We start from the raw sequence: 54522 nt of genomic DNA on the forward strand, positions 1-54522 counted from the left end.
AGCTGCCAGTCCTCATCGAGGCGAACAAATTCCGACGGCTGCACCGAGCACTCCATGGCCTTCTCCTTCCATACGCAATGGAGAAGAGCATATCTCAAATTGATATTTTAAGTTAGCGCATATGCGCGCATGCGGGAATCCATGTCCCCACCATCAACCCGCCCCAACCCATCGCCCAACCTGTCTCCCACGCCCTTGGGTGACAGCGCAAACCCTGCATGCCCTTGTAAGCTGGACTCTCAAAACCCAGAAAGTGAGATGCGGCATGGACACCGTCAAACAAGTTTTCATCACCGGGGGCACCAGCGGCATTGGCGCAGCCATTGCCCGGGCATTCGCCGCCACGGGGGCGCGTGTGACGGCCACAGGGGCCACGCCCGCCGAGGTTGCGGCGGCGCAGGCTTTGCCCGCCAACCAACGCATCGCATTTCAGGTGCTGGATGTGCGTCACAACGAACAGGTGCAAAAAAGTTTGGGCGAATTCACCGAGCTGGATGTCTTGGTCAATTGCGCGGGCATCGTGCAGCGCGGTGTCGAGCATGACCCGGAGGTGTTTGCGAAAACCGTCGACATCAACCTGAACGGGACCATGCGCGCCTGCGCTGCGGCGCGTGCCGCTTTGAAAGCCCGCCAGGGCTGCATCGTCAACATCGCCTCGATGTTGAGCTTTTTTGGCAGCAGCCCGACGCCGGGCTACAGCGCGAGCAAGGGCGGTGTGGCGCAGCTGACCAAGTCGCTGGCCATTGCCTATGCGGTCGACGGCATCCGGGTGAACGCGGTGGCCCCGGGCTGGATCGCCACGCCCTTGACGCAGGCCTTGCAAGACGACCCGACGCGCAGCGCCCAGATCGTGGGCCGCACGCCCATGGGCCGCTGGGGCCAGCCCGAAGAAGTGGCCGATCCGGTGCTGTTTTTGGCCAGCCCGGCAGCCCGCTTTGTGACGGGCGTGATCTTGCCCGTGGATGGGGGCTACCTGGTGCAGTGAAGACCGAGCCTGGGCGGCGCATGCGGCCACCCAAGCGGCTCAGGGTTGCGGGCCCCAGGGTGCCGACAGCATGAGCTTGTTGTTTTGCTCACGCATCAGCGGGCGGATCTTGGCGGCAAAGGCCATGAATTCCGGGTCGGCAAACACCCCGGCCCAAAAGGCGCGGCGGTCGGCGTCGTCGTCGAACTTCCAGACATGGATCAGCTCGTTCAAGGCACCCACATCGCCTGTGAAATAGCCCACCAGTTTTGGCGGGTGCTTGGCCAGCGCAGGCCAGCCCTCGTTTTTGTAGTGCGAGATGATTTCGGACATTTTTCCGACAATCACGGAATAGGTGCGCAGTTCGTAAATGGCCATGGAGACTCCAGAGGTTGAGGGAGGGCTGCATAGCCACTTTAGAGGCAGCCGCAGCCGACCCATGTCGGCAAGGTGACGCGGCCGGGCGCTTGGCCCGGTAAGATCAGGCGCCCCAGTTGGAACCCCTTTTGAACGGAGTCCCCCATGAACGCCCCGCTTCCTCAAGCTGCCCTGTCCTCGGTCCAGGCCACCGACCTGGCCGCCCTGCCCCTGATCGAAAAATGGATCGCCTTTGCCACCGTCTCGCGCGACAGCAACCTGGCCTTGCTGGATTGGACCGAGGCTTACCTGAAGGACTTGGGCATTGCCTGCAGCCGCACCTACGACGACAGCGGCCAAAAAGCCAACCTCTGGGCCACGCTGCCTGCGCACGACGGCGAAACCAAAATCGGCGGCCTGGTGCTGTCGGGCCACACCGACGTGGTGCCCGTCGACGGCCAGCCCTGGGACACCGACCCGTTCAAGGTCGTGATTCAAGGCGACAAGATGTACGGCCGCGGCGTGACCGACATGAAGAGTTTTGGCGCGATCTGTCTGATGATGGTGCCCGAGTTGTTGAAAAGAAAACTCAAGCGCCCGATCCATTTGGCTTTCAGCTATGACGAAGAAGTCGGCTGCATCGGCGTGCGCCGCATGATCGCCGACATGCAGGCCCAGGGCTTCAAGCCTGTAGGCTGCATCGTGGGCGAGCCCACCGGTATGCAGGTGGTGATTGCGCACAAAGGCAAGCATTCGTACAAAACCACGGTGCACGGTTTTGAGGCGCATTCTTCCCTCACACCGCTGGGTGTGAACGCGGTCGAGATCGCTTGCGAGTTTGTTGCTCACCTGAAAAGCATGCACCGCGAACTGGCGCAAAACGGCCCGTTCGACCCGATCTACGACGTGCCCCACACCACCATCCACACGGGTGTGATCGCAGGGGGTACGGCGCTCAACATCATCCCGCGCCAGTGCGAGGTGACCTGGGAGATTCGCCACCACCACATGAACACGCCCGAAGAGCTGTTTGCACGGGCCAAGGCCTTTGGCGAGAGCCTGGTGCCCGCCATGCAGGCCGTCGCACCCGACACGGGCATCACGCACGAACTCAAATCGGTGTTGCCCGGCTTTGCTACGGCGGCCGACAGTGAGATCGCGCAGCTGAGTTTTGACTGCGCCGACGTGGACCCGGCCAGCGGTGCGGGCAAGGTCTCGTTTGGCACGGAAGCTGCTCTGTTTCACCAGGCGGGTGTGCCCACCATCGTCTGCGGCCCCGGCCACATTGCGCAGGCGCACCAGCCCAACGAATGGGTCACGCTGGAACAACTGGCCTGGTGCGAGCGCTTCATGCGCCGCCTGGCCGACCGGGTGTGCGTGGCCTGATTTTTGAATGAACAGAAAACTTTTCAAGGAAACACACATGATTCAACGGCGTGAACTTTTGGCGTCCAGCTTGGGCACGGCTTTGCTGTCGGCGGTGGGCATGGCCCAGGCCCAATCCACCAAACCGGTGCGCATCGTGGTGCCTTTTGCACCGGGTGGTGTGCAGGACATCCTGGCGCGTTCGTTCTCGGTCGAGATGGGGGCGGCTTTGGGTCAAACGGTGATCGTGGAAAACCGCGCGGGCGCAGGTGGCACGATTGGCAACGCCTATGTGGCCCGCGCCGAAGCCGATGGTTCGGTCATGGTCATGGCCGCGGCCAGCCACAACATTGCTGGCTCGCTGTACACCAAGCTGACCTACGACCCGCAAAAAGACTTTGCGCCACTGGGCCACATCGGCAGCGCCAGCTATGTGCTCATGGTGCACCCCGACGTGCCCGCCAAAACAGCGGCCGAATTCATCCGCCACGCCAAGGCCAACCCCGGCAAGATGAACTACGCCAGCGCTGGTGTGGGCAGTGCCACGCACCTGGCCATGGCGTACTTCACGGGCCTGGCAGGCATCGATGTGGTGCATGTGCCGCTCAAGGCCACGGGCGAGGCGATCAACGAAGTCATCTCCGGCCGTGCCCAAGCGGTCATCGCTGCCAGCATCGGCGCTTTGGCCTTTGCCAAGGACAGCCGCATCCGTTTGCTGGGCGTGACCTCGCCCAAGCGCAGCAAATACCTGCCCGACCTGCCCACGCTGGCCGAAAGCGGCTTGCCGGGTTACCAGTTCGATTCGTGGTTTGGTTTGTTGGGTCCCGCAGGCGTGCCCGCAGAGCATGCCAACCGCATCCATGCGGCGGTGAGTAAGCTGCTCAAGGACCCGGTGATCCTGGAGCGCCTGGACAAGCAAGGCATCGAGCCACGCGACATGAGCAATACCGACTTTGCCAAACTGCTGGCTGCGGACTATGTGCGCATGGCGCAGGTGGTCAAGGCCTCGGGGGCGAAGATCGACTGACCTTCAGTCCTCTAGTGCGTGGGTCAATCAAAACCCCGCACCATCAGCACCGGCACGGGTGACATGCGCATGACCTGCTCGGCACCACTGCCGAGCAGAACCCGTCCTATACCCCGGCGGCCATGGGTGCCGATCACCACCAGATCGGCACCCCATTCGTCTGCGGCGTCGGCCACCGATTCGCCAAGGCGTTGCCCCACACGGTCGATCAGCCGTGTGTCGGCCTCCACTTTGGCGGTGCTGGCCAGCGCCATGCCGCTTTCCAACACCTTGTGACCGTTTTCCCGCGCCAACTGCGCGATTTCGCCCGAGTATTCATGGTTGCTCAGCAATGAGAGCTCGTCGATGCAGTACACCAGACGCAACTCGGCCTGGTCGGCTTGCGCCAGCTTGAGCGCGTAATCCAGCGCTTTGCTGGCGGTCCGGCTGCCGTCGAGCGGCACCAAAATTTTCTTGAACAAGGACATTGTGGTCTCCACAGCAGGACGCAACCCATACCCATTCAGGGGTGTATGTCGGGTCGCATGGGGTTACAAGGCTTCTGAAAGAAATGAGCTTCGATGTTAGAAAAGCCAGGTTCCTGCGGCCATGGATCGGACGGTCAATTCGCCTCTGCCTCAAGTGCTATAACGATGGGTAGGTGCGGCCGTTGCAATAAAAAAAAGCCACCCCGGGATGCCCTGGGTGGCTTGGATTGCTTGAGCGAAAAAGCTCAGGGTGCGACAGCTTCGATGGCGATGTCGATGCGCACCTCGTCACCCACATAAGGCGCGAATTTGCCGGCGTTGAACTCGGTGCGCTTGATGGTGGTGACTGCGTCTGCGCCCAGAGCCGGCTTTTTCATCATGGGGTGAGGCATGGCCAGGAAGCGGGTCACCTGCAGGGTCACGGGCTTGGTCACGCCCTTGATGGTCAGGTTGCCTTCGATGGCCTTGGGCTTGTCGCCTTCAAACACCACCTTGGTGGACTTGAAGGTCGCGGTGGGGAACTTGGCGGTGTCCAAAAAGTCCTCACCTTGGATGTGGCCGTTGAAATCGGCAAAGCCGGTGTTGACCGACTTCATGTCGATGGTGATGTCCACCGAGCCGGTCTTGGCTTCGGCGTCAAACACCACTTTGCCGCTGGTGTTGCTGAAGCTGCTCAGCTGTGTGGACAGGCCGAAGTGCGAGTACGAGAAACGCGGGAAAGTGTGTGAGCTGTCCACGTTGTAAGTCACGGGTGCAGCCAGGGCCGAGCCGGCGGCCACCGATGCGAAGGCCAAAGCGGCAGCGAGTTTTTTGAAAGATGTCATGAGAAAGCTCCTGTTGAAAAAAAGTGAGTGGAGAGAAAAAAGAAATGTTTCAGGGGGCATGGATACCCGCATGCGCGGGCATGACAAACCATCGTCACCCCCGACTTGATCGGGGGTCCATGCCTTCGGTTGCGATGGATACCCGCCTTCGCGGGTATGACAAGGGGACGGGTACGACAAGCCACGGTCACCCACGACTTGATCGGGTTTTATCCCGCTGTCACCCCCGACTCGATCGGGGGTCCATGCCTTGGACTTGTTCATTTGCCCTGTGACGCAGTGATCGAAAAGTTGACCTGGATGTCGTTGGCCACCACATCGAACTTGGCCCACATGCCTTCGCCAATGCTGTAGTCGGCGCGCTTGAGGGTGAAGCCGCCTGTGAGCAGGCCGTCCTTGCCTTGGGGCGTGTGCTTGAGGGGAAACTTCACTTCGCGGCTTTGGCCTTTGATGCTCAGCGTGCCCAGCACTTCGTATTGGTTGGGCGCGGTCTGTTTGATCTGTTTGCTCACAAACTGGGCCTTGGGGAAAGCGGCCGCGTTGAACCAGGATTTGGTCACCACTTCCTGATCGGCTTCGCCCGAGCCGGTGTCCACGCTGGCCAGCTCGACTTCGAAACTGGCCTTGCCTTGTTCGGCCTTGGCCGGGTCAAAGTTCACTTGCGCGGCGAACTTTTTGAAGCGGCCATCGGCGCTCACGCCCATTTGCTTGAACTGGAAGGTGATGCTGCTTTTGGCCGGCACGATGGATTGGTAAGGCGCGGCCTGCACTTGCGAGGCGAGCGCGGCGACCGACAGGGCCAACAGGGATTTCAAAACGGTGTTCATGGGGTTCCTTTTTTTATGAGCGTTCGGCTTTCAGCGGGCCGGCAACATGCGGCGCAGCGTGTCGTCTTTGTGCACGACGTGGTGCCACAGCGCTGCCGCTGCGTGGCCTGCGATCAAGAGCAGCAAGCCCACATTCAAAGCCCAGTGCAGCTGGGCCAGTTGATCACCCAGCGCCTTGTCCTTGCCGATCAGGTCGGGGATGGGCAGCACGCCGAACCAGATGGTCTGAAAGCCTTTGGCCGAGCTCATCAGCCAGCCACTCAAGGGGATGGCGATCATCAGTGCATAGAGCAGAAAGTGTCCGGCGTGCGCTGCCCATTGCATGGGTGCGGACAGGCTGTCCGGCAGTGCGGGTGGGCGGTGGGTGACGCGCCAGGCCAGGCGCAGCCAGACCAGTGCGAACACCGTCACGCCGGCCCATTTGTGCCAGGAGTAGTACTGCAGCTTGGCGGGCGACAGGGGCAGGTCGCTCATGTAAAAGCCCAGGGCCAGCAGGCCGAAAATCATCAGGGCCATCAGCCAGTGCAGGCTTTTGGCGGTGCGGGTGTAGTGCGTGTTCATGCGGTGCAATCTCTTGAAAAGTTCGGCTCAGTGGAAGGCGTAGCCGTCCATGGCAATGACGTGGTCACTGATGCCCCGGAAAAACGCTTCGGGTTGCGCATCGGCTCCCGCCGCGCCCAGGGCGGTGAACAGCGGCAGCAGGTGTTCGTCGCTGGGGTGGGCGCGCTGGCCAGAGGCTTGCTGGCGGTAGGCCAGCAGGCCGGGCACATCGCGCTCGGTCATGTGGGTGTGGATCCAGTCGGCGAAGGTCTGCACATAAGCGGGCGTCGCGCCGCCTTGCATGCGCACCACCATGAAGTCGCGCAGGTTGTGCGTGATGTTGCCGGAGGCCAGCACCAAAATGCCTTGCTGCGCCAGACCGGCCAGTGCCTGGCCCACACGGTAGGCGTGCTCGGGGCCCAGGTGGCTTTGCACCGACAGCGGCACCACCGGCACATCGGCGTCGGGGAACATCTGGCGCAGGGGAATCCAGGCGCCATGGTCCAGGCCGCGCAGGGCGTCTTGCGCCACGGGCAGGCCCGCCGTTTGCAGGGCGTTCACCACTTGGGTGGCCACCTCGGGGCAGCCGGTCGCGGGGTATTGCATCTCGTACAGACGCGGGTCAAAGCCGCCAAAGTCGTGGATGGTCTCGGGCCGGGTGGCAAAACCGACCGTGGGCACCGCCGTTTCCCAGTGCGGGCTGACTACCACGATGGCGCGGGGCGTGCCCAGCTGCGCCGCCACCTGCGTCATGGCCGCGCCCGCCGCACCTGGATGCAGGGCAAACATGGGGGAGCCGTGGGGCACAAACAGGACAGAGCGTGGGGCGGTCATGGTGGTGGGCAATGAAAAGTTCGGTACAAGTCCGGGTTAAAGGGGTGGCGCCAAAACAGCTTGCTGTGCCACCGATGGATCGAACTTTAGGTGCTTCAATCGATTAGAAAAAGTAGCAAATCTACAAATGCTTGTTGCATTGATTGCAACAATTGAAGGGCAGAACAGCTTTGGGTGGGGAATCAGCAGGGGGCTGTCCCTGCGCGTGATGCCAGTATTTGTAGGAGGCCGCCCCTGCGACTGAATGCATGCAGATTCTTCGGCGCAGATTCGCGAGCGGGGGCTCGCGCCCACAATGAACTTGTGGGCGGCCGGCCTCAGGCCTTGAGTGCGCCCTTGGCCAACTGGCCCACCAGTTCGGGCAGCAGGGTTTGCGGATCGACCGACTGACAGGCCGCAGCCAGCGTGGCCTGCATGGCTTGGGCGGCGGCGTCGTGTGAGCCGGTTTCGCGGGCCATGTCGGCGTAGTAGCCCAGGTCCTTGAGGGCGTTGCCCATCGAAAAACGCAGTCCCGAGGTTTCGCCGCGCAGCAGGTAGGGCTTGAGGCGCTCGAGCGCCGCGCCCCAGCCGCCACCTTTTTCCAGCACCTCGACAAACACCGCGTCGTCGATGCCCGAGCGGCGTGCGCACGCAGCGGCTTCGGCCAGCAGCGTGACCGAGCCGAGCGAGACGAAGTTGTGCAGCAGCTTCATGCTGTGGCCCGCGCTCACGCCTCCGGCATGCACGATGTTTTCGGCAAAGGTGGACAGCAGGGGGCGCACTTCTTCCAGCAGCGCCGCATCGCCGCCGATCAGCAGGTTCAGGCGACCTTGCATGGCTTCGTTGGGGGTGCGGGTCATGGCGGCGTCCATGAAGCGCACGCCATGCTGGGCCAGCGTGGCCGCCACCTGCTGGGTGGACGCGGGGATGCTGGTGGAGCAGTCGATCACCGTCATGCCTGCGCGCAAGCCCGCCAGCAAGCCGGTGTCGCCCGCCAAAATGGCTTCGACCTGGGCCGAGCCGTTGACGCAGAGGATGACGATGTCACTGGCCTGCGCCACGGCTTGGGCGGTCGGCGCGGTTTGGGCACCCGCAGCGATCAGCTCGCCCAAGGGCTGGTTGCCCGGGTGCTCCATGGCGGTGAGGGCAAAGCCCTTTTTGACGATGTTGGTGGCGATGCCCAGGCCCATCAGGCCCAGGCCGATCATGCCGATGCGGGGGTTTTGCATGTGTGGCTCCAACGGCGTTCAGCCGTGCTTGATGGTGACGGTCTTGAGCGTGGTGAAGCTGTAGAGCGCTTCAAAGCCTTTTTCGCGGCCGTGGCCGCTGGCCTTGACGCCGCCAAACGGCAGCTCGATGCCGCCGCCCGCACCATAGTTGTTGACGAAGACCTGGCCGCTTTGCAGGCGACGCGCCATGCGCAGCTGGCGACCGCCGTCCTGCGTCCACAGCGCTGCCGCCAGGCCGTATTCGGTGCCGTTGGCCAGTTCGATGGCGTGGTCTTCGTCGTCAAAGGGGCCGATCGCCAGCACCGGGCCGAAGATTTCTTCTTGCGCGATGCGGTGTTCGATCGGCACGTCGCGGATCAGCGTGGGCACCTGGTAAAAGCCACCTTTTGGCGCTTCGTGCACCAGCTGGCCTTGTGCGGCGATCGGCAGGCCATCGCTCTTGGCGAGTTCCACAAAGCTGCGCACGCGCTGCATTTGCGATTCGCGGATCAAGGGGCCGCAGTTGAGGTCCATGCTGGCCGGACCGGTGCGGGTGGCGGCAAAGGACTTGGCCAGGCGCTCGACCACCGCCTCGTACACCGGGCGGTGCACCAAGGCGCGGCTACCCGCCGAGCAGGTTTGACCGGCGTTTTGCACGATGGCGTTGGTCACCACCGTGGTCATGGCGTCCATGTCGGCGTCGCCAAAAATGATCTGGGGCGACTTGCCGCCCAGCTCCAGCGTCACGGGCGCATGGTGCTCGGCCGCCGCCTGCACCACCAGCTGGCCCACACGGGGCGAGCCGGTGAACGACACATGGTCCACCCCCGGGTGGCGCACCAGCAGGTCGCCCGCCTCGTGGCCGTAGCCGGTGACGATGTTCAGTGCCCCGGCCGGGAAGCCGACCTCGGCCGCCATCTCGGCCACACGCAGGATCGACAGGCAGGCGTCTTCGGCGGGCTTGACCACGCAGGCATTGCCCACCGCCAGCGAGGCCGCCACGCTGCGGCCAAAAATCTGCAGCGGGTAGTTCCAGGGGATCACATGGCCCGTCACACCAAACGGTTCGCGCAGGGTGAACACGGTGTGGCCGTTGTAGAACGGGATGGTCTCGCCCATGAGTTTGTCAGCGGCCCCGGCGTAAAACTCGAAGTAGCGCGCCACCGCTGTGACGTCACCGCGCGCCAGCGTGGTGGGTTTGCCGCAGTCGCGTGACTCGATGGCGGCCAGCTCGTCGATGTGGGCCAGCATGTGCTGGGCCAGGCGCTGCAGCAGGCGCCCGCGCTCGGTGGCGCTCAGGCGGCCCCAGTCGCCTTGGAAGGCGTCGCGCGCGGCGTGCACGGCGCGGTCGATGTCGGCCGCGTTGCCTCGGGCGATGGCGTCGAACTGCTCACCGGTAGAGGGGTCGATGACCGGGATGTCCTGGCCCGATGCCGGGGCGATGTGCTGGTTGGCGATGTAGTGCAGTTTCATGGGGCCGATCTCCGATATTTTTCATTCAGTTTACCGCTTGACCGAGCCCGGCCCTGTCTTGTTGCAGAATCAGCAACAATGGACAAGCTCGATGCAATGCAAATCTTTGTGCGTGTGGCCGAAGCGGGCACATTCACCGCCGTGGCCGACCAGCTTCAGGTGGCCCGTTCGGTGGTCACGCGCCAGATCGCGGCGCTGGAAAAGCACCTGCGCGTCAAGCTCATCACGCGCAGCACTCGCAGCCTGACCCTCACGCCTGCGGGCGCGGCCTACCTCGAAAAATGCCGTGTCATCCTGAACATGGTGGACGCCGCCGAGTCCAGCCTGGACGAAGAAAAAGCCGTGCCGCGCGGACGCATCCGCCTGGGCCTGCCCCTGAGTTTTGGCCTGCAGCGGCTCATGCCCGCCTTGCTTGCGTTCGCCAAAGCGCAGCCGCACATCGAGCTGCTGATGGACTTTTCGGACCAGCGGGCCAACCTGATCGAAGAGGGCATTGACCTGTCGATCCGCATCACCGCTGACCTGCAGCCCGGCGACATCGTGCGCAGCCTGGGGCATTGCCGTTTGCTGACGCTGGCCTCGCCCGCCTACCTGTCTGAACACGGCAGCGTGCGCCACCCCGAGGAGTTGCGTCACCACGAGTGCCTGGTTTATTCCATGAGCCCCAAGGGGGCGAGCTGGCCCTACCGTGTGCAAGGCCAGCTGCAGTCGTTTGCGGTGCGCGGCCGCATCCAGGCCAACAACGGCCTGGCCCTGGTGCAGGCCACCGCACAGGGCATGGGCATCACCTTGCAGCCCGACTTCATTGCCGAGCCCTTTTTGCAAAGCGGCGAAGTGGTCGAGATCCTGCAGGACTTTGAGGCCCCGCCGCTGGGCATTTACGCCGTCTTGCCCAGTAACCGCTACATCCCGCACCGGGTGAATGTGCTGATCGAGCACCTCTCGCTTGCTCTGCAAGGGGTATGACCCTTCATCCCGTGCCGTGTCACAGTGTTGACGGCACGCGCCCGGTTTCCCGCCACAATGGCTTTTTTGTTTGTTTGCCCACTGGACGCCTTATGACTTACCCCAACACCCAACTCTTCATTAATGGCCAATGGTGCGATGCCGAAGGCGGCCGCACCCTGGCCGTGTTTAACCCCGCCACCGGCACCGAAATCGGCCGCCTGGCCCATGCCGGCATCCCCGACCTGGAGCGGGCTGCGCAAGCCGCGCAAAAGGGTTTCGAGTTGTGGCGCGATGTGCCCGCCAACGAGCGCAGCGCGATCATGCGCAAGGCCGCAGCCCTGATGCGCGAACGCGCCCCGCAAATTGCCGAACTGCTCACCCAAGAACAAGGCAAGCCCCTGGCCGAAGCCAAAGTCGAGGCCATGTCGGCCGCCGACATCATCGAGTGGTTTGCCGAAGAAGGCCGCCGCGTGTATGGCCGCATCGTGCCGCCACGCAACATCCAGGTGCAGCAGCAAGTCCTCAAGTTGCCCGTGGGGCCTGTTGCCGCCTTCACGCCCTGGAACTTCCCGATCAACCAGGCCGTGCGCAAGATGTCTGCCGCTTTGGCTACCGGCTGCTCCATCATCGTCAAAGCGCCCGAAGAAACGCCCGCAGCCCCTGCCGAGCTGATCCGCGCTTTCCATGATGCGGGCGTGCCTGCGGGCGTCATCGGTCTGGTCTACGGCACACCTGCCGAGATCTCGAACTACCTGATCGCGCACCCGCTGATCCGCAAGATCACCTTCACCGGCTCCACGCCCGTGGGCAAACAACTGGCCGCCTTGGCGGGCCAGCACATGAAGCGCGTGACCATGGAGCTGGGCGGCCACGCCCCGGTCATCCTGGCCGAAGACGCCGACATCGCGCTGGCCCTGAAGACCGCAGGCGCGGCCAAGTTCCGCAACGCGGGCCAGGTCTGCATCTCGCCCACCCGTTTCTTGGTGCACCACAGCATTGCCGACGCCTTTGCCGAACAATTTGCCGCGCAAGCGCAGGCCCTGCAGGTGGGCGACGGCCTGGCCGCAGGGACGCAGATGGGGCCGCTGGCCAACGATCGCCGCCTGGCCGCCATGCAGGCCATCGTGCAGGACGCCCGCGCCAAAGGCGCCAAGGTGCTCACGGGCGGCGAGCGCATCGGCACGCAAGGCAACTTCTTTGCGCCGACGGTGCTCTCGCATGTGCCGCTCGATGCCGATGTGGTGGTCAACGAGCCTTTTGGTCCGATTGCCGCGATCCGCAGCTTTGAGAAGATCGAAGACGCGATTGCCGAAGCCAACCGCCTGCCCTTTGGCCTGGCCGGTTACGCCTTCACCAACTCCATGAAAACCATGCACCAGCTCAGCCAGCGCCTGGACGTGGGCATGCTCTGGGTCAACCAGCCCGCTGCGCCTTGGCCCGAGCTGCCCTTTGGCGGCATGAAGGATTCCGGTTACGGCTCTGAAGGCGGCCCCGAGGCGCTGGAGGCTTACCTCAACACCAAAACCGTGTCGATCTTCAACGCCTGAAAGGCCCGGTGTTCATGCGTGTCCTGGTCACGGGTTTCGAGCCCTTTGGCGGGCAAAGCCTCAACCCGTCGTGGGAGGTGGCCCGTGCCTTGCAGGGTGCGGTGATCGCTGGGGCGCAGGTCACGGCGGTGCAGCTGCCTTGCGTGTTTGCGCAGGCGCTGCCCGCTTTGCAACAAGCCCTGACACAGTACCGCCCCGACATCGTGCTGGCGCTGGGCCAGGCCGAGGGGCGCTGTGATTTTTCGGTCGAACGCGTGGCCATCAATGTCATGGACGCCCGCATCCCCGACAACGCGGGGGACCAGCCCATCGATGTGCCGGTGATTGCGGGGGAACCTGCAGCCTACTTCAGCACCTTGCCCATCAAGTCTTTGGTGGCGGATTTGAAGGCGGCGGGTTTTCCGGCCTCGGTGTCGCAAACGGCGGGCACCTTTGTCTGCAACCAGGTGTTTTATGCCTTGCAGCACACGCTGGCCGGGCGGGGTGTGCAAAGCGGCTTCATGCACTTGCCGCTCTTGCCCGAGCAAGCCGCCCAGTGGCCCGGGCCGACCTTGCCCAGCTGGCCTGCCGCTGTGCAGGTGGCGGGCGTGCAGCAGGCCCTGGCCTTGCTGGTGGCGCATCGGCAGCAGGGGCTGGGTGACGCGGCCATCAGCGGCGGCACGCTGAACTGAAGCGCGACACATTGACACACTGCGATGGCTCCCGGGAATCGGCCTACCGGTTTGACGGTATCTGGCGTATGGCCTGCGCATCCACCACAGACACCCCTGTGGGAGGCCGCCCCTGCGGCCGAAGGTTTTCGCGCGCAGTGGCGCGCTCCCACAGCAGATAACCGTGGTTTGGGCGTGCCAGCGCACAGACCTTGCGGGCCTGGGTCCCGATGATGAGGCTCTTGCAAAACAACAGGAGCCAAGATGAACACACAAACCATTTGCCGCTGCGTGGTCGCCAGCATCCTCAGCGTCACGGCCGCGTCGTGGGCGCAGACCTCGGTCAGCCTGGGCCGCGTGGATTACAAGGACAACTGCGCCAGCTGCCACGGCGCATCGGGCAAGGGCGATGGCCCGGTGCAATCATTTCTGGTCAAGCCGCCATCCGATCTGACGCGGATTGCGCAGCGCAACGGCGGCAAGTTTCCGCAGGAGTTGATGTGGGAGGTGATCGATGGCCGCTGGTCAGGCGACACCGGCCCGCACGGCTCGCGTGAGATGCCGGTGTGGGGCAACGAGTTCAAGGCCCGCGCCATGACCCAGCCCAGCGATTCGCCCCGTACCGCCGAGTGGTCGGCGCGCAACCGCATCGTGTCTTTGCTCATGTATTTGGAGACGATTCAGCAGCCTTGAAACCTGGCGCCATGCGCTGACGGGCGCGTGCCGCCACACCCGTGTCGGCGAAGGCCCAGGCCAGCGATGCACCCATGCCTTGCAAGGCGGTGCGCACCGCGGCTTGTTCCAGGGGGCAGCTGCGTTCGCGCCCCAGCATGTCCAGCGCCCAGTCGGGCAGCATCTGGAAGGCGGCTCGAACGATCAGACCGATCAAGGGCCTGTCCAGCGGCGCACACGGGTAGTGTTCGATCAGGGCAATCGTTTCCCGCGTGCGCTCGTCCACCCGCAGCTCCGGTCGAAAGGCTTGCAGCTGCGTCAGGGCCTGGTGGCGCGTCATCGGTAAGTCGTGGGCGCCCAGGCGCTCGCCGATTTGCGCCATTTCAGCAAAGTACAGGTCTTGCCTGTCTGTGGGCAAAGGCTGCAAAGACAAGTCTTGGTAAGCCCGCAAAAAGCTGGTGGTCTCGCCCAGGTGCACCCAGCGGATCAGCTCCGGGTCATTGGCCACATAGGGCGTGCCGTCGGGCAGCGTACCGCGAATTTGCGCGTGGATGCGGTTGACCCGCTCGATGGTCTGCAAGGCGGCTGCCGTGCCGCCGTAGGTGGTGGTGGCCACAAACAAGGCGGTGCGGCCCAGCCGCGCCTGCAACTGGGTGCGAAAACTGGAGTGGTCCCAAACGGCGGCCAGCGCCCGGGGGTGCAGGGCCTGCAGCATCAGCGACGACAAACCCCCGGTCATCATGGCCACAAAGTGGGCATGTACCTGCCAGGCGGCCGAATCGGGCCCGAACAGGCCCGGGTCGCCCGCAGGCTGCAGAAAGTCCCGCGCATCCCCCGTGGCCCCGGTCATGGCCCGCACGCGCTGGCCCAGCTGGGCTTTCACGGTTGCCGAAAGCGATTCGGTCAGCGGGCTCAGCACAGGGCAGTCCCCAAGCTTGCGGGGCGGTAAATAACGGGCGGGGTTGAACATGGTGGGCAATGAAAGACAGGCCGCAGTTTGGGTCAGGCCCGTCCCGGGCGCAGGGGGTGGGGCAATGGCCGTGAGTTGCCACGGGTTTTTTGGCAATACCCCGGCGTTTTGTGGGTCTATTCACAGGTCGGGGCGTCTGCCCATCCCGCCATGACCGAACATGCACGGCTTATTTGGAGACCTCTATGGCCTGGCTGGACTTTTTGAAAAACGGCAACGAACTGAGCGAACTGCTGATCGAGGGCCACAACCCCTATGGTGCGCACCTGCTCAAGCAAGCCGATGTGGACCAGATGCGAGACCACATCCAGCCCGGCGAGCGTGTGCTCGGCTACGTGCTGGGCCGCGTGGTGTTGGCCGGTCGCGGTCTATGGTTGTTGACCGATCAGAACCTGCTGATTTCAGAAAACGACAGCGGCAACCTGGTGCACCACTTCGCCCTGAAAGACATCACCCAGGCCGAGTGCGTCAAAGGCAAATACGGCTACACCCTGCGCGTGACCGCCGCGGGCCAGCAGCGCAGCGTGTATGGCGCATCAAGCCATCTGGCGGCGGTGTTTTATCGGGCCTTGGGCCAAAAAGCGCCTTGTAGCCCGGTCTACAAACCCACTGCTTTGGATGCTGACGATGTGGCCGAGGTGGTTCACCACTTCTCGGACGCTGCATTGCGCTTGCAACCTGTGGCTTGGGTCAATGCCGATGCCCGCGCCCTGATCGCGCAACTGGCGCAAGATGCAGCCGACCAGGGTTGGCTGCAGGCCAGCGAAGCGGGCCAAGTGCGCGTGGCCGAAGCAGCACACTGACCTTCAAGCTCTTTTCTTGTGGCAATTCAGCCCCGCGCGCGAAAGCTCTCAGGGCTTGCTGGCTTCGATTCTTTTAAGGTCGAAGCCCAGCTTCTCCAGCTTGGCCAGCAAGGTCTGGTAGGTGGCCGCAGGCATTTGCGGCGTGCGCGACAAAATCCACAGGTACTCGCGCTGGGGCTCACTCACCACCACCCATTGGTAGTCCGGGTCCAGATCGATGATCCAGTAATCCCCCCACACCAGCGGAATGAACGACAGCCACTCGGGTGCAAAACGCACCTTGAGCTGGGGTGAGGTCGGCCCCCCGATTTGCCGGGCCGCGCCCAAGGCCTCGCTCCATTCGCCCTTGTCGGTTTTGCAGCGGTTGAGCACCTGCACTTGCCTATTGGCTTGCAGCGTGTAGGTGGCCTGCGTGCTGCTGGCGCATTTTTTCTGGAACCAGTTGGGGTACTTGGCGATCTCGTGCCAGGTGCCCATGTAGCGCGGCACATCGACCGAGGGCACGGTTTGCAGCGGTGCAGGCTGGGCTTGCGCCGGAGGCCATGCCGCGAAAGTGCCCAGGGCCAGCGCCAGCACAAGCGCGTGTGAACACAAGCGCCGCATCACACCACGATCGGATTCAGCGCCCCGTCCATGCTCATGCAAATGCCGGTGATGTAGCTGGCTTTGGACGAGGCCAGAAACAGCACGGCGTTGGCAATTTCTTCGGGCTCGGCCATGCGGCCCAGTGGAATTTTGGCCACGGCTTGTGCCATGGCTTCTTCGGTGTCGATGCCCTTCAGGCGCGCATCGGCTGCCATGCCCTCTTGCAGGCGGTCTGTCAAAGTCAGTCCGGGGTTCACCGCATTCACGCGGATGCCTTGTGGCCCATAAGCGGCCGCCATGCCGGCGCTCACCAGCATCAGGGCCGCGTTGGCTGCGCCGCCAGGCAGGTGGATCGGGCTGGCCACTTTGCCGCCGTTGCCCACCACGTTCACCACCGTGCCTTGGCCACGCTGGGCCATGCGCTGGATGGTGGGCGTGAGCATGTGGATGGTGGTGAAGTATTTGGCTTGCATGGCATCGGCAAAAGCCTCAGGCGTCAGCTCGGGTGCGGGTGTACGCTTGGCAGCGCCCGCCGAGTTGACCAAAACATCGACCGGACCGAATGCGGCTTCTGCCGAGTTCAGTGCTGTCAGGGCCTCGCCTGCATCGCGCAAATTGGCGGACACGGTGTGAATGCGATCGGCAGCAAAACGGGCCTGCAGTTTTTGCAACGCATTCTTCAGATTGGCCGTGTCACGCGAGACCAGCGTGACCTTGGCCCCTTCCTCCAAAAAAGCCTGGGCACAGGCCAGGCCAATGCCTTTGCTGCCGCCGGTGATCAAAACATGCTTGTCGCTTAAGTGCAGATTCATGGGGTGCTCTTCTGATGAAATGACGAAATTGAATTTCGTCATTTGAACACTCTTCATTCCTTTTTGCCTCATGAACACAAAAACCTCTGCGCTGCGTGCGCGTTTGAACCAGCCCGGCCTCGTGGTCGCCCCCGGTGTGTTCGACATGGTGTCGCTGCGCCTGGCCGACAGCTTCGGCTTTGATGCGCTGTACATGACCGGCTACGGCACCGTGGCCTCGCACATGGGTTTGCCCGACGCGGGTCTGGCCACCTACAGCGACATGGTCGGTCGCGTCACGGCCATGGCGGGCATGGCCCGCACGCCTTTGATCGCCGATGCCGACACCGGCTACGGCGGCTTGCTCAACATGCGCCACACCATCCGGGGTTACGAAGCTGCAGGCGCTTGCGCCATCCAGCTCGAAGACCAGGAGTTCCCCAAAAAATGCGGCCACACGCCGGGCCGCCGCGTGATCCCCATGGCCGACATGGTGCGCAAGATCCAGGTGGCCGTCGATTCGCGCGAGTCCAAAGACTTTTTGATCATCGCCCGCACCGATGCCCGCACCACGCTGGGTCTGGACGAAGCGCTGCGCCGGGCTGAGGCCTACGCCAAAGCCGGTGCCGACATCTTGTTTGTCGAGTCACCCGAGTCCGAAGAAGAGATGCGCCGCATTGGCCAAAGCTTTGACGTGCCGCTGGTGGCCAACATGGTCGAAAAAGGCCGCACCCCGGTGCTGACAAAGCCAGAGCTGGAAGCCCTGGGCTACAAGATCGCCATCTTCCCGGTCACCGCCTTGCTGGCGGGTGTGCAGGCCATGACGCAGGTTTACCAGCAGTTCAAGGACACCGGCTCATCGGCCAAGGGTGCCACGCCTTTGTACGACTTTGCCGACCTGACCAAGCTCATGGGTTTTGAAGACGTGTGGGCTTTTGAAAAGCGTTACGCTGAAACCGACTGACACCATCCCGAAACCCTTGGAGACAACGATGACAAAGAACAGCACAACACCCCGCCGCCAATGGCTCAAAGCCGCGCTGAATACGGGCTTGATGGCCGCAGCCTGCACTGGCCTGGCCCTCGGCGCCAGCACGGCCGCAGCGCAAGCGGCCTACCCCGCCAAGCCGATTCGCCTGGTGGTCCCCTTTGCGACCGGTGGTGTGACCGACACCAGCGGCCGCCTGATTGCCGAGCAACTGTCCAAACGGCTGGGCCAGCAGGTGATCGTGGACAACAAGCCTGGCGCTTCGGGCAACATCGGCACGCAAATGGTGGCCACGGCCGAACCCGATGGCTACACCTTGCTCCTGGGTTTTGATGGCACGCTGGTCATCAACCCGCATGTGTTCCCCAAAGTGGGTTTTGACACAGCCAAAGACTTTGCCCCGATCGGCAAGATTGGCGATGCCATCTTGATTTTGGTGTCGCACCCCGGTGTGCCTGCCAAGACGCTCAAAGACGTGATCGCCCTGTCCAAAACCCAATCCGGTGGCTTGTCGTATGGCACGTCCGGCACGGGCGGTACGCCGCACATCGCGGGTGAGTTGCTCAAGCAGCGCACGGGCGCCAACCTGACCCACATCCCCTACAAAGGCGGTGGCCAGGCCATGATCGATGTGATGGGCGGCACCATCCCCTTGGTGTACACCGCCGTGGCGGGGGCGATTCAGCACGTCAAGTCGGGCAAGCTGCACGCGGTGGCGGTGTCCAGCGCGCAGCGTGCACCGTCCATGCCCGATGTGCCCACCTTCATTGAAGGCGGCGTGCCCGACTTCGACATCAACTCCTGGGTGGGTTTGCTGGCCCCGGCCAAAACACCTCGGGCGATTGTGGACAAGCTCAACACCGAACTGAATGCCGTACTGAACGACCCGGTGGTGCGCGAGCGCCTGAACACGCTGGGCATCACGGCCAGCCCGGGTGGCCCCGAAAAATTTGGCCGTGACATGGCGCGTGACTTGTCGCGTTATGCGGCCGTGGTCAAGTCGGCCAACATCAAGGTGGAGTGATTCAAGTCCGCAGCCCTTTGACCAGGGGCTGTGCCAGCCGCTCGCCTTCTTGTACCCAGAAGGCCGGGTCTGCGCTGCGGATGCGGGTGATGGCATTGCCCATGTGCGTGGCAGCAGCTTGTCTGGCCGCAGCAGCGTCACCGGCTTTGACGGCTTGCAAAATGGCTTGGTGTTCGGTTTGCACTTCGGCTGCAAAGTCCATGCGCCGCGCTTCGTTGGCCCGGGTCACTTGTGTGGCCCCGTGCAAAAACTGGCCCAGGTACTCCAGTGTCTGGATCAGGAATGGGTTGCACGTGGCGTCGGCAATGGCCCGGTGAAAGTTTACGTCTTCGGCCACACCATCGCCTCCCGACTGGACGGCGGCATCTAGGGCCCGAACGGCTTGCTCGATCTTGCGAAGATCGCGTGCGTTGCGCCGTTCGGCGGCCAGTGCGGCCACTTCGGCTTCAAGTGCGCGGCGCACCTCCACCATCTGGATCACGGCCTCTTGCGAGGCGGCATGCCGCGCCTCGAAGTTGAGCGGCGCGAAGGGCAGCTGCGGGTTGACAAACACCCCGCTGCCTTGGCGCGAATCGACCAGGCCCAAAGACTTGAGCCTGGACACGGCCTCGCGCACCACGGTGCGGCTGACTTCAAACTGCTCCACCAGGCGTGCCTCGGTGGGCAGTTTGTCGCCGGGCAAAAGGCGGCCTTGTTTGATTTCGTTGGCCAGTTGCTCGGCCACCTGGTCAGACAGGCGAGCGCCGCTGGACACGGGGGTGAAATGCTGGATCATGAAGTTGTCATACAAAAGACGGACCTTGAGCATAGCCTGACTGCGGTTTTCACGCTGTCAATCTGGTTCGTTGTCGCCTGAAAAACAAAAATTCCTGCAAGTTTAAAATTACGGATAGGTAAATTGATTTATCTATAGTAAATTACCGTTTGTCGCACCGAAAGGTGTTTACCTCATGGCCGGAGACCACGCATGGGCGCTTACATCAACCCGATCTATCCCTACAAGTCGCCTGCCGATTTGATGTCCACACCGCCGCAGCGCAAACCACTGATCGTCATTGGCGCAGGGCCAGTGGGCCTGGCCGCCGCCATCGATGCCCGATTGCAGGGTTTGGACGTGTTGGTGCTGGACGATGACAAAACCGTCTCGGTCGGCTCACGGGCCGTCTGCTACGCCAAGCGCTCGCTCGAAATCCTCGACCGTTTGGGCATTGCCGAGCAGGCCTGCAACATGGGCGTGAGCTGGAATATCGGCCGCACCTTCCTCGAAGAAGACGAGGTCTACCAGTTCAACCTGGTGCCCGACGCGGGCCACAAGCGCCCCGGCATGATCAACCTGCAGCAGTACCACGTGGAGGAAATGCTGATTGCGCGCGCCTTGGAGCTGGGCGCGGACATCCGTTGGCAGCACAAGGTCACCGCAGTCACCCGCCACGACGATCACGCCACCCTCACGGTGGAAACACCTGACGGCACCTTCGACATCGAAGCCGACTGGCTGGTGGTGGCCGACGGCGCACGCAGCCCCATTCGTCGCCACCTGGGGCTGGACATCGAAGGCCGCGTGTTCCAGGACCGCTTCCTCATCGCCGACGTGATCATGAAAGCCGACTACCCGGCCGAGCGCTGGTTCTGGTTTGACCCGCCTTTCCACCTCAACCAGAGCGTGCTGCTGCACAAGCAAAGCAACAACGTCTGGCGCATCGACTTCCAGCTCGGCTGGGACGCCGACCCCGAAGAAGAAAAAAAGCCCGAAAAAGTCATCCCGCGCCTGCAGGCCATGCTGGGCGACGACCGGCCGTTTGAGCTGGAGTGGGTGAGCATCTACACCTTCCAGTGCCGCCGCATGACCGACTTCCGCCACGGCCGCGTGCTGTTTGTGGGCGACGCGGCGCACCAGGTCTCGCCCTTTGGCGCACGTGGCGCCAACTCGGGCTTTCAGGACGCGGACGATCTGATGTGGAAGCTGGGCTTGGTCATCAAAGGCCAAGCCAGCGAGAAACTGCTCGACACCTACGCGCACGACCGCCAGTTTGCCGCCGACGAAAACATCATGAACTCGACCCGCTCGACCGACTTCATCACGCCCAAGAGCCGCACCAGCAAAACCTTCCGCAACCAGGTGCTGGCGCTGGCCAAGCACTACCCGTTTGCGCGTAAGCTGGTCAATTCGGGCCGCTTGTCCATGCCGTCTTTCCTGACCGAGTCGGTGCTCAACACGCCCGACACCGACGCTTTTGAAGGCCAGATGGTGCCTGGCGCACCGATGGACGACGCGCCGGTGCAAGTGGACGGACAAGACGCTTGGTTGCTCGACCAAGTGGGCAAAGGTTTTCAGGTCTTGTTATTTGTTGACGCAGCGCCTTCGCCCGAAGTGCTGGCCCAACTCGCATCCTGTGGGAGCGCGCCCCTGCGCGCGAATGCCCAGCCCGTCCAAGCGACGCCCCTCATCGTCGCATCCAGCCCCCTGAACATCCCCGGCGTGAAAGTGATCGTCGACACCCAAGGCCTGGTGGCCAAACGCTACGACGCACGACCCGGCACCACCTACCTACTGCGCCCCGACCAGCACGTGGTGGCCCGCTGGCGCACGCTGGACACCCACACCGTGCAGGCCGCACTGGCCCGAGCGACAGGGCTCAACATCGGAAGCCACATCGGCCAGGCCTGAACCGCACCAAGGACTGACATGAAAACCGACATGCACATCGCCCTGAAAACAGACCCCAACTTTCACGAAGCCGGCCGCCGTTTCTTCCGCGACTTCTCACCCGGCGACGAGTTTTATGAACACCTGATCGAAGCCCACAACGGCCTGAGCGACGAACAAAGCGAGGCGCTCAATGCCCGCCTGATCCTGCTGCTGGCCAATCACATTGGGGATTTGAAGGTGTTGCGTGAAGCGCTGGACAAGGCACGGGCGGGGGCTTGAGCGAAATTTTTGCACGGGCTGATTTGTTCAGATTGAGGTTTTCTGATTGACGATGGGGTAGACACCGTCGCCCCACAGTGCATTCGAGTTCTCCATCATCAGCGCGATGATCACGGATACGAGCTTGCCCGGCAAACGAGTGCAATCATGCAACTGGCCGCTGTTGATCCTTCCAGTCGTTTGGGACTCGACGCCTCTGGCTTTGCTGGGTCATTGGCTCAAGCAGTCATTTTCGATTGTTGTGTTGATACCAATTTGGTATCATAATGAATCATGCGAATCGTTGCGATATCTACACTTCGTGCCTTTTGGACAAAGCATCCTGATGCACAAACACCGTTAACGGCTTGGTACGCGTTGGCCAGCAGGGCGCAATGGAGGTCGCCATCTGACATCAAAAATGCCTACAGAAATGCCAGCTTTACAGCCAACAATCGGGTGGTGTTCAACATCAAGGGCAATGACTACCGGTTGGTGGTGCTGGTTCGCTATGACAAAGGCTTGTTGTTTGTGAAGTTTGTGGGTACGCATGCGCAATACGACAAGATCGATGTGTTGACTGTTTGAAGGAGAACCCTGTGGAAATCCGCACCATTCACAACAAAAAAGAATACAAGGCAGCCCTGGAAGCCATCGAGCAACTTTGGGATGCTCCAGCCAAGTCTGCCGAAGCCGAGCGTTTGGATGTGCTCACTCTGCTGGTGGAACATTACGAGAAAACGCACTTTCCGATCGCTGACCCAGACCCGATTGAGCTGATTGAGCACGTCATGGAGAGCCGTGGGCTGACCCGCAAAGATCTTGAACCCATGATTGGCCCCCGTGGCCGTGTGGCTGATATTTTGAACAGAACGCGCCCATTGACGCTCGAAATGATCCGCCGCTTGGTCGCTCAGCTTGATTTGCCCGCAGACGTCTTGGTGAAACCCTACTTGTTGCGCGAAGAGTTATTGGCTGCTTGAGACGGCTGACCCCACGCTCGTAGACATGACGATGAAGTTGTAGATCGGTACCTTCAGGTCCGACATGGTGGACTTCGGTTCAGATCGCATGTCGGCTCTGTTGCCACCGACCTAAGGGCTGACGACAACAGCCCAATAAAACGCTCAGCTCAATACGCGACAACATCTTCCTTGATCGCCTTCGCCAGCAATCCCGCCAAGCCCATCACATTGCTCGGATGCGCCACGCTGTCCGTGCTCCAGAATTCGCCCACACCTGCCTGATGGATGCGTTGCAGCGCATCGCCTGCCAGCAGGGCGTGCGTCACGGCCACGTCCACGCTGGCCGCGCCTGCGGCCAATGCCAAGCCAGCGGCGGTGGCCAGGGTGTGGCCGCTGCTGGCCACGTCGTCCAGCAGCACCACGGCCTGGCCGCGCAGGTCGCACGTGGGCAGCGCGATGCTCACGGCGTGGTCGCCGTGGCGCACTTTGCTGCACACCGCATGTTTCAGGCCGTGGGCAGCGGCGGCTTGGGTGACCCATTGCGCTGACTCGCTGTCGGGTCCGAGCAAGAACGCGCCAGGCCGGTGCTGCGCAATCCAGTCGCCCAGCAGCGGTGCTGCGCTGAGCGTGATGGCCTGACGGGCGGGCACCGCTTTGGCCAGGGTGGCCACCCGGTGCAGGTGCGGGTCCACCGTGATGACCGCGTCGAACAGCGTGGCCAGCCAGGCACCCACGATGCGCTGGCTGATGGCCTGGCCGGGGGCGAATGCCATGTCTTGCCGCATGTAGGCCAGGTAGGGTGCGACCAGGCTGAGGTGCTTGGCACCCAGTTGGCGGGCGGTGGGTGCGGCCAGCAGCAGTTCGGTCAGTTTGTCGTTTGGCTGGTGCAGGCTGCGCAGCAGCACCACACGCGGGGGCAAGTGCGCAGGCAGCGTGAGCTGGGTTTCGCCATCGGGAAAGCGGTGACGCTCTACCTGGTGCGGCACCAGACCCGCAGCATCGGCCAGGCGCAGGGCGGCGGGGGTTTCGTCTTCAAAGTAGAGCAATGCACCGCGTTCAGGCATTTGCCGTCCTTCTTCAAAACTCGACAAACACATGCGGCACTTCATCGGCCTGGCCCAGCGTGTAGCCGCTGGCTTTGCGGCACAGCTGCGTGGCAAATTCCAGGTCGCTCGGGTAGGCGGCGTGCACCCGGTACAGCGGCGTACCTTGCGTGACGCTATCGCCCAGTTTGTGCAGCAGATCCACCCCGGCGCTTTGCACTTTGGGGGCACCGGCCATGCGGGCCACGCGGGCGATCTGCAGGTTGTCGATGCCAGTCACCACGCCATCGGCCGGGGTGCACACCTCCAGCGTGAGCCCGCCTAGCGGCGGGTGGTTGTGGTCAAACGGGCGTGCGCCTTGCGCGTTGATGATGGCTTGCATGCGGCTGAGCGCCCGGCCGGAGTCGAGGATGTCGCGTGCGATGGCAAAGCCGTCGCCGCCGCGCACATCGGGGCTGGCTTCGATCAGGCGACCGGCCAGCCGCAGCGATTTTTGCCGCAGGTCGTTGGGCGCACGCGGGTCGTTTTCGAGCACGCGCATCACGTCGCGCGCTTCGAGCATCGGCCCGACACCCTGGCCCACAGGCTGGCGGCCGTCGGTGATGACCACTTCGAGCGACAGGTGCATGCGTGAGGCCACGTATTCAAACAACCTGCGCAGGCGCTGCGCCTCGGGCATGGAACGCACCTTGGCGGTGGGGCCGATCGGGATGTCGAGCACCAAGTGGGTGGAACCCGCCGCGATTTTTTTGGACAGGATGGAGGCGACCATTTGCGCGGGCGAGTCCAGCGACAGCGGCCGCTCGACCGCGATCAGCACATCGTCGGCGGGCGACAGATCGGCCGTGCTGCCCCAGGCCAGACAGCCACGGTGCGTGCGCACGATCTCGGCCAGCTTTTCAAAAGGCAGCTCCACATCGGCCAGAACTTCCATGGTGTCGGCCGTGCCGGCGGGCGAGGTGATGGCGCGAGACGAGGTCTTGGGGCACAGGATGCCGTAGGCCGCCAGGATGGGCATGACCAGCATCGAGGTGCGGTTGCCGGGGATGCCGCCGATGCAGTGTTTGTCGACCACCAGCGGCTCACGCCAGTCCAGACGCCGACCTGCTGCCACCATGGCTTCGGTCAGGAAGTAGACCTCTTCGCGGTCCATCTCGCCCCGGTTGGTGGCCACCACAAAGGCCGTGAGTTCGATCTTGGAATAGTGGTGCCCCGCAATGTCCCGAACGATGGCGTGGAAGTCGTTCTGGTCCAGGCGTTCGCCATCGATCTTGCGAAACAGTGCCTCCATCGACGCCGGGGGCTCCGCCTGCGAGACCGAAGCGGTGTGTCCATCGGGCACACCCAGGTGGCGAAAAGCGTCTTCGGACAGGCCGATTTCGGTGCAGGCCACGATGCTGTCGTCGTCGACCACATTGAGGGTGGCCAACACATGCCGGCCGTTGGCGCGCACTTCGATTTTGGACAGGGCCTGAAAACCCTCGGCCCGGTACACCGCGCAGTTGCGGTTGAGGTAGGCCACGTTTTCACGGTAAGTGTCGATGGCCACACGGCGCAAGGACAAAGGCGAGGCCCGGTCGGCGGGGCCAGGTGGAGAAGCGGAGGGGGATGGCGTGTCCATGGCATTCAGCCTACACCCAAAACGCCCGTTGCGGCAGGTCTGCCAAGCCTCAGGCCTTGCAGTGACTCAATGCCTGCGCAAAAAAAACTGCGCCGTCGCGCCGGTCAGGGCAAAGGCCAGCATCATCCAGCCGAGGTTGACCGCGCCTTCGTGCGGCACCAGGCCCACCAGATAACCCCCGGTGGCCCCGGTGAGCTGCTGCATCAGGCCAGCCACGGCAGCGGCCGATCCGGCCAGCGCGGGCAGCACGCCCACGGTGCCCGCCAGCGCAGGCGGGTTGAGCAGGCCATGGCCAAAGCCCAGCAAGAGCAGCGGCAGGGCCACAGCCAGCGCCGTCTGCACACCAAACAGCCCCAGCGCCAGCATCACGACCAGGCCGCCCAGGGTCAGGGCCTGGCCCCAGGCCATGACGCGCGATTCGCCCGCCTGCGCAATCAGCCGCGACGTCATGAAATTGCCCAAAATATAGGACACGGGCACGGCCATGATGAACCAGCCAATGCCGTCGGGGCCGATGCCGTAACCCTTGAGCACAATCGGAGCCCCGGCGAGGAAGGCATAAAACGTGGCGGTGGTCGCGGCAAGGATGGCGACGTACAGCAAAAAGCGCGGCTCGCGCAGCAAGCGGGCATAGGCGCTGAGCATGGACCGCAGCCAGTGGCCCGGTGCAGGTGCAGGTTTGGCCACACGCGGCAAACCCAGCCACGCGGCCACCAGCAGCACCGCCGCCAGCACCGCCAGCAGCACGAAGTTGGTCTGCCAGCCGTAGCGCACATGGATCTGCCCGCCGATCAGCGTGGCCAGCGGCGGGCACATGCCCAGCGCCATGCCGATGTAGGCCATGACGCGGGTGCGCTGTGGCCCGGTGAACAGGTCTTGCACCATGGAGCGGCTGACCACCATGCTGGCCGCGCTGCCCGCGCCTTGCAGCACACGGGCAGCGGTGAGCGTGGCGATGTCGGTGGCCAGTGCGGCCATGACCGAGGCCAGCCCCGCCACCACCAGGCCCAGCATCAAAATGGGTTTGCGCCCATGCCGGTCAGACAGCGGGCCGTACACCAGCTGCAACGCGCCGTAGGCGACCACATAGCCACTGAAGGTCAGCTGCACATCGGCCTGGCGGGTGTTGAAGAGGGTGCCCCACTCCTGCATGGAGGGCAGGCACAGCGTCATTGCGAGCAGGCCAAAGGCGATTTGGGCCAGCACATTGGCGATCAGCCAGGGGCCGTGAGCGCGCGGGCCCTGGTTGGCTGGTGTGTTGGGCATCTCAGCTGCGCTGCAGTTTGTACACCGCTGTGCCGGCCATCAGGTTGGGCAACACACGCACTTCCTGTCCGTGTTGCAGACCGAAGGCATCCACCACCTGCAGGTGGTTTTTACGGGCCAGGTCGCCAAAGTCGGCAAAGGTGCCCACGCGGATGTTGGGCGTGTCGTACCACTGGTAAGGCAGGCGCTTGGTCACCGGCATGCGGCCTTGCAGCACGCTCAGGCGGTTGAACCAGTGCGCAAAGTTGGGGAAGGCCACGATGCCGACGCGGCCCACACGCACCGTTTCGCGCAACATGGTTTCGGCGTTGCGCAGGTGTTGCAGGGTGTCGATTTGCAGCACCACGTCAAACGATTGGTCGGCAAACAGGCTCAGGCCTTCGTCCAGGTTGAGCTGGATCACGTTCACGCCGCGCTGTACGCAGGCGTGCACATTGGCGTCGTCCAGCTCCACACCGTAGCCGGTGCAAGCATTGTGTTGTTGCAGGTGGGCCAGCAAGGCGCCGTCGCCACAGCCCAGGTCGAGCACGCGGGCGCCGTGTGGCACCAGCCGCGCAATGGCTTGCATGATCAGGGGGTCGCTCATGCGGCACCTCCTTCGTTCAAAGTCTTCGCCATGTTGTCAAAGTAAGAACGCACCACATTCAGGTAACGCGCATCGTCGAGCAAAAAGGCGTCGTGTCCGTGCGGTGCGTCGATTTCTGCGTAGCTCACGTCGCGGCGGTTGTCGAGCAGGGCCTTGACCATTTCGCGGCTGCGGGCGGGCGAGAAGCGCCAGTCGGTGCTGAAGCTGACCAGCAGGAATTTGCAGCGGGCACGGGCAAAAGCCTGCGACAAATCGCCGCCAAAAGCGCGGGCCGGATCGAAGTAATCGAGCGCCCGGGTGATCAGCAAATAGGTGTTGGCGTCAAAGTACTCGCTGAACTTGTCGCCCTGGTAGCGCAAGTAGCTCTCGATCTGGAACTCCACCTCTTGTGTGGAGTATTTGTAGCCGGTGGCGTTGTGCGTCACCGCCGTGCGCAGCTCGCGGCCAAACTTTTCATTCATCACGTCGTCGCTCAGGTACGTGATGTGGCCGATCATGCGGGCGATGCGCAGGCCGCGCTTGGGCACCACGCCTTGGGCGTAAAAGTGGCCGTTGTGGAAGTCCGGGTCGGTCACGATGGCGCGGCGGGCCACTTCGTTGAAGGCGATGTTTTCGGCGTTGAGGTTGGGGGCGCTGGCCACCACCACCGCGTGCTTCACGCGCTCGGGGTATTGCAGTGTCCAGCTCAGCGCCTGCATGCCGCCCAAGCTCCCGCCCATCACGGCGGCCAGTTGTTCAATGCCCAACGCGTCGAGCAAATGGGCTTGGGCGTTGACCCAGTCTTCCACCGTGACCACCGGAAAGTCCGCGCCATACACGCGCCCGGTGTCGGGGTTGGTGTGCATGGGGCCGGTGGAGCCAAAGCACGAACCCAGGTTGTTCACGCCGATCACAAAAAAGCGGTCGGTGTCCAGGGACTTGCCGGGGCCGATCATGTTGTCCCACCAGCCCACATTGTGGGGTTGGTCGGCGTACACGCCCGCCACATGGTGCGAGGCGTTGAGCGCGTGGCAGATCAGCACCGCGTTGGATTTGTCGGCGTTGAGCGTGCCGTAGGTTTCGTAGCTCAGCGAATAGCCACGGAGGGACGCACCGCTTTGCAAAGGCAAAGGGGCTTCAAACAGCATGCTTTGGGATTCGGCGATCAGCATCGAATGTGTTCAGGTGTACAAAAAACAAAACCCGGCTTCGCAGTCAGCTGGGCCGGGCTTCAGTGGGTTGAAACACACGCCATTTAGCTGAATTTCGAAACCAGGGGTTTCGGCGCCCGCAATCAGGTTCAAATCGGCGCATAAAGCCGAGTATAAGGGCGAAGGACCAGCCCCATCAGAAGCACGCCGCAGGAGCACGCATGTCAGATCTTTATGGCTCGGACGCCTACAGTCCCGTCGAAATCGCCCGCCGCGTCGAATCGGTGGGCGAAACCAAAGCCCGAATGGCGGCGCTGCCCTTGGCCTTGCTGGGCGTGCTGGCCGGGGCCTTCATTGGCCTGGGGGCCATGCTGTTTGTGCTGGTCAAGGCCGATCCGACCTTGGGCTTTGCCGCAAGTTCGGTGCTGGGCGGGTTGGTGTTTGCCATGGGTTTGCTCATGGTCGTGGTGGCCGGGGCTGAGTTGTTCACCGGCAACAACCTGATCGTCATGGCCTGGGCCGATGGCCGGGTCAGCGCAGCGCAGGTGCTACGCAACTGGGTCATTGTGTGCCTGGCCAATTTTGTCGGCGCGGCCGGTCTGGCGCTGCTGGTGTTCGCCAGCGGCCACGCCAGCCTGAACGGCGGTGCAATTGGCCAGAAGGTGGTGCAGATCGCTGTGGCCAAGCAGGAGTTGCCCTTTGTCACGGCCTTGCTGCGCGGGGTGCTGTGCAATGTGCTGGTGTGCATGGCCGTGTGGATGGCCATGGCCGGGCGCAGCGTGACAGACAAGGCCGTGGCCGTCATGCTGCCGGTGATGGCCTTTGTGGCGGCCGGTTTTGAACACAGCATCGCCAACATGTACCTGATGCTGCTGGCCATGTTGCTGCAGCAAAGCGGCCTGACGGGCTACCCCGCCGTCACCTGGGGCGGCATGCTCGGCAATTGGCTGCCCGTGATTCTGGGCAATCTTCTGGGTGGCGCGGTGCTGGTGGCTGGGGTTTACCACGTCATTTACAAGCGCCAGCCTTCGGCTTGACGCCTGCGCCGGTAGAAACCTGCGCTCAGGCGCCCCAGCCCGACAAAGCAATCACGCCCAACACGGCAAAAATGCCCGCCGAGATCAGGTGTACCAGGCGCAGCGGCACCCGTTTGGTGATCGCGTCGCCCAGCCACACCACCGGGGCGTTGGCCAGCATCATGCCCAGCGTGGTGCCGGCCACCACGGCGAACCAGGCGTTGTATTGGGCGGCCAGCATGACGGTGGCGATCTGCGTCTTGTCGCCCATCTCGGCCAGAAAGAACGCCACCACCGTGGTCACGAACACCCCCATGCGCGGGGCGCTGTCGCCCTCTTCGTCGTCCAGCTTGTCCGGAATCAGCATCCACACCGCCATGGCGATGAAGGACGCGCCCAGCACCCAGCGCAGCACATCGGGGCCCATCATGGTGGTGACCCAGCTGCCCACGGCCCCGGCCAGGCCATGGTTGGCCAGTGTGGCCACCAGAATCCCCAGCACGATGGGCCAGGGCTTGCGAAAACGGGCGGCTAGCACCAGCGACAACAGTTGGGTTTTGTCGCCCATTTCAGCCAGGGCCACGATGCCGGTGGAGACGAGGAATGCTTCCATGTGAATGTGCCGCGCGGAATTCAAAAAAGAAGAATCTTACGTCAGTGACCTGAAGGCGCTGGCTTGATGCGCATCAATTTGGGCCTATTTCTTGCTTTTGTTTGGTGCGCCGAGGGTTTTTGAGCCCTTTATGCACCAAATCAATTCAAAAATCCTCAAGAGACGGTCATGGAAGCACTGAAACAGGGCGCGGATGCGCTATTTATTTTGTTGGGCGGCATCATGGTGCTGGCCATGCACGCCGGTTTTGCCTTTTTGGAGCTGGGGACCGTCCGCAAAAAGAACCAGGTCAATGCGCTGGTGAAGATCCTGGTGGATTTTTCAGTCTCCACTGTGGTTTATTTTGTGGTGGGTTACAGCGTGGCTTACGGCACCACCTTTTTTGTGGGGGCCGAGCAGCTGGCCGCCAAGAACGGGTACGACCTGGTCAAGTTCTTCTTTTTGCTGACCTTCGCTGCCGCCATTCCAGCCATCATTTCGGGCGGGATTGCCGAGCGGGCCAAGTTCTGGCCCCAGTTGATCGCCACCGCCGTGATCGTGGGGTTTGTTTACCCCTTTTTCGAAGGCATCGCCTGGAACCAGCACTTTGGCGTGCAAGCCTGGATCAAGGCGCTGACGGGCGATGAGTTCCATGACTTTGCGGGCTCGGTGGTGGTCCACGCCATGGGCGGCTGGATCGCTTTGCCAGCGGTGGTCTTGCTCGGTGCCCGTTACAACCGCTACCGCAAAGACGGTCAGGTCTCGGCGCACCCGCCGTCGAGCATCCCGTTTCTGGCCTTGGGCTCGTGGATTCTGATCGTGGGCTGGTTCGGCTTTAACGTGATGAGCGCCCAGACCTTGGACAAGATTTCGGGGCTGGTGGCGGTCAACTCCCTGATGGCGATGGTGGGCGGCACTTTGGCGGCTTTGTTGCTGGGCAAGAACGACCCCGGCTTTGTGCACAACGGCCCTTTGGCGGGTTTGGTGGCGGTGTGTGCGGGCTCTGACCTGATGCACCCGTTTGGTGCTTTGGTCACTGGCGCGGTGGCGGGTGCCCTGTTTGTGGTGATGTTCACCCTGACCCAGAACAAATGGAAGATCGACGATGTGCTGGGCGTCTGGCCCTTGCATGGCATTTGCGGTGCCTGGGGCGGGATTGCCGCTGGCATTTTTGGTGCCACCGGTCTGGGTGGATTGGGCGGCGTCAACCTCATGGCGCAATGGATCGGTACTGCGCTGGGCGTGGCTTGGGCTTTGCTGGGCGGGGTGCTGGTCTATGGTGTCCTGAAATGGACCTTGGGCCTGAAACTCAGCCCGGAAGAAGAGTACGACGGTGCTGATTTGAGTGTCCACAAAATCAGTGCCACACCGGACCGTGAAGTGAGTTGGTAAAACAACAGATTGGTGCGGCAGACCACATTCTGCGCGGCTTCGGGGGATTACCCCTTGCGTTTTTTTTTGTTTTATCACGCATAATTGCCGGACTTCACTGTCAGAAGCAGCGAAGTCATGTTTGCGGTGACCAGATCAGTTTCGCTTTCCTTCCGATGTTTTCAGGTTTGTTGAATGCGTTTTCGGAGCTCCATCGCTTTTATCTCTGTGTTTTGAGGAGTCCCTTTCATGGGCAACAAACTTTACGTCGGCAACCTGCCTTACTCGGTTCGCGACGGCGATCTGGAACAAGCCTTCGGTGAATTCGGTGCTGTGACCAGCGCCAAAGTCATGATGGAACGTGACACTGGCCGCTCCAAAGGCTTCGGCTTTGTGGAAATGGGCAGCGATGACGAAGCACAAGCAGCGATCAACGGCATGAACGGTCAGCCCCTGGGCGGCCGTAACGTGGTGGTGAACGAAGCCCGTCCCATGGAAGCCCGTCCTCCCCGCACTGGCGGCGGTGGCTTCGGTGGTGGTGGCGGTTACGGCGGTGGTCGTCGTGAAGGTGGTGGCGGCTACGGCGGCGGTCGCGAAGGCGGCGGCGGTTTTGGTGGCGGCCGTGAAGGCGGTGGCGGCGGCTACGGCGGCGGTCGTCGCGAAGGCGGCGGCGGTTACGGTGGTGGCGAAGGCGGCGGCGGTGGTTTCCGCAGCCCCTACGGTGCCGGCCCACGCGGTGGTGGCGGTCGCCGTGAAGGCGGCGGCTACGGCGGCGGTTATTGATTCACGCACTGGCCTGTCAGCTGACAGGCCCTTGAATCTTCACAGAGCCCTGCATTGCAGGGCTTTGTCGTTTGTGGCCTTCGCAGGCTCTTGGTCTGTGGCGTCCGTTACGGTGTTTTGCGTGGCTTGGGGGCCAAGGTGCCGCGCACCCGGCCTTGCAACACGTGCTCGCCCGTGTTGCTGTTGAAGTCCATGGTGTTGCCCGTGAAGACATCGCGGTCACGGGTGATTTGCACCGGGTCGGCAGACACCACGCGGTCTTCGTCGGGCAGGGCAACCAGACGCTCTCCCTGCAGTTCAATTTGAGGGCGGGTTTCTTGCGGGTGTTTGATGGCGTAGGCGTTGCCGATCAGGGTGACTTGCTTGCCATCGTCGGTGGCGATGCCCTGCTCGGCGCGGGCGTTCATCTTGGCACCGCTGTCGCTTTCGGCATAAATGCGAACCCGGTCAATGTGCAGGGCCTCGGTGGCCGGATAGTGCTGGGCCTTGTCGCCAATGACCTCACGGGTCATGCGCCCGCTGGCATTGAAGGATTTGACCGAGAAATCGGCCAGGCGGTAGTCGGGGTCCTGGCGTACAGGCTTGTTGGCCTCGGGCGTGAGCAGTACCGGCACGCTTCGGACCAGCCACCAGCTGGCCAGTGCCAGCAAGGCCATCACGATCAAGGGCAGGTAAATGCTCAACTTGTCGAGCAGGCGGCGCAACCCGTTCATGCCGACGGGCCTGCGTGTGCGTGGGTACCAACCTGGGCCAGCAAGCGTGCGTAATGGCCGCCAGCCACAAGCAACAGGTCACAAAACGCACGGGCCGCGCCTTCGCCACCTCGCTCAGCCGTGATGTGGTGTGCCACCGCCTTGGCTTGGGCGTGCCCGTTGGCAGGGGCGCAGGCAAAGGCCACGCGTTGCATCACCGGCAAATCGGGCCAGTCGTCGCCCATGGCGGCCGCTTGCGCCCAGCTCAAACCCAGGGTGTGCAGAAAATCTTCGGCAGCCGGGTGTTTGTCTTCGGTGCCAAAACGCGCATGCACGATGCCCAGCGCCTTCAGGCGCAGGCGCAGCGCGGGCGAGTCGCGCCCGGTGATGACCACGGGCGTGATGCCTGCTTGCTGCAGCAATTTCAGACCTTGCCCGTCCAGCGTGTTGAAGCGCTTGAGGGCTTCGCCGCTTTCCGAAAAATACAGCCCGCCGTCGGTCAACACGCCGTCGACGTCGAAAAAGGCTACGCGAATGCCTTGCGCTTGCAACAGCAATTCGGGCGGGTAATGCAGAGCCGGTGTGAGCGTTTGGACGGCTTGCATGTCAGATCACCTTGGCCCGCATCAGGTCGTTGGTGTTCAGGGCACCACACAGGTGCCCGGCTTCGTCGACGACGAGGATGCTGGTGATGCGCCATTGCTCCATCATCTCGGCCGCTTCGACGGCCAACGCGTCAACCCGGATGGTGCGGGGGTTGGCGTGCATCACATCGCGTGCCCGCAGGCTGCGCAGGTCCGCGCCTTTTTCGATCAGGCGGCGCAAGTCACCATCGGTGAACACCCCCAGCACGCGGCCTTCGGCGTCGGTCACGGCGGTCGCGCCCAGGCCCTTGCTGCTCATCTCGCGCATGAGGGCGGTGAATTCGGCATCCGGTCCGACCTGCGGCACATCGCTGCCCTTGCGCATCACATCGTCCACATGGGTCAGCAGTCTGCGGCCCAGTGAACCGCCGGGATGCGAGCGGGCAAAGTCTTCGGGCTTGAAGCCCCGGGCATCGAGCAGGGCCACGGCCAAGGCATCGCCCATGGCGAGTTGGGTGGTGGTGCTGGCTGTGGGTGCCAGGTTCAGGGGGCAAGCTTCTTTGTCGACAGAGCAGTCGAGCACCACGTCGGCATGGCGGGCCAGCGAGGACTGCAGGCCGCCGGTCAGTGCGATCAGGGGCACGCCCTGGCGTTTGAGGACCGGCAAGATGGCCACCAGTTCATCGCTTTCACCACTGTTGGAGATGGCCAGGACCACGTCGATGCCCTGGATCATGCCCAGGTCACCATGGCTGGCTTCGCCGGGGTGGACAAACATCGCCGGGGTGCCGGTCGATGCCAGGGTGGCGGCAATCTTGCGACCGATGTGCCCGCTTTTGCCCATGCCGGTGACCACCACGCGCCCTTGCACGCCCAGCACCATGTTCACGGCCTGGACAAAGCGCTCGTCCAAGCGGGCTTTGAGTTGCAACAAGGCTGTGGCCTCGATGTCGAGCGTCTCGCGGGCGAGTTGCAGGGTGTGGGCAGAGTGGGCGAGCATGGTGGGCATTTTATCGGTCGGCGGGCCGTGCCATGAAACAGCGGTGCTCAAGCCCACATCGGGTGGTGAATGGAGCGCCCGGATCGCCGAGACGGTCACATGCGCTTGTTACCATTGAAGCATGAGCGCTTTGGAGTTGACCCTGTTGTATTTGCTGGCCGCGGTGTTGGGCGTGGTGGGCTGCCGCATGCTCAAGCTGCCGCCGATGCTCGGTTATCTGGCGGTGGGCGTGGTCATTGGCCCCAACGCATTGGCGCTGGCGCAAAACTCCGAGGGCGTGAAACACCTGGCCGAGTTCGGCGTGGTGTTCCTGATGTTTGTGATCGGGCTGGAGTTCAACCTGCCCAAGTTGCGTTCCATGCGCAAGCACGTGTTTGGCCTGGGCCTGTTGCAGGTGTTGCTGACGCTGGTGATCGTGACGGTGTTTTCCTTGTTTGTCGCCACCATGGCCCCCACGCTTTGGAAGATGGAGTGGCAAACCGCGCTGGCGCTGTCGAGCGCCATGGCCATGAGCAGCACGGCCATCGTGATCAAGCTGGTGGCCGACCGGCTGGAGCTGGAGTCCGAGCACGGCAAGCGGGTGGTGGGTGTGCTGCTGTTTCAGGATTTGGCGGTGGTGCCTCTGATCGTGATGATTCCGGCTTTGGGCGCACCGGCCGAAGAAATGTTCTCGGCCCTGTTGTTGGCGGCGGCCAAGGCCACAGTCTTGATTACCTTGCTCATGACCGGTGGGCAGCGTGTCATGCGCTGGTGGCTCACGCTGGTGGCGCGGCGCAAAAGCGAAGAGCTGTTTGTGCTCAACCTCCTGCTGGTCACCCTGGGGCTGGCCTGGATCACCGAGATGGCGGGCCTGAGCCTGGCGCTGGGTGCATTCATCGCGGGCATGCTGATTTCCGAGACCGAATACAAACACCAGGTGGAACTCGACATCCGACCTTTTCACGATGTGCTGCTGGGCCTGTTCTTCATCACCATTGGCATGATGCTGGACTGGTTCATTGTGGTGGAACGCTGGCCGCTGGTCTTGCTGCTCACCACCTTGCCTGTGCTGTTCAAGCTGGTGTTGGTGACTGCGTTGGCCAAGCTGACCGGCGCGCCCAACGGGGTGGCCCTGCGCACCGGCTTGTACCTGGCGCAGGCGGGTGAGTTCGGTTTTGTCTTGCTCACACTGGGGGCGCAAAGCAACATCATTCCCCCGGCATTGCTCAACCCGGTGCTGGCCAGCATGGTGCTGTCCATGATGGCCACGCCGTTCATCATCATGCACAGCGACCGCATCGTGCTCAAGGTGGTGGCCAGCGAGTGGTTGCAACAGTCCTTGCAGATGACCACCATCGCCCGCAAGTCGATCAACACCAGCAAGCACGTCATCATTTGTGGCTACGGGCGTTGCGGCCAGAACTTGGCCCGCATGCTCGAAAAAGAAAACATCCCCTACATGGCGCTCGACTTGGACCCCGACCGGGTGCGCCAGGCCGCCGCGGCCGGAGATTCGGTCGTGTTTGGCGATGCCGGACGTTTGCAATCGCTCATGGCCGCAGGCCTGGCACGTGCCAGCGCGGTGGTGATCACCTACCTGGATGTGCCCGCGGCCATGAAGGTGCTGGACCACACCCACAGCCATGCGCCGCAGGTGCCGGTGATCGTGCGCACACAAGACGATCTGGACCTGGAAAAACTGCAGCTGGCGGGGGCCACCGAGGTGGTGCCCGAGGCGCTGGAGGGCTCGCTCATGCTGGCCAGCCATGCGCTGGCGCTGGTGGGCGTGCCCATGCGGCGCGTGATCCGCATCGTGCAAGACCAGCGCGACGCGCGTTACAACCTGCTGCGTGGATATTTCCATGGCGCGGACGACGACACACTGGACGAAATCGACCACGAGCGTTTGACCACCGTGGGGCTGCCCCTGGCCTCGCCCTGGTTGGGTAAACAGGTCCAGGACCTGGCTTTCCATGCCATGGGTGTGCGTGTGGTGAACCTGCGCCGCGCCAATGGCCAGTCAGAAAAAGTGAGCGATGACACCGAGCTGTTCCCGGGCGACACGCTGGTGCTGTCGGGCAAATCCCAAACCTTGGCGGTGGCCGAAGAAAAACTTTTGCGAGGTTGAGGCATGGACGATTTGAACGTCAACGACTATTTGAAAAGCCATATCCGCACGGTGCCCGACTGGCCTGCGCCGGGCGTGCAATTTCGCGACATCACACCGCTGCTGCAAGACCCGCGCGTGTTCCGCGTGCTGATCGATGCCTTTGTGCACCGTTACATGCACCCGGCCTTGCGCCCTGACGTGGTGGCCGGGCTGGATGCGCGGGGTTTCATTCTGGGCTCGGTGGTGGCCTATGAGCTGGGGCTGGGTTTTGTGCCCATCCGCAAAAAAGGCAAGCTGCCCTTCACCACGGTCGAAGAAACCTATGAGCTGGAATACGGCAGCGCCACGGTAGAGCTGCATACCGATGCCGTCCAACCCGGCCAGCGTGTGCTGCTGATCGACGACCTGATCGCCACGGGCGGCACCATGATGGCGGGCAAAAAGCTGCTGGAGAAACTGGGGGCCACCGTGATCGAGGGTGCCGCCATTGTGGATTTGCCCGAGCTGGGGGGGTCTGACCGGATTCGGGCCGCGGGTTTGAAGCTGTTCACGCTGGTGTCTTTCGAGGGACATTGAAGCCAGCGGGCTGTCACGCACGGCGCTGACAAGGCGCCTGGACCGCTCTAAGCTGGGTGTTTTCCACTTGCCCCGGTCCTACCCATGAGCTCCAACCACACCCCGCCAGCGGCCGCCGATGACCGCGTTCCCTATGCGAAACCCCAGCCCTGGGGCATGGCGCCCGACATGGTGGTGCACAACGTGCAGACCGAAGACGAACGTCTGTGGGCGCCTGTCGCCCCGGGCATCTGGTCTCGCCCCCTGCACCTGAATGTGAGCGGCGGCTTTTATGTGCACCTGCTCAAAGTCAAGCGCTCGGGTCTGCTGCAGCGTCACCGGCATTCGGGCATGGTGCATGCGCATGTGCTGCGCGGCAAATGGCTGTATCTGGAGCACGACTGGGTGGCCGAAGAGGGCAGCTATGTGTTCGAACCGCCGGGCGAAACGCACACCCTGGTCGTGCCCGACGACTGTCAGGACATGGTGACCTTGTTCACCGTGCATGGCGCGTTGATGTATGTCGACACGCAGGGCAACGCCACCGGGTATGACGATGTGTTCACTCGCATCGAGAAGTACCGCGCCCACTTCGAGGCCGTGGGGCTGGGGGCGGATTACGTGAAGAACTTCATGCGTTGAAGCGCTGATTCCGGACAAGAAAAAACCGCCTGTCAGGGCGGTTTTTTCTTGGGGGCCTCACTGTCAGGTGAGGACCGAATTCAAAGTGGTTTCTTGAGCCAGTTGGCGATCTCACCCACGATGCCGCGGCGGAAGGCCAGCACGCAGATCACGAAGATCACACCCTGGATGATGGTGACCCAGGCACCCAGCTGGGCCAGGTAGTTTTGCATGCTCACGATCACAGCCGCGCCGACCACCGGGCCGAACAAGGTGCCCAAGCCACCCACCAGCGTCATCAGCACCACTTCGCCCGACATGGACCAGTGCACGTCTGTCAAAGAGGCCAGCTGGAACACCAGCGATTTGGTGGCACCCGCCGTGCCGGCCAATGCGCCAGAGATGACAAAGGCGATCAGCTTGTAGAGGTCGGTGTCATAGCCCAGCGAGATGGCGCGATCCTGGTTTTCGCGGATGGCTTTGAGGATCTGACCAAAAGGCGAGTGCACGATGCGCCAGATGAAGGCAAAACCCGCCAGGAAGATGGTCAGCACAAACAGGTACATGTTCGTGTTTTGTTCGAGGTCAAACACGCCAAACAGTTTGCCGCGAGGCACGCTCTGGATACCATCTTCACCGCCTGTGAAAGGCGTTTGCAGGTAGAAGAAGAACATCATTTGCGAGAACGCCAAGGTGATCATCGCAAAGTAAATGCCTTGCCTGCGGATGGCCAATGAGCCTGTGACGAGGGCCAGCAAGGCCGAGCAGCCTGTGGCAAACAACACGGCCAGCTCGGGGTTCCAGCCCCATACCTTGGCCGCATGCGCGGCGGCATAACCGGCGGTGCCCAAAAACATGGCATGGCCGAACGACAGCAGGCCGCCAAAGCCGATGAGCAGGTTGAAGGCGCAGGCGAACAAGGCAAAGCACATGACCTTCATCAGAAAGATCGGGTAGACCCAAATGGGTGCGATGACCAGAACCGCCACCATGATGGCGAAGGCCACCCACTGGTGCGTGAAAGACTGGGTCTTGAAGGAGGGCGTCGAGACAGTGGTCATGGTCTTACTTCTGGGTGCCGAACAACCCGGCAGGCTTGATCAGGAGAACAATGGTCATGATGATGAAAATCACCGTGCTGGAAGCTTCGGGGTAGAAGACCTTGGTCAGGCCTTCGATCAGGCCCAGACCGAAACCGGTCAGGATGGCCCCCATGATGGAGCCCATGCCGCCAATCACCACCACCGCAAACACCACGATGATGATGTCAGCGCCCATGGTCGGGTTGACCTGGTAGACGGGTGCGGCCATGACGCCAGCAAAGGCGGCCAATGCCACGCCGAAGCCATAAGTCAGAGTGATCATGCGCGGCACGTTGATGCCGAACGCCTGCACCAGGCTGGGGTTTTCGGTGGCCGCGCGCAGGTAGGCGCCCAGCTTGGTGCGTTCAATCACGTACCAGGTGGACAAACACACCACCAGCGAAGCCACGATGACCCAGGCGCGGTACTTGGGCAGGAACATGAAGCCGGTGTTGTAGGCGCCCTTGAACACCTCGGGCACCGGATAAGGCATGCCCGACGAGCCGAATTCGTGGCGGAACATACCCTGAATGATCAGCGCCAGACCAAAGGTCAGCAGCAGGCCATACAAATGGTCGAGCTTGTACAGCCGTTTGAGCATGGTCCGTTCAATGACCATGCCGGTTGCGCCCACCAGAATCGGCGTGACGATGAGCGAAACCCAGTAATTGATGCCCAGTTTGGTGAGCGAGAGGTAGGCCACGAAGGCGCCCAGCATGTACTGGGCGCCGTGGGTGAAGTTGATGATGTTCAGCAAGCCGAAAATCACGGCCAGACCCAGTGAGAGCAGTGCGTAAAAAGAGCCGTTGATCAGCCCGATCAGCAATTGCCCGAACAGGGCTTGCGAGGGTATGCCAAAGATTTCCATTGTGATGTTTCGACTTGCTTGAACTAAGGGGAGGGATTACTTCTTGACCAGAGGGCACTCGCTCTCTGCCAAGGGGCGGAAGGCCTCGTTGGCAGGGATCGTGGCGACCAGCTTGTAGTAGTCGTAAGGGCCCTTGGACTCGGAAGGCTTCTTGACCTGGAACAGGTAGGCAGGGTGCAACTTGCGGCCATCGGGGCGCACGCTGCCTTTGCCGAACAAGGGGTCATCAGTGGGCAGCTCTTTCATCTTGGCGGCCACTTTGGTGCCGTCGTCGGTCTTGGCTGCATCTACGGCCTTCAGGTAGTGGATCACGCTGGAATACACACCGGCTTGCACCATGGAGGGGTATTTGCCGCCGTTGGCTGCAGCAAAGCGCTTGGTGAAGGCACGGGTGTTGTCGTTCAGGTCCCAGTAGAAGGTTTCGGTCAGCATCAGGCCCTGTGCGGTGTTCAGACCCAGCGAGTGAACGTCGGGCAGGAAGACCAGCAGACCTGCCAAGTTCTGGCCGCCTTTGGTGATGCCGAACTCAGCCGCTTGCTTGATCGAGTTGGTGGTGTCGCCACCGGCGTTGGCCAAACCGATGATCTTGGCCTTGGAGGCTTGAGCCTGCAGCAGGAACGAAGAGAAGTCCTGCGATGGGAAAGGTGTGCGGACCTTGCCCACGACCTTGCCGCCGTTCTTGACCACCACGGCTTCGGTGTCGCGCTCCAGGGCGTGGCCGAAGGCGTAGTCGGCGGTCAGGAAGAACCAGGTGTCACCACCGCTTTTGACAATCGCTTTGCCGGTGCCGTTGGCCAGCATCCAGGTGTCATAGGCCCAATGGATGGTGTTGGCGTTGCAGGCCTTGCCGCTCAGGTCGGCAGTGGCCGAACCGGAGTTGACGTGCAATTTGCCCTTGTCCGCAGAAATCTTGGCAATTGCCAGACCGACCGAGGAGGTGGGCACGTCGGCGATCATGTCCACCTTGTCGGTGTCGTACCACTGGCGGGCAATGTTGGAGCCCACATCGGGCTTGTTCTGGTGGTCGGCACCGACCACCTCGACCTTGAGCTTGCTGCCGGAGGCCTTGAGGTAGTCCTCCACCGCCATTTTGGCGGCGCTCACCGAGCCGGGGCCGGTGATGTCGGAGTACAGACCCGACATGTCGTTGAGCACACCGATCTTGACGATGCCGTCAGAGATCTGGGCTTGTGCACCGCCCGCAAAAGCGCAGGCAGCCATGGCGGCGAGGGAAAGAAGTTTGCGTTTCATCGTGTTGTCTCCAGTTAGAAAAAAATCAGACGCCCAGGTACTCGTTCAACATGCCCATCTTGGAGGACAGCTCCTGTGAGGTAAAGCTCTCCACCATCTGACCATGTTCCATCACGTAAAACCGGTCGGCCAAGGGCGCGGCAAACCGGAAGTTCTGCTCCACCATGATGATGGTGAAGCCCTTGGCCTTGAGGGCCGTGATCATGCGGGCGAGGGCCTGCACGATGACGGGCGCCAGGCCTTCGGAAATTTCGTCCAGCAACAAAAAGCGTGCGCCTGTGCGCAGAATGCGACCCACAGCCAGCATCTGCTGCTCACCGCCCGACAGGCGGGTACCCGGACTGTTACGACGTTCCTTCAGGTTGGGGAACATCTCGTAAATCTCTTCGACCGACATGCCGTTGGGGGCAATCACGGGGGGCAGCAAGAGGTTTTCTTCGCAAGTCAGGGCCGAAAAAATACCCCGCTCTTCAGGGCAATAACCCAAGCCCAGCTTGGCGATCTGGTGCGGTGCCCAGTTCACGGTTTCCTGGCCCTTGATGGTGATGGAGCCGGTGCGCCGTCCCACCAGACCCAGGATGGACTTGACGGTGGTGGTGCGGCCCGCGCCATTGCGGCCCAGCAGGGTCACCACTTCGCCTTCGTTGACCGTGAGGTCCACCCCGTGCAGGATGTGCGACTCGCCGTACCAGGCTTGCAGGTTGCTGATGCGCAGGAATTCTTTGGATTCAGCCATGGGCCCCCTCCAGCTGGTTGTCGGTGGTGCCCATATAGGCTTCCAGCACTTGGGGATTTTGCGAAACCACGGCGTAAGGTCCTTCTGCGATCACTTGTCCACGTTGCAAGACACTGATGGTGTCTGCAATTTTGGACACCACACTCATGTTGTGTTCCACCATCAAGATGGTGCGGTTGGCCCCCACCTTCTTGATCAGCTGCGTCACGCGGTCCACGTCTTCGTGGCCCATGCCCTGGGTGGGCTCGTCCAGCAGCATCAACTCGGGCTCCATGGCCAAGGTGGTGGCGATTTCCAAAGCGCGCTTGCGGCCATAGGGCAGCTCCACCGCTGTGAGGTCAGCCATGCTGCCCAGGTCCACCTCGTCCAGCAAAGCCATGGCTTTGTCATTGAGCTGGCTCAGGCTGCGCTCGGAGCGCCAGAAATGCAGTGAAGTCCCGGTGGCACGTTGCAAACCAATACGAACGTTTTCCATCACCGTGAGGTTGGGAAAAGTCGCCGAAATCTGGAAAGACCGCACGATGCCGCGCCGTGCCACCTGGGAGGGTTTTTCAGGCGTGATGTCGTGCCCGTTGAACAGGATCTGTCCACGGGTCGGAATCAGGAACTTGGTCAGCAGGTTGAAGACGGTGGTCTTGCCTGCGCCGTTGGGGCCGATCAGCGCGTGGATGTGGCCACGCTGCACATTCAGGCTCACGCCGTTGACGGCAACGAAGCCCTTGAACTCTTTGACAAGCTCTCGGGTTTCAAGAATGAAATTGCTGGACATCTGGACTGCTCTGGTTCATTGTTCGGCGGTTAAAAATTCTTAGCATCTGGATTGTGCTGGGCTCTTGTCAGTTTTGCGTCATGGTTATCCCGGGGGGTTGTCTCGCACGTGTCTGCATCCCACGGTGCCAAAGTGCTTTTGCACACTTCAGCTCTCATTGCGCCGTCCAGCCACCATCAACCGGTAGTGACACACCCGTGATGCCTGCGGCCGCATCGCTGCACAAAAACACGGCCACATCTCCAATCCGTCCGGGTGGCAGCAGTGTTTGGTTGGGCTGCTTTTCACGCAGCAAATCACGGATCGCCGCATCGCGGTTGCCACCCAACGCCTGCGCCCGTGCCTCAATCTGGGGCGCGATGATGGGGGTGTCGGTCCAGCCCGGGCAGATGCAGTTGACGGTGATGCCATCGGTGGCAGTTTCGAGCGCAACACCTTTGGAGAGGCCCACCAGGCCATGCTTGGCCGCCAGATAGGCCGTTTTGTTGACCGAGGCCACCAGCCCGTGCACCGAGGCGATGTTGACGATGCGGCCCCATCCTTGTGCACGCATGGCGGGCACGGCCGAGCGCATGGTCATGAATGCCGCGCTCAGGTTGATGGCCAAAATCGCGTCCCAGCGTTCGGTCGGAAAGTCTTGCACCGGGCAGGTGTGCTGAATGCCCGCATTGTTGACGAGGATATCTGGCGTGCGCAGGGCCTTGGCCGCTTGCGCCCACAGCGCACTGGCCGCTTGCGGGTCGCGCAGGTCGGCTGGCACATAAGTGGTTTGTTGTCCGGTGCGTTGCGCCAGAGCGTGTGCCACCGCCTGACCTTCGGACAAGGGCTCGATGCCATGCAGCACCACGTCGTGTCCGGCTTCCGCCAGCCGTGTGGCGATGGCCAGGCCAATGCCCTGCGTGGCACCGGTGACCAGCGCGCAGTGTGTGGTACTCATTACGTGTTTCCTTTCAGGCTTTGCGCATCCAGTGTGCGCAGTTCGGTTTTCAGCACCTTGCCGTAGTTGTTTTTGGGCAAGGCCTCGACAAAGTGGTAATGCTTGGGGCGCTTGAAGCGCGCGACCTGGGCCAGGCAGTGCGCATCCAGCTCGGCCACGCTCAGGGCTTGCCGACACACCACAAAGGCCACCACCACCTCGCCCCACTCGGGGTCGGGTCGGCCGATCACCGAGACCTCGGCCACCTGCGGGTGCGTCAGCAGCGCTTCTTCGACTTCACGCGGGTAGATGTTGGTGCCGCCGCTGATCACCATGTCCTTGGAGCGGTCGAGCAGGCTCAGGTAACCGTCGGCGTCCAGGCGGCCCACATCGCCGGTTTGCAGCCAGCCGTTGCGGATGGTTTTGGCGGTGGCTTCAGGGTCGCGCCAATACCCGGCCATGACCAATTCGCTGCGCACACAAATTTCACCCACCTCGCCCACAGGCAGTTCGGTGCCCGCCTCGTCACAAATCCTCACCTCGACCATGGCCTGCGCGTGGCCCACCGAGGCCAGGCGTTCCCGCCAGCGTGGATGCGCGGTATCGAGCACATCGCTCTTGGGCAAGACGCTGATGGTCATGGGGCATTCGCCTTGGCCATAGATCTGCGCAAAGTGCGGGCCGATCACCTGCAGGGCTTCTTCGATGTCGGCCAGGTACATGGGGCCACCGCCATAGACGATGGTGGCCAGGCCCTGCGGGCGCTCTGGCTCAGTGCGTGCCGCGTCCACCAGCCGCCGCACCATGGTGGGCGCTGCAAAAAACGAGGCCCGTTGCCAGTGCGCAGCCAACGCCAGGGCTTCGTGTGGGTCAAAGCCATCCGAGCGGGGCACCACGTTCAAACCCGCGTTCAGCACATAGGGCAGGTGGTACATGCCGCCGCCGTGCGACAGCGGCGCGGGGTGCAGCATGGTGTCGCCGCGCTGCACCGATTGCACCGAGGCCAGATAAGCCAGCGCACAGCCGCGCAATTGGCGTGCGCACAGCACCACACCCTTTGGCCTGCCCGTGGTGCCGCTGGTGTAAAACAGCCAGGCTGGGTCATCGTCTTCGCGAGGCTGCAAAGCCAGCTGTGGGCCTTCGGCTTGTTGCATGAAAGAGTGGTCAGCCTGTACTTGCGTGGCGGCGTTCAATTCCCTCAAAGCCTGCTGCAGGCCGCTGGCACGTTCGTCATCCACAAAAGCCAGACGCGCCTCGCTGTGCCCGGCAATCCAGGCCGCTTCGCGTTCATGCAGCTTGGCGTTCACCGGTACGGCCACTGCGCCACACCACCAAATGCCCCACATCAGGGGCAGGTATTCGGGTGCGTTGTGCATGAAGAGCACCACCCGATCACCGGCCTGCACGCCTTGTGCGCGCAACCAGTGGGCTGTGCGTGCGGCCCGGCGGGCAAACTCGGCGTAGTCGCACCAGACCTCGGTGCCGTGGGCGATGGCCGATTGTTGTGGATACCGTTCGGCGCTGCGCGCCAACCAAAGGGCGATGTTCATCTCAGTTCAACCTTTCCAGCACCGAGCTACACGCGGGCCAGCCATGTGCGTAACCAATCAGGTCAACCAACATCAGTGAGTGTCCAATGAGCAAAGGGTTTTCAGGAGCGTAAAAGGGATCATGCTTGCAGCTATATTAGGTGGCTCATCATGCTTTGTGCAGTCGTCAAAACACGCCCGGACTAACCCTTGCGTAAAAATACCCCTCTTTCTGATTCATCCAACATGAGCACCGATTGGGGCGATTTGGTCTCGCTCAGTCCCTTGGGTTTGATGATGTCTTCTCGTCGCCAGATCGTGCTGTGCAACACCGCATTTGCCCATATTTTTGGCCACGAAATTCACGAAATGCAAGGGGCCAGCCTGGCCATGCTGTACCCCAGTCAGGACGAGTTCGAGCGCATTGGGCAACGCGGCTGGCAAGTCATGGCCACTCAGGGGCAATACCAGGACGAACGCCTCATGCGCCGCCGCGATGGCTCCTTGATCTGGGTGCGTGTGCATGGGCGTGCGGCAGACCTGACCGATCCGTTTGAGACCGCTTCGTGGGTGTTTGAACCCTTGTCAGCTGTGGCAGATGCCGAACGTCTGACCCCGCGTGAGCGGGAAGTTCTGGCCGGCATGGCCAAGGGGCAAACCTCCAAGGATTCGGCCAAAGAACTGGGCCTGAGTCCGCGAACAGTGGAAAAACTACGGGCCAGTTTGCGTGCGCATTTCGGTGCCCGCAATGCAGCCGAACTCATGTCACGCATTGGTGGCATGCCCGCCTGAGCGCCGTGCTTTCACTGCGATAGTGACAGCAGGCGCTGTCGGGGCATCTGCTGCTCAGATCATGGCCCCGACCTTGCGCTGGTGAGCGCCCGGGTCGTCGTGGGTTTTGGCGGTGGCTTTGCGCAGCACCGCCAGATAGCCGGGCGCCAACTCCATGCGCGGCCCAAAGCCTTGCGCGATCAGCATGCGGTGCGCCGCAGGCAGCTTCCAGCAGGGGGTGAACACAAACAGGTGGTGCTCCAGGTGGTAGTTGACCCAGTACGGTGCCAGCACCATGCGCATGCCCCAGTTCGCCATGGTGGTGCGGGTGTTGCGCAAACGGTCGTCGTTGTCCCCCACCACCGCGTGCTCGGCGATGTTGCGGATGCGGCTGATCACCTGATACCAGGTCAACAGGGGTAAAAGCCACAGCGCAAAGTAAGCCCACCACACGCCCGCTGTGGCCGTGACCGCGAAGATGGCCAGGTTGCTGAGGAAAAAGTATTTTTCTGCGGCGATCAGGTTTTTCAGCCGCTGCCAGCGGCTGGGGCTGTCGCCCATTTCCATGCGGAAAAACTCCATGCGCCGCTGGTAACCCGTGATGCCTAGAATGTCGCGCCGCATCTTGCGCCAAAAGCTTTGTTTCGTGATCGGAAAAGGGGCGGACAAAATCAGGTCGGGGTCTTCGGCTTGCTGGGTGTGGCGGTGGTGGCTCAGGTGGTAAGGGCGGTAGAGCGTGAGGCTCGCCCCCACAGGCCAGCCGCACAAAAAAGCGCCCAGCGTGTCATTGAGCCTGGTGTTTTTGAACAAGGCACGGTGCGCCGCATCGTGCATCAAGATCGCTAAACCCAGCTGCCGTCCGCCAATGACGACCACAGCCACGATAAAGCTCAAGGGGTTGGGCCACGCGATGAAAAACGCCATGGCCAAAGCGATCACCCCCCAAGCGTGCAACACCAAATACGCACCCATCCAGTCCGAGCGTTCGCGCAAATAAGCGTCTTGCTCGGGGCTGAGGCTGGGCTGGGTATCGGTGGTCATGGCGGGTGTGTTCGGCAAAAGGGTTATCTTGTGCTGGTTGGTGCCCCAAAATAGTCACGGGCGTGACCATTTTGGGGCTTTCCCTGAGCGCTTGTGTGTTGTGTCTGTCATGCCCCTGCCTGTCATGCCCGCGCACGCGGGTATCCATGGCAGCCGAAGGCATGGACACCCGATCAAGTCGGGTGTGACAGATGTGTGCGGGTCGTCCCTCTGCCTGTCATGCCCGCGCATGCGGGTATCCATGACGGGCGAAGGCACAGGGCCTGGCTCACTTGCCGATGCAGAAACTTGAAAAAATCACGCCCAGCAAATCGTCGGCGCTGAACTCGCCTGTGATCTCGTTGAGCGCGTTTTGGGCCAGGCGCAGCTCCTCGGCCAGCAGGTCGAGGTTTTGGGCTTGCGCGGCCAGGTGCGCGTCGGCCACATCGAGGTGTTCGCGCACGCGGTGCAGCGCCTGCACATGGCGTTCGCGGGCAATGAACAGGCCTTCGCTGGCTTGCTGCCAGCCGGCTTGCTGCAGCAGTTGCTGGCGCAGGGCCTGCAGGCCTTCGCCGGTTCGGGCCGAGAGCGTCAAGCCCGTGCGCTCCCCGGACACCTGTGCCGCATCGGCCTTGTTCCAAACATCAACCACCGCCACGCTGGCAGGCAGGCGGCTTTGCAGAGCGGTTGCAATGTCGGCATCGGCGCGGTCGTAATCGGCCTGACCCACGCGCGTGAGGTCGTGCAAAAACAGCACCGCGTCGGCCCCTTCAATTTGCCCCCAGGCGCGCGAAATGCCGATTTGTTCGACCTCGTCCACGCCCTCGCCTTCGCGCAGCCCGGCGGTGTCGATCACATGCAGTGGTACGCCCTCGATCTGGATGGTTTGCTGCACCACATCGCGCGTGGTGCCTGCAATCGGCGTGACGATGGCCAGCTCGGCCCCGGCCAGTGCGTTGAGCAGTGAGCTTTTGCCTGCATTGGGCTGGCCCGCGATCACCACCTTGATGCCTTCGCGCAGCAAAGCGCCCTGCCGGGCCTTGCCCAGCACGGTCTGCAGCGCGGTTTGAAGGCGCATCAGCTGCCCCTGCGCATCGGCCTTTTGCAAGAAATCGATCTCTTCTTCCGGGAAGTCCAGCGTCGCCTCGACCAGCATACGCAGGTGAATCAGCGCATCGCGCAGCCCATGGATTTCTTTGGAAAAATCCCCCGCCAAAGACCGGCTGGCGCTGCGTGCTGCGGCCTCGGTGCTGGCATCGATCAGGTCGGCAATCGCTTCGGCTTGTGCCAGGTCGATCTTGTCGTTCAAAAAAGCGCGCTCGGAAAACTCGCCCGGTTGCGCCACACGCAGCCCCGCTAAGCGCGGCTTTCCGGTGGCAGGGTCCATTTCGGCCGCCGCTTGCAGGCAACGTGCCACCAGCAACTGCAAAACCACCGGGCCGCCGTGCGCTTGCAACTCCAGCACGTCTTCGCCCGTGAACGACTGTGGGGCCACAAAGTGCAACGCCAGACCGTGATCGATGGGGCTGCCGTCGGCATCGGCAAAAGGCAGGTAGGTGGCTTCACGCGGCTTGAGTTGCCGCCCGCACAGCGCCTGGATCAGCGGCGCCAGCTGGCGGCCCGACACCCGCACGATGCCTACCGCGCCGCGACCGGGTGCGGTGGCAATGACGACGATGGGTTCCTGGTGTCTGGCGAGCATGGTTCGGTGGTGCGTGTGGCTAGGCCGCTGAATTTGTCACCCCAAGCTAGCCTTTGTCACCCCGGGCTTGACCCGGGGTCCATGGTGAAACAGGCATGGATGCCGGATCGAGTCCGGCATGACATCAATGCGTATTACTTGAACTTGGGCAAGTTGAACTGCGGTGGCACGCCCATGCGGGTGTTGATCATCCACTGCTGTGCAATCGACAAAATGTTGTTCGTGATCCAGTACAGCACCAGGCCGGCCGGGAAGAAGAAGAACATCACCGAGAACACCAGCGGCATGATCCACATCAGCTTGGCTTGCATCGGGTCTGGTGGCGCGGGGTTGAGCGCGGTCTGCAGCAAGGTGGTCAATGTCATGACCAAAGGCAGGATGAAGTACGGATCAGGTGCCGACAAGTCGTGGATCCAGCCGATCCAGGGCGCATTGCGCATCTCGACGCTGGACAACAGCACCCAGTACAAGGCAATGAACACCGGGATCTGGATCATGATCGGGAAACAGCCGCCCATCGGGTTGACCTTTTCCTCGCGGTAGATGCGCATCATTTCCTGCTGCATCTTTTGCGGATCGTTTTTCAGGCGCTCGCGCATTTCCATGATCTTGGGGTTGATGGCTTTCATCTTGGCCATGCTGGCATAGGCCTTGGCGTTGAGCCAGTAGAAAGCGATCTTGAGCAACAGCACCAGCGCCACGATGGACCAGCCCCAGTTCTGGATGAAGCTGAACAGCTTGTCGAGCAACCAGTACAAAGGCTTGGACAGCATGGCCAGCCAGCCATAGTCCTTCACCAGGTCCAGGCCAGGGGCCAGGGCTTCGAGCACTTTTTCTTCCTGCGGACCGCTGAACAGCTGGGTGGTCACGGTCTTGGACTGGCCGGGGGCCAGCTCGGCCAGGGGGGTGATCATGCCCACGGCATACAGGTTGGTGTCGACCTTGCGCACAAAGTTTTCGCGCTGAATGCCGTCGGCCAACAACCAGGCGCTGGCAAAGTAGTGCTGAACCATGGCCACATAGCCATTGGGCGATGTCTTGTCGATTTCGGCCTTGTTCTTTTCGATGTCGCTGAACTCGACCTTGTGGTATTTTTTGGCCTCGGTGTAAATGGCAGGGCCGGTGAAGGTGGAATAGAACGACGACTCGCCTGCGGGCTTGTTGCCGTCACGCACCAGTTGCAGATACAGCTGGGGCGACACGTTGGTGGTGCCTGTGTTGACCACTTCGTGCTTGACGCCGATGACATAGCTGCCACGCTGCAAGGTGTAGGTCTTGACCAGCTTCACGCCGTTTTGTGCATCGGATTCGAAGCGCAAGGTCAGCTCGTTCTGGCCGTCTTTCAGGCTGCGTTCACCGCTGAACTTCATGGCGGCCTTGTGCGTCGGGAAATCACCGCCGATCAGGCCGGTTTGCGCCACATAAACACGGCTGCTGCTCTGGTCGAGCAAGACAAATGGCTTGCTAGTGTCTACAAAGTCGGCGTGACGGGTGAACTCGGTGCGCACCAGCGAGCCGCCTTCGGTGTCAAAGCTGAGCTTGAGCACATCGGTTTCCACCTCGATCTTTTCGCGCGGTGTGGCCGAAGCGGCGGGGGCAGAAGTGGGCACTTGTCCGGGCGTGGCTGCGGGCGCTGCGGCCGAGGCAGAAGGCACCCCGCTGGCTGCAGGTGTGGGCGACGTTGCGCTTGCTTGGGCTGCGGCCTCCGGCTTGGGGAAGAACGTGGCCTTGTGGCCGTTGTACAGCTGCCATTGGTCCCACAGCAGGACCATGGAAAAACCAAAAATCACCCAAAGGATGGTGCGGCGGATATCGTTCATGGGGTCTTCTTTGACGAAGTAGGGGAAAACAAATCAGAGAACAAGCGCGGGGCTTGTGGGGGAACGGGGTCGTGGCCACCCTGGCACCAGGGGCCGCAACGCACCAAGCGGTGAACCGTCAGGTAGCTGCCCTTGGCGGCACCATGCAGCTCCAGGGCTTGCAAGGCATAGGCCGAGCAAGTGGGCTCAAAGCGGCACGACGATCCGAGCCACGGGCTTAGCAGCAAGCGGTAGCCACGCACCACACCCATCAACAAGCGCTGAATGATCATGCGCGCACCTCGGGTCGAACGGCGCGCTCAAACAATTGCTCCAGCTCTTGCCGAACCGCGAGTTTCAGGGGTTCGGAGGTGGCGCTGATGAATTGTTGGCGATCAAAAGCCATGCGCAGGCGCACCACATGGGCAGCCACAGGCAGGCGATCACCAAAGCGTTCGCTCACGTTGTAGATCTGGCGTTTGATGGTGTTGCGCGTCACGGCGCGGCGCGCCCAGCGCTTGGGCACCATGGCGCCCAGCCAAACGTCGAACAAGCCAAAAAGGGCCTGCTCCTGTGAAGGAGCAGGCCCGACCTGGTCGGCTGGTGCCAAGGGGGTGTCCGTGGGGCGGGTCAAGGTCAGACGGTGCAACGCAAAATGCGCTGTGCGCGAGACTGTTCCACCCGCCAGGGCGGCCTGAAATTGTGGGCGTGTTTTCAAACGCTGCACGATGGCCAAACCCTGGAATCAACCGCCTGCAGTGGCGTCAGGCCACTGCCAGACGGTCGAAAAGGCATTAGACAGCCAGACGCTTGCGGCCTTTGGCGCGGCGTGCATTGATCACGGCGCGGCCACCACGGGTCTTCATGCGAACCAGAAAGCCGTGGGTACGGGCGCGACGTGTCTTGGATGGTTGGTAGGTGCGTTTCATAACTCTTCCTTTGTGCCCAACGCCATGAATCAGCGTTGGGCGAAACCCAAGATTATCGCAAACTTTCGGGCCCTCGGCAAATCAAGCCGTTTTCAGTACATCGGGTGTTTACCGAGGCCGGCCACCGCCGATGTGGTTTATGATGCCCATGCGAATGCGTTTGGGTATGTGGATAAGCTCTTGATAAGCCTCATTTCCCTGCCATTTTTTCTCTCAACTGTCCACAAAAAATAAATACAACATGTCCGAGGGACTCACCCCAGAATTTCAGATGGATGCCGGCCAGGCTTTGTGGCAGGCTTGCGTGGACGAATTGTCCCGCGAGCTGCCCGAACAGCAGTTCAACACCTGGATCAAACCCCTGACCGCACAGCTCTCGGAAGACCAGCAGCGCCTCACCCTGTTTGTGGCCAACCGCTTCAAACTCGACTGGATCCGGGCCCAATATGCTGGCCGTCTGGCCGCCTTGCTGGAGAACTTGCAAGGTCATCCGGTTCAAATAGAGTTAGCGATCACTCCGCGCGACGGTGCCGTCAAACCTGTTCGTCAGTCCACGCCATCGTCGATGGAAAACGGCCCCGAGCCGATCGAGCTGCCCGAAGAGCCCGCCACCAACACCTTCCGCAGCCGGCTCAACACCGCCCTGACTTTTGACAACCTGGTCGAGGGCACGGCCAACCGCATGGCGCGTGCGGCGGCCATGCATGTGTCCGGCTCGCCGGGGCATCTGTACAACCCCTTGTTCATCTACGGCGGTGTGGGTTTGGGCAAGACCCACCTGATGCATGCCATCGGCAACAAACTGCTGGCCGACCGCCCGGAATCCAAGGTTCTCTACATCCACGCCGAACAATTTGTGTCGGATGTGGTTAAGGCTTACCAGCGCAAGACTTTTGACGAATTCAAGCAGCATTACCACTCGCTCGATCTGCTGTTGATCGACGATGTCCAGTTCTTTGCCAACAAAGACCGCACGCAAGAAGAATTCTTCAACGCCTTTGAAGCGCTGCTGGCCAAGAAGTCGCACATCGTGATGACCAGCGACACCTACCCCAAGGGTCTGGCCGACATCCACGAGCGTCTGGTGTCGCGTTTTGACTCGGGTTTGACGGTGGCCATGGAGCCGCCCGAGCTGGAGATGCGGGTGGCGATTCTGATCAACAAAGCCATCAGTGAAGGCAGCGAAATGCCCGAGGAAGTGGCGTTTTTCGTGGCCAAAAACGTGCGCTCCAACGTGCGCGAGCTCGAAGGCGCGCTGCGCAAAATCCTGGCCTATTCGCGCTTCAACCAGAAGGAAATCTCCATCCAGCTGGCCCGCGACGCCCTGCGTGACCTGCTGTCGATCCAGAACCGCCAGATCAGTGTCGAAAACATCCAGAAAACGGTGGCCGATTACTACAAGATCAAGGTCGCCGACATGTACAGCAAAAAGCGCCCGGCCAGCATTGCCCGCCCGCGCCAGATTGCCATGTACCTGGCCAAGGAAATGACCCAAAAGAGCCTGCCTGAAATTGGCGAGCTGTTTGGCGGTCGTGACCACACCACCGTGCTGCACGCCGTGCGAAAAATCAGCGCCGAGCGCCAGCAAATGACCGAGTTGAACCAGCAGCTGCACGTGCTGGAGCAAACCCTCAAGGGCTGATGACAGACCATTTTTCCCCTGTAGGAGGCCGCCCCTGCGGCCGAATGCTGGCGCCCCGGTCGTGCGGGCATTCGCGAGCGGGGGCTCGCTCCCACGAAGGCCCCAGCCGATCCCCGGCAAAAGAATGCCCAAACAGGCGTTTTGGGCAAAAAAACAGCCGAAAAACGGCGAAAATGTACCCTGTTTGCATCCACTCGCCCATTCTGGGCTGACGCCTGAAAAGAACCACCAAAGGTAGACAAATGATCGTCCTGAAGGCCACCCAAGACAAATTGCTGTCGGTCCTGCAATCCGTGTCCGGCATTGTCGAGCGCCGCCACACCCTGCCCGTACTGGCCAACGTGCTGATCCGCAAAACCGGCCACGCCGTTCAGCTGACCACCAGCGACTTGGAAATCCAGATCCGCACCACCGCCGAGATGGACGGCGACCCAGGCGACTTCACCACCACCGTGGGCGCACGCAAACTCATCGACATCCTGCGCACCATGCCCGCTGACCAAACCGTCAGCCTCGAATCGTCGCAAGCCAAGCTGATCCTGAAGGGTGGCAAGTCCAAGTTCACCTTGCAGACCTTGCCCGCAGAAGACTTCCCGCTGGTGCAAGAAGCCGCCAGCTTCGGCCCCGTGTTCAGCGTGCCGCAAAAAACCCTCAAGCAATTGCTGGGGCAAGTCTCGTTTGCGATGGCCGTGCACGACATCCGTTACTACCTCAACGGCATCTTGTTTGTGGCCGAAGGCAACCGCCTGAGCCTGGTCGCGACCGACGGCCACCGCCTGGCCTTCACTGCCGCCACGCTCGACGTCGAAGTGCCCACCAAACAAGAAGTCATCTTGCCGCGCAAAACCGTGCTCGAGCTGCAGCGCTTGCTGTCGGACGCCGACGGCGCGATCGAAATGCAATTTGCCAACAACCAGGCCAAGTTCAGCTTTGACGGCATGGAGTTCGTCACCAAGCTGGTCGAGGGCAAGTTCCCCGACTACAACCGCGTCATCCCCAAAGGCCACAGCAACAACCTGACGCTTGGCCGCCAAGCCCTGCTGTCTTGCCTGCAGCGCACCGCCATCCTGACCAGCGACAAGTTCAAGGGCGTGCGCCTGAATCTCGACCCCGGCAGCCTGCGCGTGGCCTCGACCAACGCCGAACAAGAAGAAGCCGTGGACGAACTCGACATCGACTACGGTGGCGACAGCATCGAGATCGGCTTCAACGTCACCTACATCATCGACGTGCTCAGCAACATGGGCCAGGACATGGTCCGCATCGATCTGGCCGACGCCAACAGCTCGGCGCTGATCACGATCCCCGAGAACGACAACTTCAAATACGTGGTGATGCCCATGCGCATTTAAGGCCCCAGGCTCACAGCCCGCCCTTATCGAAACCCGCGACCCCTCGCGGGTTTCGGCCATTCAAGCGACAGAGAAAATTGAACATGACCGACGAAATCAACCCCAGCGAAGACGCTTTCACCACCGCACAACCCAAGATCGACGCCAACCAGGCGGGCGCATCCGAAGGCTACGGCGAAGGCTCCATCCAGATTCTGGAAGGCCTGGAAGCGGTGCGCAAACGCCCCGGCATGTACATCGGCGACACCTCTGACGGCACGGGCCTGCACCACCTCGTGTTCGAGGTCGTCGACAACTCGATCGACGAAGCGCTGGCGGGCCACTGCGACGACATCGTCGTCACCATCCACAGCGACAACTCCATCAGCGTGACCGACAACGGCCGCGGCATCCCCACAGGCGTGAAGATGGACGACAAGCACGAGCCCAAGCGCTCTGCCGCCGAAATCGCCTTGACCGAGCTGCACGCAGGCGGCAAGTTCAACCAGAAC

Annotated in this window: 58 protein-coding genes (1 of these 58 only partly in view); 24 read left to right on the forward strand and 34 right to left on the reverse strand. The window is 62.1% G+C overall.

The genetic code is table 11. The annotated features are described in order from the left end of the window. Positions 1 to 265: 265 nt before the first annotated feature. Positions 266 to 985, forward strand: a complete 720-nt coding sequence (locus B9Z34_RS05780; RefSeq protein WP_108427176.1) for an SDR family NAD(P)-dependent oxidoreductase — start codon at positions 266 to 268, stop codon at positions 983 to 985. A gap of 39 nt (positions 986 to 1024) precedes the next feature. On the opposite strand, the gene B9Z34_RS05785 is transcribed toward B9Z34_RS05780, so the two are convergent. Further along, the gene (locus B9Z34_RS05785; RefSeq protein ID WP_108427177.1) at positions 1025 to 1342 is read right to left on the reverse strand and encodes an NIPSNAP family protein; all 318 of its coding nucleotides are present in this window, start codon (positions 1340 to 1342) and stop codon (positions 1025 to 1027) included. A gap of 144 nt (positions 1343 to 1486) precedes the next feature. Between B9Z34_RS05785 and argE the strand changes: the two genes are divergently transcribed. Together argE and B9Z34_RS05795 are read left to right on the forward strand one after the other, a co-directional pair. Then, positions 1487 to 2707 (forward strand): acetylornithine deacetylase, encoded by a 1221-nt coding sequence (argE, locus tag B9Z34_RS05790; protein WP_108427178.1) that lies wholly within the window; start codon positions 1487 to 1489, stop codon positions 2705 to 2707. 37 nt (positions 2708 to 2744) lie between these two features. Beyond that, on the forward strand, positions 2745 to 3713 hold the full coding sequence (locus tag B9Z34_RS05795) for a tripartite tricarboxylate transporter substrate binding protein (RefSeq protein ID WP_108427179.1): 969 nt from the start codon (positions 2745 to 2747) through the stop codon (positions 3711 to 3713). 23 nt (positions 3714 to 3736) lie between these two features. On the opposite strand, the gene B9Z34_RS05800 is transcribed toward B9Z34_RS05795, so the two are convergent. From B9Z34_RS05800 to B9Z34_RS05830, 7 genes are all read right to left on the reverse strand, one after another. Beyond that, entirely contained in the window at positions 3737 to 4180 is a 444-nt protein-coding gene (locus B9Z34_RS05800) for a universal stress protein (RefSeq protein ID WP_369907588.1), read from the reverse strand. Between the two features lie 245 nt (positions 4181 to 4425). Beyond that, positions 4426 to 5004, reverse strand: a complete 579-nt coding sequence (locus B9Z34_RS05805) for a YceI family protein (RefSeq protein WP_108427180.1) — start codon at positions 5002 to 5004, stop codon at positions 4426 to 4428. 260 nt (positions 5005 to 5264) lie between these two features. Next, entirely contained in the window at positions 5265 to 5831 is a 567-nt protein-coding gene (locus B9Z34_RS05810; protein ID WP_108427181.1) for a YceI family protein, read from the reverse strand. A 30-nt stretch (positions 5832 to 5861) separates the two neighbouring features. Then, the gene (locus B9Z34_RS05815) at positions 5862 to 6392 is read right to left on the reverse strand and encodes a cytochrome b (RefSeq protein ID WP_108427182.1); all 531 of its coding nucleotides are present in this window, start codon (positions 6390 to 6392) and stop codon (positions 5862 to 5864) included. A gap of 27 nt (positions 6393 to 6419) precedes the next feature. Further along, the gene (locus tag B9Z34_RS05820) at positions 6420 to 7205 is read right to left on the reverse strand and encodes a class III extradiol ring-cleavage dioxygenase (RefSeq protein WP_108427183.1); all 786 of its coding nucleotides are present in this window, start codon (positions 7203 to 7205) and stop codon (positions 6420 to 6422) included. Positions 7206 to 7522: 317 nt separating this feature from the next. After that, positions 7523 to 8413: an NAD(P)-dependent oxidoreductase gene (locus tag B9Z34_RS05825; RefSeq protein ID WP_108427184.1), complete on the reverse strand. Its 891-nt coding sequence runs from the start codon at positions 8411 to 8413 to the stop codon at positions 7523 to 7525. An 18-nt stretch (positions 8414 to 8431) separates the two neighbouring features. Beyond that, entirely contained in the window at positions 8432 to 9865 is a 1434-nt protein-coding gene (locus B9Z34_RS05830; protein WP_108427185.1) for an aldehyde dehydrogenase family protein, read from the reverse strand. A gap of 96 nt (positions 9866 to 9961) precedes the next feature. On the opposite strand from B9Z34_RS05830, the gene B9Z34_RS05835 reads away from it, so the two are divergent. The 4 genes from B9Z34_RS05835 to B9Z34_RS05850 all read left to right on the forward strand — a co-directional run bounded on the left by B9Z34_RS05835 (position 9962) and on the right by B9Z34_RS05850 (position 13703). Beyond that, positions 9962 to 10831, forward strand: a complete 870-nt coding sequence (locus B9Z34_RS05835) for a LysR family transcriptional regulator (RefSeq protein ID WP_233249443.1) — start codon at positions 9962 to 9964, stop codon at positions 10829 to 10831. A 92-nt stretch (positions 10832 to 10923) separates the two neighbouring features. Further along, complete coding sequence (locus B9Z34_RS05840) at positions 10924 to 12360, forward strand: NAD-dependent succinate-semialdehyde dehydrogenase (RefSeq protein ID WP_108427187.1); 1437 nt, start codon at positions 10924 to 10926, stop codon at positions 12358 to 12360. 14 nt (positions 12361 to 12374) lie between these two features. After that, positions 12375 to 13031 carry a pyroglutamyl-peptidase I gene (pcp, locus tag B9Z34_RS05845; protein ID WP_108427188.1) on the forward strand — a complete coding sequence of 219 codons (657 nt, stop codon included), beginning with the start codon at positions 12375 to 12377 and terminating at the stop codon, positions 13029 to 13031. A gap of 243 nt (positions 13032 to 13274) precedes the next feature. Further along, a complete protein-coding gene (locus tag B9Z34_RS05850; RefSeq protein WP_108427189.1) occupies positions 13275 to 13703 on the forward strand; it encodes a c-type cytochrome in 429 nt (142 codons plus the stop codon). Here B9Z34_RS05850 and B9Z34_RS05855 read toward each other — a convergent pair. Further along, positions 13672 to 14652, reverse strand: coding sequence for an oxygenase MpaB family protein (locus B9Z34_RS05855; protein WP_108427190.1), 981 nt, complete (start codon positions 14650 to 14652; stop codon positions 13672 to 13674). The genes B9Z34_RS05850 and B9Z34_RS05855 overlap by 32 nt on opposite strands. A gap of 185 nt (positions 14653 to 14837) precedes the next feature. Between B9Z34_RS05855 and B9Z34_RS05860 the strand changes: the two genes are divergently transcribed. Further along, entirely contained in the window at positions 14838 to 15455 is a 618-nt protein-coding gene (locus B9Z34_RS05860; RefSeq protein WP_108427191.1) for a hypothetical protein, read from the forward strand. 48 nt (positions 15456 to 15503) lie between these two features. Here the strand turns inward: B9Z34_RS05860 and B9Z34_RS05865 are convergent, their stop codons facing one another. Continuing rightward, the gene (locus tag B9Z34_RS05865) at positions 15504 to 16058 is read right to left on the reverse strand and encodes a lipocalin family protein (protein ID WP_108427192.1); all 555 of its coding nucleotides are present in this window, start codon (positions 16056 to 16058) and stop codon (positions 15504 to 15506) included. Further along, positions 16058 to 16852: an SDR family oxidoreductase gene (locus tag B9Z34_RS05870; protein ID WP_108427346.1), complete on the reverse strand. Its 795-nt coding sequence runs from the start codon at positions 16850 to 16852 to the stop codon at positions 16058 to 16060. Before B9Z34_RS05870 ends, B9Z34_RS05865 begins: the two co-directional genes overlap by 1 nt. Positions 16853 to 16922: 70 nt before the next feature. On the opposite strand from B9Z34_RS05870, the gene B9Z34_RS05875 reads away from it, so the two are divergent. Further along, a complete protein-coding gene (locus B9Z34_RS05875) occupies positions 16923 to 17795 on the forward strand; it encodes an oxaloacetate decarboxylase (RefSeq protein WP_108427193.1) in 873 nt (290 codons plus the stop codon). A 28-nt stretch (positions 17796 to 17823) separates the two neighbouring features. Beyond that, positions 17824 to 18843, forward strand: a complete 1020-nt coding sequence (locus B9Z34_RS05880) for a tripartite tricarboxylate transporter substrate binding protein (RefSeq protein ID WP_108427194.1) — start codon at positions 17824 to 17826, stop codon at positions 18841 to 18843. A gap of 1 nt (position 18844) precedes the next feature. Here B9Z34_RS05880 and B9Z34_RS05885 read toward each other — a convergent pair whose 3' ends face one another. Further along, positions 18845 to 19618, reverse strand: coding sequence for a FadR/GntR family transcriptional regulator (locus B9Z34_RS05885; protein WP_108427347.1), 774 nt, complete (start codon positions 19616 to 19618; stop codon positions 18845 to 18847). Positions 19619 to 19810: 192 nt separating this feature from the next. On the opposite strand from B9Z34_RS05885, the gene B9Z34_RS05890 reads away from it, so the two are divergent. From B9Z34_RS05890 to B9Z34_RS05905, 4 genes are all read left to right on the forward strand, one after another. Next, a complete protein-coding gene (locus B9Z34_RS05890; protein WP_108427195.1) occupies positions 19811 to 21511 on the forward strand; it encodes an FAD-dependent oxidoreductase in 1701 nt (566 codons plus the stop codon). An 18-nt stretch (positions 21512 to 21529) separates the two neighbouring features. After that, complete coding sequence (locus B9Z34_RS05895; protein ID WP_233249445.1) at positions 21530 to 21772, forward strand: DUF2783 domain-containing protein; 243 nt, start codon at positions 21530 to 21532, stop codon at positions 21770 to 21772. A gap of 273 nt (positions 21773 to 22045) precedes the next feature. After that, positions 22046 to 22339 carry a type II toxin-antitoxin system HigB family toxin gene (locus tag B9Z34_RS05900; RefSeq protein WP_108427196.1) on the forward strand — a complete coding sequence of 98 codons (294 nt, stop codon included), beginning with the start codon at positions 22046 to 22048 and terminating at the stop codon, positions 22337 to 22339. An 11-nt stretch (positions 22340 to 22350) separates the two neighbouring features. After that, positions 22351 to 22734: a type II toxin-antitoxin system HigA family antitoxin gene (locus B9Z34_RS05905; protein WP_108427197.1), complete on the forward strand. Its 384-nt coding sequence runs from the start codon at positions 22351 to 22353 to the stop codon at positions 22732 to 22734. Positions 22735 to 22883: 149 nt separating this feature from the next. Here B9Z34_RS05905 and B9Z34_RS05910 read toward each other — a convergent pair whose 3' ends face one another. The 5 genes from B9Z34_RS05910 to B9Z34_RS05930 all read right to left on the reverse strand — a co-directional run bounded on the left by B9Z34_RS05910 (position 22884) and on the right by B9Z34_RS05930 (position 28383). Next, the gene (locus tag B9Z34_RS05910) at positions 22884 to 23780 is read right to left on the reverse strand and encodes a ribose-phosphate diphosphokinase (RefSeq protein ID WP_108427198.1); all 897 of its coding nucleotides are present in this window, start codon (positions 23778 to 23780) and stop codon (positions 22884 to 22886) included. A gap of 13 nt (positions 23781 to 23793) precedes the next feature. Beyond that, positions 23794 to 25380 (reverse strand): thymidine phosphorylase family protein, encoded by a 1587-nt coding sequence (locus tag B9Z34_RS05915; protein WP_108427199.1) that lies wholly within the window; start codon positions 25378 to 25380, stop codon positions 23794 to 23796. Between the two features lie 66 nt (positions 25381 to 25446). Then, positions 25447 to 26646: a Bcr/CflA family efflux MFS transporter gene (locus B9Z34_RS05920; protein WP_108427200.1), complete on the reverse strand. Its 1200-nt coding sequence runs from the start codon at positions 26644 to 26646 to the stop codon at positions 25447 to 25449. Between the two features lies 1 nt (position 26647). After that, positions 26648 to 27232 carry a methionine biosynthesis protein MetW gene (gene metW / locus B9Z34_RS05925; RefSeq protein WP_108427201.1) on the reverse strand — a complete coding sequence of 195 codons (585 nt, stop codon included), beginning with the start codon at positions 27230 to 27232 and terminating at the stop codon, positions 26648 to 26650. After that, the gene (locus B9Z34_RS05930) at positions 27229 to 28383 is read right to left on the reverse strand and encodes a homoserine O-acetyltransferase (RefSeq protein ID WP_108427202.1); all 1155 of its coding nucleotides are present in this window, start codon (positions 28381 to 28383) and stop codon (positions 27229 to 27231) included. Before B9Z34_RS05930 ends, metW begins: the two co-directional genes overlap by 4 nt. A gap of 200 nt (positions 28384 to 28583) precedes the next feature. Here B9Z34_RS05930 and B9Z34_RS05935 point away from each other — a divergent pair, with 200 nt between their 5' ends. Next, positions 28584 to 29399 (forward strand): formate/nitrite transporter family protein, encoded by an 816-nt coding sequence (locus B9Z34_RS05935; RefSeq protein WP_108427203.1) that lies wholly within the window; start codon positions 28584 to 28586, stop codon positions 29397 to 29399. 25 nt (positions 29400 to 29424) lie between these two features. On the opposite strand, the gene B9Z34_RS05940 is transcribed toward B9Z34_RS05935, so the two are convergent. Beyond that, positions 29425 to 29991, reverse strand: coding sequence for a TMEM165/GDT1 family protein (locus B9Z34_RS05940; RefSeq protein ID WP_108427204.1), 567 nt, complete (start codon positions 29989 to 29991; stop codon positions 29425 to 29427). A 168-nt stretch (positions 29992 to 30159) separates the two neighbouring features. Here B9Z34_RS05940 and B9Z34_RS05945 point away from each other — a divergent pair, with 168 nt between their 5' ends. Together B9Z34_RS05945 and B9Z34_RS05950 are read left to right on the forward strand one after the other, a co-directional pair. Next, a complete protein-coding gene (locus B9Z34_RS05945) occupies positions 30160 to 31362 on the forward strand; it encodes an ammonium transporter (RefSeq protein WP_108427205.1) in 1203 nt (400 codons plus the stop codon). A gap of 228 nt (positions 31363 to 31590) precedes the next feature. After that, on the forward strand, positions 31591 to 32124 hold the full coding sequence (locus B9Z34_RS05950; RefSeq protein WP_108427206.1) for an RNA-binding protein: 534 nt from the start codon (positions 31591 to 31593) through the stop codon (positions 32122 to 32124). 107 nt (positions 32125 to 32231) lie between these two features. Here the strand turns inward: B9Z34_RS05950 and lptC are convergent, their stop codons facing one another. Genes lptC through B9Z34_RS05965 form a run of 3 tightly spaced genes read right to left on the reverse strand, consistent with a single transcriptional unit; the run spans position 32232 to position 34400 of the window. Continuing rightward, the gene (gene lptC / locus B9Z34_RS05955) at positions 32232 to 32837 is read right to left on the reverse strand and encodes an LPS export ABC transporter periplasmic protein LptC (protein ID WP_108427207.1); all 606 of its coding nucleotides are present in this window, start codon (positions 32835 to 32837) and stop codon (positions 32232 to 32234) included. Beyond that, entirely contained in the window at positions 32834 to 33421 is a 588-nt protein-coding gene (locus B9Z34_RS05960; RefSeq protein ID WP_108427208.1) for an HAD family hydrolase, read from the reverse strand. Before B9Z34_RS05960 ends, lptC begins: the two co-directional genes overlap by 4 nt. A 1-nt stretch (position 33422) precedes the next feature. After that, complete coding sequence (locus tag B9Z34_RS05965; protein WP_199220078.1) at positions 33423 to 34400, reverse strand: SIS domain-containing protein; 978 nt, start codon at positions 34398 to 34400, stop codon at positions 33423 to 33425. Positions 34401 to 34521: 121 nt separating this feature from the next. Between B9Z34_RS05965 and B9Z34_RS05970 the strand changes: the two genes are divergently transcribed. From B9Z34_RS05970 to B9Z34_RS05980, 3 genes are all read left to right on the forward strand, one after another. Then, positions 34522 to 36507: a monovalent cation:proton antiporter family protein gene (locus B9Z34_RS05970; RefSeq protein WP_108427210.1), complete on the forward strand. Its 1986-nt coding sequence runs from the start codon at positions 34522 to 34524 to the stop codon at positions 36505 to 36507. 3 nt (positions 36508 to 36510) lie between these two features. Continuing rightward, positions 36511 to 37065 carry an adenine phosphoribosyltransferase gene (locus tag B9Z34_RS05975; RefSeq protein ID WP_108427211.1) on the forward strand — a complete coding sequence of 185 codons (555 nt, stop codon included), beginning with the start codon at positions 36511 to 36513 and terminating at the stop codon, positions 37063 to 37065. Between the two features lie 84 nt (positions 37066 to 37149). Next, a complete protein-coding gene (locus B9Z34_RS05980) occupies positions 37150 to 37686 on the forward strand; it encodes a 2,4'-dihydroxyacetophenone dioxygenase family protein (protein ID WP_108427212.1) in 537 nt (178 codons plus the stop codon). An 80-nt stretch (positions 37687 to 37766) separates the two neighbouring features. On the opposite strand, the gene B9Z34_RS05985 is transcribed toward B9Z34_RS05980, so the two are convergent. The 7 genes from B9Z34_RS05985 to B9Z34_RS06015 form a co-directional block, all read right to left on the reverse strand. After that, entirely contained in the window at positions 37767 to 38726 is a 960-nt protein-coding gene (locus tag B9Z34_RS05985; protein ID WP_108427213.1) for a branched-chain amino acid ABC transporter permease, read from the reverse strand. A 4-nt stretch (positions 38727 to 38730) separates the two neighbouring features. Further along, positions 38731 to 39615: a branched-chain amino acid ABC transporter permease gene (locus tag B9Z34_RS05990; RefSeq protein ID WP_108427214.1), complete on the reverse strand. Its 885-nt coding sequence runs from the start codon at positions 39613 to 39615 to the stop codon at positions 38731 to 38733. Between the two features lie 36 nt (positions 39616 to 39651). Next, positions 39652 to 40866, reverse strand: coding sequence for an ABC transporter substrate-binding protein (locus B9Z34_RS05995; RefSeq protein WP_108427215.1), 1215 nt, complete (start codon positions 40864 to 40866; stop codon positions 39652 to 39654). A 25-nt stretch (positions 40867 to 40891) separates the two neighbouring features. Continuing rightward, on the reverse strand, positions 40892 to 41602 hold the full coding sequence (locus B9Z34_RS06000; protein ID WP_108427216.1) for an ABC transporter ATP-binding protein: 711 nt from the start codon (positions 41600 to 41602) through the stop codon (positions 40892 to 40894). Next, positions 41595 to 42371, reverse strand: coding sequence for an ABC transporter ATP-binding protein (locus tag B9Z34_RS06005; protein WP_108427217.1), 777 nt, complete (start codon positions 42369 to 42371; stop codon positions 41595 to 41597). Before B9Z34_RS06005 ends, B9Z34_RS06000 begins: the two co-directional genes overlap by 8 nt. 154 nt (positions 42372 to 42525) lie before the next feature. Next, positions 42526 to 43308, reverse strand: a complete 783-nt coding sequence (locus B9Z34_RS06010) for a 3-hydroxybutyrate dehydrogenase (protein ID WP_108427218.1) — start codon at positions 43306 to 43308, stop codon at positions 42526 to 42528. Beyond that, positions 43308 to 44837: an AMP-binding protein gene (locus tag B9Z34_RS06015; protein ID WP_108427219.1), complete on the reverse strand. Its 1530-nt coding sequence runs from the start codon at positions 44835 to 44837 to the stop codon at positions 43308 to 43310. The genes B9Z34_RS06010 and B9Z34_RS06015 overlap by 1 nt, the downstream gene beginning before the upstream one ends. A gap of 225 nt (positions 44838 to 45062) precedes the next feature. On the opposite strand from B9Z34_RS06015, the gene B9Z34_RS06020 reads away from it, so the two are divergent. Next, positions 45063 to 45608, forward strand: coding sequence for a LuxR C-terminal-related transcriptional regulator (locus tag B9Z34_RS06020; RefSeq protein WP_108427220.1), 546 nt, complete (start codon positions 45063 to 45065; stop codon positions 45606 to 45608). A 54-nt stretch (positions 45609 to 45662) separates the two neighbouring features. Here B9Z34_RS06020 and B9Z34_RS06025 read toward each other — a convergent pair whose 3' ends face one another. The 6 genes from B9Z34_RS06025 to rpmH all read right to left on the reverse strand — a co-directional run bounded on the left by B9Z34_RS06025 (position 45663) and on the right by rpmH (position 51037). Continuing rightward, positions 45663 to 46628, reverse strand: a complete 966-nt coding sequence (locus tag B9Z34_RS06025) for a fatty acid desaturase family protein (RefSeq protein WP_108427221.1) — start codon at positions 46626 to 46628, stop codon at positions 45663 to 45665. A 268-nt stretch (positions 46629 to 46896) separates the two neighbouring features. Then, a complete protein-coding gene (mnmE, locus tag B9Z34_RS06030; protein ID WP_108427222.1) occupies positions 46897 to 48309 on the reverse strand; it encodes a tRNA uridine-5-carboxymethylaminomethyl(34) synthesis GTPase MnmE in 1413 nt (470 codons plus the stop codon). A gap of 134 nt (positions 48310 to 48443) precedes the next feature. Further along, a complete protein-coding gene (gene yidC / locus B9Z34_RS06035) occupies positions 48444 to 50129 on the reverse strand; it encodes a membrane protein insertase YidC (protein WP_108427223.1) in 1686 nt (561 codons plus the stop codon). Then, positions 50126 to 50398 carry a membrane protein insertion efficiency factor YidD gene (yidD, locus tag B9Z34_RS06040; protein ID WP_199220085.1) on the reverse strand — a complete coding sequence of 91 codons (273 nt, stop codon included), beginning with the start codon at positions 50396 to 50398 and terminating at the stop codon, positions 50126 to 50128. The genes yidC and yidD overlap by 4 nt, the downstream gene beginning before the upstream one ends. Continuing rightward, a complete protein-coding gene (locus tag B9Z34_RS06045) occupies positions 50398 to 50835 on the reverse strand; it encodes a ribonuclease P protein component (protein WP_108427349.1) in 438 nt (145 codons plus the stop codon). The genes yidD and B9Z34_RS06045 overlap by 1 nt, the downstream gene beginning before the upstream one ends. Positions 50836 to 50902: 67 nt before the next feature. Continuing rightward, positions 50903 to 51037, reverse strand: a complete 135-nt coding sequence (gene rpmH / locus B9Z34_RS06050; protein WP_005798102.1) for a 50S ribosomal protein L34 — start codon at positions 51035 to 51037, stop codon at positions 50903 to 50905. Between the two features lie 241 nt (positions 51038 to 51278). Between rpmH and dnaA the strand changes: the two genes are divergently transcribed. The 3 genes from dnaA to gyrB form a co-directional block, all read left to right on the forward strand. Then, positions 51279 to 52679, forward strand: coding sequence for a chromosomal replication initiator protein DnaA (dnaA, locus tag B9Z34_RS06060; protein ID WP_199220079.1), 1401 nt, complete (start codon positions 51279 to 51281; stop codon positions 52677 to 52679). A gap of 242 nt (positions 52680 to 52921) precedes the next feature. After that, positions 52922 to 54031, forward strand: a complete 1110-nt coding sequence (dnaN, locus tag B9Z34_RS06065) for a DNA polymerase III subunit beta (RefSeq protein ID WP_100118079.1) — start codon at positions 52922 to 52924, stop codon at positions 54029 to 54031. Between the two features lie 83 nt (positions 54032 to 54114). Beyond that, positions 54115 to 54522, forward strand: partial view of a DNA topoisomerase (ATP-hydrolyzing) subunit B gene (gene gyrB, locus B9Z34_RS06070; protein ID WP_108427227.1) — the start only. It continues 2196 nt past the right edge of the window; 408 of the gene's 2604 nt are visible here — the first part of the coding sequence; its start codon is at positions 54115 to 54117; its stop codon lies off the right edge, out of view.

The organism is Limnohabitans sp. Hippo3, assembly GCF_003063665.1.
Classification (GTDB): domain Bacteria; phylum Pseudomonadota; class Gammaproteobacteria; order Burkholderiales; family Burkholderiaceae_C; genus Limnohabitans_A.

Excerpts from the sequence above, each read along its gene's own strand:
- B9Z34_RS05910 (WP_108427198.1), bottom strand. The coding sequence starts at position 23,780 with ATGCCTGAACGCGGTGCATTGCTCTACTTTGAAGACGAAACCCCCGCC.
- dnaA (WP_199220079.1), top strand. The coding sequence starts at position 51,279 with ATGTCCGAGGGACTCACCCCAGAATTTCAGATGGATGCCGGCCAGGCT.
- B9Z34_RS05785 (WP_108427177.1), bottom strand. The coding sequence starts at position 1,342 with ATGGCCATTTACGAACTGCGCACCTATTCCGTGATTGTCGGAAAAATG.
- B9Z34_RS05855 (WP_108427190.1), bottom strand. The coding sequence starts at position 14,652 with ATGTTCAACCCCGCCCGTTATTTACCGCCCCGCAAGCTTGGGGACTGC.
- argE (WP_108427178.1), top strand. The coding sequence starts at position 1,487 with ATGAACGCCCCGCTTCCTCAAGCTGCCCTGTCCTCGGTCCAGGCCACC.
- B9Z34_RS05820 (WP_108427183.1), bottom strand. The coding sequence starts at position 7,205 with ATGACCGCCCCACGCTCTGTCCTGTTTGTGCCCCACGGCTCCCCCATG.
- B9Z34_RS05840 (WP_108427187.1), top strand. The coding sequence starts at position 10,924 with ATGACTTACCCCAACACCCAACTCTTCATTAATGGCCAATGGTGCGAT.
- B9Z34_RS05985 (WP_108427213.1), bottom strand. The coding sequence starts at position 38,726 with ATGACCACTGTCTCGACGCCCTCCTTCAAGACCCAGTCTTTCACGCAC.
- B9Z34_RS05895 (WP_233249445.1), top strand. The coding sequence starts at position 21,530 with ATGAAAACCGACATGCACATCGCCCTGAAAACAGACCCCAACTTTCAC.
- B9Z34_RS05990 (WP_108427214.1), bottom strand. The coding sequence starts at position 39,615 with ATGGAAATCTTTGGCATACCCTCGCAAGCCCTGTTCGGGCAATTGCTG.
- dnaN (WP_100118079.1), top strand. The coding sequence starts at position 52,922 with ATGATCGTCCTGAAGGCCACCCAAGACAAATTGCTGTCGGTCCTGCAA.
- metW (WP_108427201.1), bottom strand. The coding sequence starts at position 27,232 with ATGAGCGACCCCCTGATCATGCAAGCCATTGCGCGGCTGGTGCCACAC.
- B9Z34_RS05960 (WP_108427208.1), bottom strand. The coding sequence starts at position 33,421 with ATGCAAGCCGTCCAAACGCTCACACCGGCTCTGCATTACCCGCCCGAA.
- B9Z34_RS05930 (WP_108427202.1), bottom strand. The coding sequence starts at position 28,383 with ATGCTGATCGCCGAATCCCAAAGCATGCTGTTTGAAGCCCCTTTGCCT.
- B9Z34_RS05810 (WP_108427181.1), bottom strand. The coding sequence starts at position 5,831 with ATGAACACCGTTTTGAAATCCCTGTTGGCCCTGTCGGTCGCCGCGCTC.
- B9Z34_RS05890 (WP_108427195.1), top strand. The coding sequence starts at position 19,811 with ATGGGCGCTTACATCAACCCGATCTATCCCTACAAGTCGCCTGCCGAT.
- B9Z34_RS06025 (WP_108427221.1), bottom strand. The coding sequence starts at position 46,628 with ATGACCACCGATACCCAGCCCAGCCTCAGCCCCGAGCAAGACGCTTAT.
- B9Z34_RS05800 (WP_369907588.1), bottom strand. The coding sequence starts at position 4,180 with ATGTCCTTGTTCAAGAAAATTTTGGTGCCGCTCGACGGCAGCCGGACC.
- B9Z34_RS05975 (WP_108427211.1), top strand. The coding sequence starts at position 36,511 with ATGGACGATTTGAACGTCAACGACTATTTGAAAAGCCATATCCGCACG.
- rpmH (WP_005798102.1), bottom strand. The coding sequence starts at position 51,037 with ATGAAACGCACCTACCAACCATCCAAGACACGTCGCGCCCGTACCCAC.
- B9Z34_RS05980 (WP_108427212.1), top strand. The coding sequence starts at position 37,150 with ATGAGCTCCAACCACACCCCGCCAGCGGCCGCCGATGACCGCGTTCCC.
- B9Z34_RS05870 (WP_108427346.1), bottom strand. The coding sequence starts at position 16,852 with ATGAATCTGCACTTAAGCGACAAGCATGTTTTGATCACCGGCGGCAGC.
- B9Z34_RS05780 (WP_108427176.1), top strand. The coding sequence starts at position 266 with ATGGACACCGTCAAACAAGTTTTCATCACCGGGGGCACCAGCGGCATT.
- B9Z34_RS05920 (WP_108427200.1), bottom strand. The coding sequence starts at position 26,646 with ATGCCCAACACACCAGCCAACCAGGGCCCGCGCGCTCACGGCCCCTGG.
- pcp (WP_108427188.1), top strand. The coding sequence starts at position 12,375 with ATGCGTGTCCTGGTCACGGGTTTCGAGCCCTTTGGCGGGCAAAGCCTC.
- B9Z34_RS05995 (WP_108427215.1), bottom strand. The coding sequence starts at position 40,866 with ATGAAACGCAAACTTCTTTCCCTCGCCGCCATGGCTGCCTGCGCTTTT.
- B9Z34_RS05815 (WP_108427182.1), bottom strand. The coding sequence starts at position 6,392 with ATGAACACGCACTACACCCGCACCGCCAAAAGCCTGCACTGGCTGATG.
- B9Z34_RS05835 (WP_233249443.1), top strand. The coding sequence starts at position 9,962 with ATGCAAATCTTTGTGCGTGTGGCCGAAGCGGGCACATTCACCGCCGTG.
- lptC (WP_108427207.1), bottom strand. The coding sequence starts at position 32,837 with ATGAACGGGTTGCGCCGCCTGCTCGACAAGTTGAGCATTTACCTGCCC.
- B9Z34_RS05940 (WP_108427204.1), bottom strand. The coding sequence starts at position 29,991 with ATGGAAGCATTCCTCGTCTCCACCGGCATCGTGGCCCTGGCTGAAATG.
- B9Z34_RS06020 (WP_108427220.1), top strand. The coding sequence starts at position 45,063 with ATGAGCACCGATTGGGGCGATTTGGTCTCGCTCAGTCCCTTGGGTTTG.
- B9Z34_RS06010 (WP_108427218.1), bottom strand. The coding sequence starts at position 43,308 with ATGAGTACCACACACTGCGCGCTGGTCACCGGTGCCACGCAGGGCATT.
- B9Z34_RS05880 (WP_108427194.1), top strand. The coding sequence starts at position 17,824 with ATGACAAAGAACAGCACAACACCCCGCCGCCAATGGCTCAAAGCCGCG.
- B9Z34_RS06000 (WP_108427216.1), bottom strand. The coding sequence starts at position 41,602 with ATGGCTGAATCCAAAGAATTCCTGCGCATCAGCAACCTGCAAGCCTGG.
- B9Z34_RS05875 (WP_108427193.1), top strand. The coding sequence starts at position 16,923 with ATGAACACAAAAACCTCTGCGCTGCGTGCGCGTTTGAACCAGCCCGGC.
- B9Z34_RS05830 (WP_108427185.1), bottom strand. The coding sequence starts at position 9,865 with ATGAAACTGCACTACATCGCCAACCAGCACATCGCCCCGGCATCGGGC.
- B9Z34_RS05900 (WP_108427196.1), top strand. The coding sequence starts at position 22,046 with ATGCGAATCGTTGCGATATCTACACTTCGTGCCTTTTGGACAAAGCAT.
- B9Z34_RS05850 (WP_108427189.1), top strand. The coding sequence starts at position 13,275 with ATGAACACACAAACCATTTGCCGCTGCGTGGTCGCCAGCATCCTCAGC.
- yidC (WP_108427223.1), bottom strand. The coding sequence starts at position 50,129 with ATGAACGATATCCGCCGCACCATCCTTTGGGTGATTTTTGGTTTTTCC.
- B9Z34_RS05885 (WP_108427347.1), bottom strand. The coding sequence starts at position 19,618 with ATGATCCAGCATTTCACCCCCGTGTCCAGCGGCGCTCGCCTGTCTGAC.
- B9Z34_RS05970 (WP_108427210.1), top strand. The coding sequence starts at position 34,522 with ATGAGCGCTTTGGAGTTGACCCTGTTGTATTTGCTGGCCGCGGTGTTG.
- B9Z34_RS05950 (WP_108427206.1), top strand. The coding sequence starts at position 31,591 with ATGGGCAACAAACTTTACGTCGGCAACCTGCCTTACTCGGTTCGCGAC.
- B9Z34_RS05915 (WP_108427199.1), bottom strand. The coding sequence starts at position 25,380 with ATGGACACGCCATCCCCCTCCGCTTCTCCACCTGGCCCCGCCGACCGG.
- B9Z34_RS05865 (WP_108427192.1), bottom strand. The coding sequence starts at position 16,058 with ATGCGGCGCTTGTGTTCACACGCGCTTGTGCTGGCGCTGGCCCTGGGC.
- B9Z34_RS06015 (WP_108427219.1), bottom strand. The coding sequence starts at position 44,837 with ATGAACATCGCCCTTTGGTTGGCGCGCAGCGCCGAACGGTATCCACAA.
- B9Z34_RS05935 (WP_108427203.1), top strand. The coding sequence starts at position 28,584 with ATGTCAGATCTTTATGGCTCGGACGCCTACAGTCCCGTCGAAATCGCC.
- B9Z34_RS05945 (WP_108427205.1), top strand. The coding sequence starts at position 30,160 with ATGGAAGCACTGAAACAGGGCGCGGATGCGCTATTTATTTTGTTGGGC.
- B9Z34_RS05825 (WP_108427184.1), bottom strand. The coding sequence starts at position 8,413 with ATGCAAAACCCCCGCATCGGCATGATCGGCCTGGGCCTGATGGGCCTG.
- B9Z34_RS06005 (WP_108427217.1), bottom strand. The coding sequence starts at position 42,371 with ATGTCCAGCAATTTCATTCTTGAAACCCGAGAGCTTGTCAAAGAGTTC.
- B9Z34_RS05805 (WP_108427180.1), bottom strand. The coding sequence starts at position 5,004 with ATGACATCTTTCAAAAAACTCGCTGCCGCTTTGGCCTTCGCATCGGTG.
- B9Z34_RS05860 (WP_108427191.1), top strand. The coding sequence starts at position 14,838 with ATGGCCTGGCTGGACTTTTTGAAAAACGGCAACGAACTGAGCGAACTG.
- B9Z34_RS05965 (WP_199220078.1), bottom strand. The coding sequence starts at position 34,400 with ATGCTCGCCCACTCTGCCCACACCCTGCAACTCGCCCGCGAGACGCTC.
- B9Z34_RS05795 (WP_108427179.1), top strand. The coding sequence starts at position 2,745 with ATGATTCAACGGCGTGAACTTTTGGCGTCCAGCTTGGGCACGGCTTTG.
- mnmE (WP_108427222.1), bottom strand. The coding sequence starts at position 48,309 with ATGCTCGCCAGACACCAGGAACCCATCGTCGTCATTGCCACCGCACCC.